The 56141-nt window shown below is 70.5% G+C and carries 57 protein-coding genes, 1 other RNA gene and 1 pseudogene (1 of these 59 running past the window's edge); 28 read left to right on the top strand and 31 right to left on the bottom strand.

What is annotated here, in order from left to right:
- The 3 genes from Q1B24_RS19525 to Q1B24_RS19515 all read left to right on the top strand — a co-directional run.
- On the top strand, positions 1–356 hold the end of the coding sequence (locus tag Q1B24_RS19525; protein WP_299931806.1) for a class I SAM-dependent DNA methyltransferase. 1930 nt of this gene lie to the left of the window's left edge; 356 of the gene's 2286 nt are visible here — the last part of the coding sequence; the start codon falls outside the window, past its left edge; it ends in the stop codon at positions 354–356.
- Positions 353–1561, top strand: a complete 1209-nt coding sequence (locus Q1B24_RS19520; RefSeq protein WP_299931804.1) for a restriction endonuclease subunit S — start codon at positions 353–355, stop codon at positions 1559–1561. Before Q1B24_RS19525 ends, Q1B24_RS19520 begins: the two co-directional genes overlap by 4 nt.
- A gap of 119 nt (positions 1562–1680) precedes the next feature.
- Positions 1681–4533: a DEAD/DEAH box helicase family protein gene (locus Q1B24_RS19515; protein ID WP_299931802.1), complete on the top strand. Its 2853-nt coding sequence runs from the start codon at positions 1681–1683 to the stop codon at positions 4531–4533.
- Between the two features lie 74 nt (positions 4534–4607).
- On the opposite strand, the gene Q1B24_RS19510 is transcribed toward Q1B24_RS19515, so the two are convergent.
- The gene (locus Q1B24_RS19510) at positions 4608–4919 is read right to left on the bottom strand and encodes a hypothetical protein (RefSeq protein WP_299931800.1); all 312 of its coding nucleotides are present in this window, start codon (positions 4917–4919) and stop codon (positions 4608–4610) included.
- A 263-nt stretch (positions 4920–5182) separates the two neighbouring features.
- Here Q1B24_RS19510 and mobF point away from each other — a divergent pair.
- From mobF to Q1B24_RS19490, 4 genes and pseudogenes are all read left to right on the top strand, one after another.
- A pseudogene (mobF, locus tag Q1B24_RS19505) lies at positions 5183–6976 on the top strand (MobF family relaxase); the annotation flags it as partial.
- A gap of 175 nt (positions 6977–7151) precedes the next feature.
- A complete protein-coding gene (locus tag Q1B24_RS19500; RefSeq protein WP_299931862.1) occupies positions 7152–7745 on the top strand; it encodes a hypothetical protein in 594 nt (197 codons plus the stop codon).
- A gap of 98 nt (positions 7746–7843) precedes the next feature.
- Positions 7844–8074 carry a helix-turn-helix domain-containing protein gene (locus Q1B24_RS19495; protein WP_224278505.1) on the top strand — a complete coding sequence of 77 codons (231 nt, stop codon included), beginning with the start codon at positions 7844–7846 and terminating at the stop codon, positions 8072–8074.
- 28 nt (positions 8075–8102) lie between these two features.
- Entirely contained in the window at positions 8103–9236 is a 1134-nt protein-coding gene (locus tag Q1B24_RS19490) for a site-specific integrase (RefSeq protein ID WP_299931796.1), read from the top strand.
- 53 nt (positions 9237–9289) lie between these two features.
- Here the strand turns inward: Q1B24_RS19490 and Q1B24_RS19485 are convergent, their stop codons facing one another.
- The 5 genes from Q1B24_RS19485 to map form a co-directional block, all read right to left on the bottom strand.
- Complete coding sequence (locus tag Q1B24_RS19485; protein WP_299931794.1) at positions 9290–10993, bottom strand: hypothetical protein; 1704 nt, start codon at positions 10991–10993, stop codon at positions 9290–9292.
- On the bottom strand, positions 10966–12486 hold the full coding sequence (locus Q1B24_RS19480) for a DEAD/DEAH box helicase (RefSeq protein ID WP_299931792.1): 1521 nt from the start codon (positions 12484–12486) through the stop codon (positions 10966–10968). Before Q1B24_RS19480 ends, Q1B24_RS19485 begins: the two co-directional genes overlap by 28 nt.
- Positions 12476–13324 carry a Hachiman antiphage defense system protein HamA gene (locus Q1B24_RS19475; protein WP_299931790.1) on the bottom strand — a complete coding sequence of 283 codons (849 nt, stop codon included), beginning with the start codon at positions 13322–13324 and terminating at the stop codon, positions 12476–12478. Before Q1B24_RS19475 ends, Q1B24_RS19480 begins: the two co-directional genes overlap by 11 nt.
- A gap of 810 nt (positions 13325–14134) precedes the next feature.
- Positions 14135–14503, bottom strand: an RNA gene (rnpB, locus tag Q1B24_RS19470) — RNase P RNA component class A.
- Between the two features lie 13 nt (positions 14504–14516).
- Positions 14517–15389, bottom strand: coding sequence for a type I methionyl aminopeptidase (map, locus tag Q1B24_RS19465; RefSeq protein WP_299931788.1), 873 nt, complete (start codon positions 15387–15389; stop codon positions 14517–14519).
- On the opposite strand from map, the gene Q1B24_RS19460 reads away from it, so the two are divergent.
- A complete protein-coding gene (locus Q1B24_RS19460) occupies positions 15388–15612 on the top strand; it encodes a hypothetical protein (protein ID WP_299931786.1) in 225 nt (74 codons plus the stop codon). The genes map and Q1B24_RS19460 overlap by 2 nt on opposite strands.
- On the opposite strand, the gene Q1B24_RS19455 is transcribed toward Q1B24_RS19460, so the two are convergent.
- The 5 genes from Q1B24_RS19455 to Q1B24_RS19435 all read right to left on the bottom strand — a co-directional run bounded on the left by Q1B24_RS19455 (position 15613) and on the right by Q1B24_RS19435 (position 19333).
- Positions 15613–16194 (bottom strand): hypothetical protein, encoded by a 582-nt coding sequence (locus Q1B24_RS19455; protein WP_299931784.1) that lies wholly within the window; start codon positions 16192–16194, stop codon positions 15613–15615. It lies immediately after the preceding gene.
- Between the two features lie 82 nt (positions 16195–16276).
- Complete coding sequence (gene panB, locus Q1B24_RS19450) at positions 16277–17125, bottom strand: 3-methyl-2-oxobutanoate hydroxymethyltransferase (RefSeq protein WP_299931781.1); 849 nt, start codon at positions 17123–17125, stop codon at positions 16277–16279.
- A 99-nt stretch (positions 17126–17224) separates the two neighbouring features.
- Positions 17225–17386: a hypothetical protein gene (locus Q1B24_RS19445; RefSeq protein WP_299931779.1), complete on the bottom strand. Its 162-nt coding sequence runs from the start codon at positions 17384–17386 to the stop codon at positions 17225–17227.
- 10 nt (positions 17387–17396) lie between these two features.
- Positions 17397–18398 (bottom strand): PQQ-dependent sugar dehydrogenase, encoded by a 1002-nt coding sequence (locus tag Q1B24_RS19440; RefSeq protein WP_299931777.1) that lies wholly within the window; start codon positions 18396–18398, stop codon positions 17397–17399.
- 50 nt (positions 18399–18448) lie between these two features.
- Positions 18449–19333, bottom strand: coding sequence for a GNAT family N-acetyltransferase (locus tag Q1B24_RS19435; RefSeq protein WP_299931775.1), 885 nt, complete (start codon positions 19331–19333; stop codon positions 18449–18451).
- Between the two features lie 58 nt (positions 19334–19391).
- Here Q1B24_RS19435 and Q1B24_RS19430 point away from each other — a divergent pair, with 58 nt between their 5' ends.
- The 3 genes from Q1B24_RS19430 (at position 19392) to Q1B24_RS19420 (ending at position 22458) form a co-directional block, all read left to right on the top strand.
- Entirely contained in the window at positions 19392–21434 is a 2043-nt protein-coding gene (locus tag Q1B24_RS19430) for an NAD(+) synthase (RefSeq protein WP_299931773.1), read from the top strand.
- A gap of 203 nt (positions 21435–21637) precedes the next feature.
- Positions 21638–22024, top strand: a complete 387-nt coding sequence (locus Q1B24_RS19425) for a hypothetical protein (RefSeq protein WP_299931771.1) — start codon at positions 21638–21640, stop codon at positions 22022–22024.
- A gap of 56 nt (positions 22025–22080) precedes the next feature.
- The gene (locus tag Q1B24_RS19420) at positions 22081–22458 is read left to right on the top strand and encodes a hypothetical protein (protein WP_299931769.1); all 378 of its coding nucleotides are present in this window, start codon (positions 22081–22083) and stop codon (positions 22456–22458) included.
- A 32-nt stretch (positions 22459–22490) separates the two neighbouring features.
- On the opposite strand, the gene Q1B24_RS19415 is transcribed toward Q1B24_RS19420, so the two are convergent.
- Together Q1B24_RS19415 and Q1B24_RS19410 are read right to left on the bottom strand one after the other, a co-directional pair.
- A complete protein-coding gene (locus Q1B24_RS19415) occupies positions 22491–23789 on the bottom strand; it encodes a HAMP domain-containing sensor histidine kinase (RefSeq protein WP_299931767.1) in 1299 nt (432 codons plus the stop codon).
- Between the two features lies 1 nt (position 23790).
- Positions 23791–24414 carry a response regulator transcription factor gene (locus Q1B24_RS19410; protein ID WP_299931765.1) on the bottom strand — a complete coding sequence of 208 codons (624 nt, stop codon included), beginning with the start codon at positions 24412–24414 and terminating at the stop codon, positions 23791–23793.
- A 191-nt stretch (positions 24415–24605) separates the two neighbouring features.
- Here Q1B24_RS19410 and Q1B24_RS19405 point away from each other — a divergent pair, with 191 nt between their 5' ends.
- From Q1B24_RS19405 to Q1B24_RS19370, 8 genes are all read left to right on the top strand, one after another.
- On the top strand, positions 24606–25040 hold the full coding sequence (locus tag Q1B24_RS19405) for a hypothetical protein (RefSeq protein ID WP_299931763.1): 435 nt from the start codon (positions 24606–24608) through the stop codon (positions 25038–25040).
- A 73-nt stretch (positions 25041–25113) separates the two neighbouring features.
- The gene (locus Q1B24_RS19400) at positions 25114–25746 is read left to right on the top strand and encodes a hypothetical protein (RefSeq protein WP_299931761.1); all 633 of its coding nucleotides are present in this window, start codon (positions 25114–25116) and stop codon (positions 25744–25746) included.
- Positions 25747–25825: 79 nt separating this feature from the next.
- On the top strand, positions 25826–27172 hold the full coding sequence (locus tag Q1B24_RS19395) for a glutamine synthetase family protein (protein ID WP_299931759.1): 1347 nt from the start codon (positions 25826–25828) through the stop codon (positions 27170–27172).
- Positions 27173–27191: 19 nt separating this feature from the next.
- Positions 27192–27920, top strand: a complete 729-nt coding sequence (locus tag Q1B24_RS19390) for a type 1 glutamine amidotransferase (RefSeq protein WP_299931757.1) — start codon at positions 27192–27194, stop codon at positions 27918–27920.
- Positions 27917–30910, top strand: a complete 2994-nt coding sequence (locus tag Q1B24_RS19385; protein WP_299931755.1) for a bifunctional [glutamine synthetase] adenylyltransferase/[glutamine synthetase]-adenylyl-L-tyrosine phosphorylase — start codon at positions 27917–27919, stop codon at positions 30908–30910. Before Q1B24_RS19390 ends, Q1B24_RS19385 begins: the two co-directional genes overlap by 4 nt.
- Before the next feature lie 43 nt (positions 30911–30953).
- Entirely contained in the window at positions 30954–31601 is a 648-nt protein-coding gene (locus tag Q1B24_RS19380; RefSeq protein WP_299931753.1) for a SatD family protein, read from the top strand.
- A 13-nt stretch (positions 31602–31614) separates the two neighbouring features.
- A complete protein-coding gene (locus Q1B24_RS19375; protein ID WP_299931751.1) occupies positions 31615–32349 on the top strand; it encodes a hypothetical protein in 735 nt (244 codons plus the stop codon).
- Between the two features lie 162 nt (positions 32350–32511).
- Positions 32512–32769 carry a hypothetical protein gene (locus Q1B24_RS19370; protein ID WP_299931749.1) on the top strand — a complete coding sequence of 86 codons (258 nt, stop codon included), beginning with the start codon at positions 32512–32514 and terminating at the stop codon, positions 32767–32769.
- 104 nt (positions 32770–32873) lie between these two features.
- On the opposite strand, the gene Q1B24_RS19365 is transcribed toward Q1B24_RS19370, so the two are convergent.
- Genes Q1B24_RS19365 through cobT form a run of 4 tightly spaced genes read right to left on the bottom strand, consistent with a single transcriptional unit; the run spans position 32874 to position 35854 of the window.
- On the bottom strand, positions 32874–33485 hold the full coding sequence (locus Q1B24_RS19365; RefSeq protein WP_299931747.1) for a hypothetical protein: 612 nt from the start codon (positions 33483–33485) through the stop codon (positions 32874–32876).
- Positions 33486–33497: 12 nt separating this feature from the next.
- A complete protein-coding gene (gene cobU / locus Q1B24_RS19360) occupies positions 33498–34025 on the bottom strand; it encodes a bifunctional adenosylcobinamide kinase/adenosylcobinamide-phosphate guanylyltransferase (protein WP_299931745.1) in 528 nt (175 codons plus the stop codon).
- A 27-nt stretch (positions 34026–34052) separates the two neighbouring features.
- Entirely contained in the window at positions 34053–34817 is a 765-nt protein-coding gene (locus Q1B24_RS19355) for an adenosylcobinamide-GDP ribazoletransferase (RefSeq protein ID WP_299931743.1), read from the bottom strand.
- Positions 34814–35854, bottom strand: coding sequence for a nicotinate-nucleotide--dimethylbenzimidazole phosphoribosyltransferase (gene cobT / locus Q1B24_RS19350; protein WP_299931741.1), 1041 nt, complete (start codon positions 35852–35854; stop codon positions 34814–34816). The genes Q1B24_RS19355 and cobT overlap by 4 nt, the downstream gene beginning before the upstream one ends.
- A 54-nt stretch (positions 35855–35908) precedes the next feature.
- Between cobT and Q1B24_RS19345 the strand changes: the two genes are divergently transcribed.
- Genes Q1B24_RS19345 through ctlX form a run of 4 tightly spaced genes read left to right on the top strand, consistent with a single transcriptional unit; the run spans position 35909 to position 38856 of the window.
- Positions 35909–36445, top strand: a complete 537-nt coding sequence (locus Q1B24_RS19345; protein WP_299931739.1) for a 2'-5' RNA ligase family protein — start codon at positions 35909–35911, stop codon at positions 36443–36445.
- A 21-nt stretch (positions 36446–36466) separates the two neighbouring features.
- A complete protein-coding gene (locus Q1B24_RS19340; protein WP_191196112.1) occupies positions 36467–36670 on the top strand; it encodes a hypothetical protein in 204 nt (67 codons plus the stop codon).
- A gap of 25 nt (positions 36671–36695) precedes the next feature.
- On the top strand, positions 36696–37793 hold the full coding sequence (locus Q1B24_RS19335; protein WP_299931734.1) for a low specificity L-threonine aldolase: 1098 nt from the start codon (positions 36696–36698) through the stop codon (positions 37791–37793).
- A gap of 31 nt (positions 37794–37824) precedes the next feature.
- Positions 37825–38856 carry a citrulline utilization hydrolase CtlX gene (gene ctlX / locus Q1B24_RS19330; RefSeq protein ID WP_299931732.1) on the top strand — a complete coding sequence of 344 codons (1032 nt, stop codon included), beginning with the start codon at positions 37825–37827 and terminating at the stop codon, positions 38854–38856.
- A 16-nt stretch (positions 38857–38872) separates the two neighbouring features.
- Here the strand turns inward: ctlX and Q1B24_RS19325 are convergent, their stop codons facing one another.
- The 9 genes from Q1B24_RS19325 to Q1B24_RS19285 all read right to left on the bottom strand — a co-directional run bounded on the left by Q1B24_RS19325 (position 38873) and on the right by Q1B24_RS19285 (position 47212).
- Complete coding sequence (locus Q1B24_RS19325; protein ID WP_299931730.1) at positions 38873–40138, bottom strand: Nramp family divalent metal transporter; 1266 nt, start codon at positions 40136–40138, stop codon at positions 38873–38875.
- 1 nt (position 40139) lies between these two features.
- Entirely contained in the window at positions 40140–40964 is an 825-nt protein-coding gene (gene tatC / locus Q1B24_RS19320) for a twin-arginine translocase subunit TatC (protein ID WP_299931728.1), read from the bottom strand.
- 11 nt (positions 40965–40975) lie between these two features.
- Positions 40976–41272: a Sec-independent protein translocase subunit TatA gene (tatA, locus tag Q1B24_RS19315; RefSeq protein ID WP_299931726.1), complete on the bottom strand. Its 297-nt coding sequence runs from the start codon at positions 41270–41272 to the stop codon at positions 40976–40978.
- The gene (locus Q1B24_RS19310; RefSeq protein ID WP_299931725.1) at positions 41269–41607 is read right to left on the bottom strand and encodes a twin-arginine translocase TatA/TatE family subunit; all 339 of its coding nucleotides are present in this window, start codon (positions 41605–41607) and stop codon (positions 41269–41271) included. The genes tatA and Q1B24_RS19310 overlap by 4 nt, the downstream gene beginning before the upstream one ends.
- Positions 41608–41681: 74 nt before the next feature.
- Positions 41682–41858, bottom strand: a complete 177-nt coding sequence (locus Q1B24_RS19305; protein WP_299931723.1) for a hypothetical protein — start codon at positions 41856–41858, stop codon at positions 41682–41684.
- Positions 41855–42745 (bottom strand): ferritin-like domain-containing protein, encoded by an 891-nt coding sequence (locus tag Q1B24_RS19300; RefSeq protein WP_299931721.1) that lies wholly within the window; start codon positions 42743–42745, stop codon positions 41855–41857. Before Q1B24_RS19300 ends, Q1B24_RS19305 begins: the two co-directional genes overlap by 4 nt.
- A 159-nt stretch (positions 42746–42904) precedes the next feature.
- On the bottom strand, positions 42905–43705 hold the full coding sequence (locus Q1B24_RS19295) for a ceramidase domain-containing protein (RefSeq protein WP_299931719.1): 801 nt from the start codon (positions 43703–43705) through the stop codon (positions 42905–42907).
- An 18-nt stretch (positions 43706–43723) separates the two neighbouring features.
- Positions 43724–45784: a PhoX family phosphatase gene (locus tag Q1B24_RS19290; RefSeq protein WP_299931717.1), complete on the bottom strand. Its 2061-nt coding sequence runs from the start codon at positions 45782–45784 to the stop codon at positions 43724–43726.
- A 129-nt stretch (positions 45785–45913) separates the two neighbouring features.
- Positions 45914–47212: an endonuclease/exonuclease/phosphatase family protein gene (locus tag Q1B24_RS19285; RefSeq protein ID WP_299931715.1), complete on the bottom strand. Its 1299-nt coding sequence runs from the start codon at positions 47210–47212 to the stop codon at positions 45914–45916.
- Positions 47213–47365: 153 nt separating this feature from the next.
- Between Q1B24_RS19285 and Q1B24_RS19280 the strand changes: the two genes are divergently transcribed.
- Positions 47366–47986, top strand: a complete 621-nt coding sequence (locus tag Q1B24_RS19280; RefSeq protein WP_299931713.1) for a hypothetical protein — start codon at positions 47366–47368, stop codon at positions 47984–47986.
- 4 nt (positions 47987–47990) lie between these two features.
- Positions 47991–48653 (top strand): GPP34 family phosphoprotein, encoded by a 663-nt coding sequence (locus tag Q1B24_RS19275; RefSeq protein WP_299931711.1) that lies wholly within the window; start codon positions 47991–47993, stop codon positions 48651–48653.
- 88 nt (positions 48654–48741) lie between these two features.
- Here the strand turns inward: Q1B24_RS19275 and Q1B24_RS19270 are convergent, their stop codons facing one another.
- On the bottom strand, positions 48742–49176 hold the full coding sequence (locus tag Q1B24_RS19270; protein ID WP_299931709.1) for an Hsp20 family protein: 435 nt from the start codon (positions 49174–49176) through the stop codon (positions 48742–48744).
- A gap of 142 nt (positions 49177–49318) precedes the next feature.
- On the opposite strand from Q1B24_RS19270, the gene Q1B24_RS19265 reads away from it, so the two are divergent.
- Complete coding sequence (locus tag Q1B24_RS19265; protein WP_299931707.1) at positions 49319–49606, top strand: MerR family transcriptional regulator; 288 nt, start codon at positions 49319–49321, stop codon at positions 49604–49606.
- Here Q1B24_RS19265 and Q1B24_RS19260 read toward each other — a convergent pair.
- Complete coding sequence (locus Q1B24_RS19260) at positions 49598–50590, bottom strand: 5'-3' exonuclease H3TH domain-containing protein (protein WP_299931705.1); 993 nt, start codon at positions 50588–50590, stop codon at positions 49598–49600. The genes Q1B24_RS19265 and Q1B24_RS19260 overlap by 9 nt on opposite strands.
- 77 nt (positions 50591–50667) lie before the next feature.
- On the opposite strand from Q1B24_RS19260, the gene Q1B24_RS19255 reads away from it, so the two are divergent.
- Positions 50668–50991 (top strand): putative quinol monooxygenase, encoded by a 324-nt coding sequence (locus tag Q1B24_RS19255; RefSeq protein WP_299931703.1) that lies wholly within the window; start codon positions 50668–50670, stop codon positions 50989–50991.
- A gap of 18 nt (positions 50992–51009) precedes the next feature.
- Here the strand turns inward: Q1B24_RS19255 and Q1B24_RS19250 are convergent, their stop codons facing one another.
- Genes Q1B24_RS19250 through Q1B24_RS19240 form a run of 3 tightly spaced genes read right to left on the bottom strand, consistent with a single transcriptional unit; the run spans position 51010 to position 54103 of the window.
- Positions 51010–51708, bottom strand: a complete 699-nt coding sequence (locus tag Q1B24_RS19250) for a glycosyltransferase (protein ID WP_299931701.1) — start codon at positions 51706–51708, stop codon at positions 51010–51012.
- Positions 51705–53030 (bottom strand): bifunctional PIG-L family deacetylase/class I SAM-dependent methyltransferase, encoded by a 1326-nt coding sequence (locus Q1B24_RS19245; RefSeq protein WP_299931699.1) that lies wholly within the window; start codon positions 53028–53030, stop codon positions 51705–51707. Before Q1B24_RS19245 ends, Q1B24_RS19250 begins: the two co-directional genes overlap by 4 nt.
- The gene (locus Q1B24_RS19240) at positions 53027–54103 is read right to left on the bottom strand and encodes an acyl-CoA dehydrogenase (protein WP_299931697.1); all 1077 of its coding nucleotides are present in this window, start codon (positions 54101–54103) and stop codon (positions 53027–53029) included. Before Q1B24_RS19240 ends, Q1B24_RS19245 begins: the two co-directional genes overlap by 4 nt.
- 315 nt (positions 54104–54418) lie before the next feature.
- On the opposite strand from Q1B24_RS19240, the gene Q1B24_RS19235 reads away from it, so the two are divergent.
- Positions 54419–55861 carry an HNH endonuclease signature motif containing protein gene (locus Q1B24_RS19235; protein WP_299931695.1) on the top strand — a complete coding sequence of 481 codons (1443 nt, stop codon included), beginning with the start codon at positions 54419–54421 and terminating at the stop codon, positions 55859–55861.
- The last annotated feature ends 280 nt before the right edge of the window (positions 55862–56141 follow it).

Genomic DNA, 56141 nt, shown 5'->3' with positions numbered 1-56141 from the left:
TAGGGGAGGGCACGTCGCCGAACGCACCGGCTCTCGAGAAGCGGGGCAAGGTGGTCGCTGATCCTAAGCTCCGCGATCAGGAGAACGTGTCACTGCCTGCTGGCTTCCTCGACCTGGGCGACGAAGAGCGCGCGAAGGTGCTGCGGGAGGCCGCGGAAGAGCACCTGGTCAACGAGATCCACCCATACGTCGCCGACGCTTGGATCGACCACACCAAGTCCAAGCTCGGCTTCGAGATCCCTTTCACCCGTCAGTTCTACGTCTACACGCCTCCACGTCCCGTCGAGGAGATCGCCAGCGAGATCAGGGAGCTCGAGGACCAGATCCAAGAGTGGATGCAGGGGCTCGGGCTGTGAGGTTGAAGCACGCCTGCGAGGACGCGGGGCAATATGGACTCAACGTTTCGCCCGACGAGTACACAACGGACGGTATTCGGCTGTTGCGCACCAGCGACATCTCTGCGCTGGGGCTCAAAGGTGCAGATCAAGGCGTGTTTCTTACGGGCCCGATCGACACTCGGCATGTACTGCGGGAGCACGACATTCTGCTGTCACGCGCTGGAACAATCGGTCGTTCCTATTTGGTAGGACCTGACGGAGCCGGATCGACATTCGCCGGATTTCTTGTCCGGTTCCGACCAAACCGCGCCGCGGACCCGCGCTTCCTTCAATACGCGCTGGATTCACGTCCCGTGCAGGAAGCTATTCGGTCCGAAGCGGTCGTTAGCACGATCCAGAACTTCAATGCCGACCGCTACGCGAATTTGATCCTGCCGGACCTTCCCCTCGCGAGGCAGCGACGTATCGCGGACTTCCTCGATGACCGAGCAGGCCGGCTTGATCAAATCATCACCGCTCGTCGCAAGCAGCAGGCGGCAGCGGTCGAACAGTTCGAAGCGGCCCGAGCGGCCGCGGTGTCGGCGCCCGAATGGCCAGAACGTCGCCTCAGCCAAGTCGCACGTATGGGAACTGGTCACACACCGAGCAGATCAAACGACGAGTATTGGCAGGACTGCACGATCCCGTGGCTGACAACAGGCGACGTCCATCGGTTCAGGCAGGACCAGATCGACGTGTTAGAGAACACGAGCGTGAAGATCAGCGACGTTGGTCTGAGGAACAGCGCCGCCGTTCTCCATCCTGCCGGAACCGTGGCGCTCAGCCGCACGGCGTCCGCTGGCTTCTCGATCGTGATGGGAGCGGACATGGCGACGAGCCAGGACTTCGCAACGTGGACCTGCGGCGACGACCTCGTCCCGGAGTTCCTGCTGCATGCGCTGCGCGCCCGCCGCTCGTTCCTCCTCGACTATCTGTCCATGGGCTCAACCCACAAAACCATCTACTTTCCTGACCTCATGGACCTGACAGTGGGCCTACCGACAACGGAGGTTCAGCGTTCGGTCGTGGCAGAAGTTGCTCGCTGCGGTCAAGCGCGTGACCGGATGCTCGCCGACTTGGGGAGGCAGACTGCGCTGCTCGCGGAGTACAAGACGTCCCTCATCACCGCCGCGGTCACGGGCGAGCTCGACGTCACGACCGCGAGAAGCGGGATCCCCGCATGAGCGTCCACAACGAGGCCGCGTTCGAGTCCAACATCGAGGCGCACCTGCTCACCCATGACTGGTTCAAGCTCGATCCAGCGACGTACGACAAGCAGCTCGCTCTCTTCGGCGGTGAGCTCGTGGCGTACGTCCAGGATTCCCAGCCGAAGGAGTGGGAACAGCTGATCACCCGCCACGGCGGTGAACAGATGGCCGCCGCGAAGTTCGTCAAGGTCGTCGCCGATGCGATCGACCACCGCGGCAGTATCAGCGTCCTGCGCGGGACGGTGAAGGACTCCGGCGTGACGGTGCGGATGTGCTGGTCGAAGCCCGCCAACAACCTGACGCCAGAGCTGGCCGAGCGATACGCCGCCAATCGGTGCGGGGTCGTCCGACAGCTGCACCACTCGGAGTCCAACCCTGCCGACTCGCTCGACCTGGCGCTGGTGGTGAACGGCATCCCGGTCGCGACCGCAGAGTTGAAGAACCCGCTGACCCACCAGAACATCGAGCACGCGATGTCGCAGTACCGCACGGACCGCAACCCCAACGACCTGATCTTCGCCAAGCGCACGCTGGTCCACTTCGCCGTCGACCCGCACAGGGTCGCGATGACAACCCGATTGGCCAAGGACCAGACCAGGTTCCTGCCGTTCAACACGGGCTCCAATGGCCCGGGACGGCCCGGCGCCGCAGGAAACCCGACGGGCGACGGCTACCAGACTGCGTACCTCTGGGAGCAGGTGTGGCAGCGCGACGCCTGGCTCGACCTGCTCCACACGTTCGTGCACGCCCACGACGTTGCCCAAGGATCAGGCACCGTGCTGTTCCCGCGTTACCACCAGTGGCACGCGGTGCGGTCGATCCTGTCCGAGACAAGAGCATCCGGCCCCGGCGTCGATCGCCTCGTCCAGCACTCCGCCGGCTCAGGCAAGTCGAACACCATCGCGTGGACGGCGCACTCGCTCTCGCGCCTGCATGGCGACGACGACGCGCCGATCTTCGACAAGGTCGTGGTCATCACCGACCGACGCGTGCTCGATCGGCAGCTCCAGGAGACTGTTTCGGGGCTCGACCACACTCCGGGCACGATCGTGCGCGTCGACCAGCACTCCAGCCAGCTCAAGGAGGCGCTCGAGGGCAACGCGGCCCGCGTCATCATCACGACGCTCCAAAAATTCCCGGTGATCGCGGAGACCGCGAACGCGGTGGTGGGTCGCCGGTTCGCGGTCGTCGTGGACGAGGCGCACTCGTCGACGACGGGCGACGCGGTCAAGAAGCTCAAGAAGGTGCTGGGCGACGGGCTCGCCGAGGCCGAGGCCGCGGAGGAGGAGTCCGAGACCTCGCCCGAGGAGAACGCGCTGCTGGCGAGCGCCCGGGCGCGGGGGAAGCAGCAGAACCTGTCCTTCTTCGCCTTCACCGCGACTCCGAAACCGAAGACGCTCGAGACCTTCGGCCAGCTGGAGCAGGACGGGCACAAGCGGCCCTTCCACACGTACTCGATGCGCCAGGCGATCGAGGAGGGGTTCATCCTCGACGTGCTGGCCAGCTATACGACCTACTCCACCTACTACAAGCTCGCCAATTCCCACCCCAAGAACGATCCCGAGATGGATGCGGGCAAGGCCAAGGCCGCGCTCGCACGGTTCGTCTCGCTGCACCCCTACCAGCTCGAGGCGAAGGCCGAGGTCATCGTCGAGCACTTCCGCCAGAAGACCGCTGCCAAGCTTGATGGCAACGCGAAGGCGATGGTGGTGACGCGCTCGCGACTGCACGCTGTGCGCACCAAGCAGGCGCTCGACGCCTACATCGAGCGCAAGGGCTACGACCAGGGCGATGCTCCGCTCCGGGTCCTGATCGCGTTTTCCGGAACGGTGTCCGACCCCGAGGCGCCGGACCTCGAGTTCACCGAGGCGGGGATGAACGGGTTCGGCGAGGGTCAGCTGCCGAAGAAGTTCCGCGAGGACGGATTCCAGGTCTTGGTGGTCGCCGAGAAGTACCAGACCGGCTTCGACGAGCCCATGCTCCACACGATGTACGTCGACAAGAAGCTCGCCGGGGTGAAGGCGGTGCAGACACTGTCGCGGCTCAACCGCACCCACCCGGGCAAGGAGGACACCTTCGTCCTCGACTTTGCCAACAGTGCCGAGGAGATTCAGGAGGCCTTCGAGCCGTTCTACGAGGAGTCATTCGCGGCGCCGACCGATCCGAATGTGCTTTACACGATGGAGCACGACCTGCTCGCCGCCGGCGTTCTCGCATCGGGAGAGATGGCAGCCGCGGTGGCAGCCCTCCTGTCCGAAGACCCCACGCAGCAGTCGGTGATCTACGCCAACCTGCATCCGGCAGTGGGGCGGTTCGCGCTGTTGGAGGTGGACGCGGCCGAGGAGTTCCGGGCCCAGCTCAACCACTTCTGTCGCGCCTACGCCTTCGTCGCCCAGGTCATGCCGTGGACCGATCCCGACCTGGAGCGCCTGTTCCTCTACGGCAAGGCACTGCTGACCGAGCTCCCGACCGGGGACTCCGACCCAATGCCGCAGCTGAGCAAGTCGGTGCAGCTCACCCACCTGCGCCTCTCGGTCTCGGGCGATCACGTCATCGAGCTGACTGCGGCAGACGAGGCAAGCGTTGCGCTACCCGGCGAGGGCAAGGGCAAGGAAGCCGACCCCGTCCTCGACAGGCTCTCGGCCCTCATATCGGCCATGAATGACAAGTACGGCGCAGACCTGGGCGACGCCGACAAGATCTGGGTCGACCAGCAGTGGGTAGTCGTCAAGGACGACGACGAGATGCGCGACGTCGCACTCCACAATGACCGCAGCCAATACGAGTTGGTGCTGGCCGAGAAGATCAAGGAGTTCTTGGTGCAGCGGCATGACAAGAACGGACAGCTGTTCGACCTGTTCTTCGCCAACCCGGATTTCCAGACGATGATGCTCAGTTATCTGGCCGGGACCTACGACGAATTTCATGCGGAGGCCGAGACCGCTTGAACGGGGAGGCACGTCCGCTCATCCCTCTTAACCTGCCTTCGCCTTGCCTCACCAAGCGCGACCGTCCGTCTGAATCAGGCGGCGGGCGGCTTGGCCTGTCCGTTGAGATAGATGCCGGACAGTAAGCCAAGGCTGTGCTCGAGCCAGCCGAGGACCACGTGAACGAATAGGCCTGATACCAATCCGTACAGCACGGCGAAAAGCGCGAGGTCCGATGACGCCAGCGCCATGAACAACGTACCGAGTGCAATGAGGGCCAGCAGCGCAATGCGAGTCCCCCTGATGGTCCTCACGAACCGCCCAACTTCACCGGCGTAGTTCTGCGCTGGCGTGCGACTCGCTGCTTGGCCGGCCGGCGCGGGCTCATTGTTCCCCCATGTGCTCATGAACCGAGCGTAAGCGCAGGCTAGGGGCGCCGTCCCGCAATCAGTCGCTTCGAAATCGCCCTGTGACCGCGCACGCATTGATCCAGCCAAGCCAGTCGCCTGGGCTCGCTATCAGCAGCCATTGCTACACATCAACGGGCCCTCGATGCCTCCCTGCTAAGCGTCTCTCTTCCCCACCAAATAAGCGGCACGCATGCTACGAATTTCCGTGAGGGATAGCACGGAAAAGGCCGTCTGACCTGCGGATTCGTGGTTGTCGATGGATGTCGATGGGGGCGTCTCGGGTGCACGGTGGGATGAAGATCTATCGCGGCAGTGCCGCAGCCGCGCGCACCTACGTCGAGGCCGACCGGTCCCGAGCAGATGACTACTACCTGGCAGAGGGGACCGGCCTGGCGCAGCGTCTCGTCGCCCGGTCGAGCCTCGTGCAGCGACGCGACGACATGGATGGCCCAACGTACGAGCGGTGGGTGGCGGGATACGACGTCGAGTCCGGTGCAGCGAAGGGCCGGCTCCGCTCTAACGCCCAAGCGGTCCGGTTTGTCGAGGTCACCGTCAACGGACCCAAGACCTGGTCGATCGCCGCGGCGCTGCACCCTGAGGTCGCGGAGGCGTACGACGCTGCGCAGGATCGCGCTGCGGCGGAGATCATCAGCTGGCTGGCCCAGCACGCGACCACTCGCGTAGGACCGCGCGACCGCCAGGTGCAAGTCCCGGTCGAGCAGATCGAGGCTGCCGTTGTACGTCACTTCACTTCACGTGCCGGTGATCCGCACCGGCACCTTCATCTCCAGATCAACGCGCGGGTGAAGGCGGCCGGATCGTGGCGCGGACTGCACACGGTGGGGATCCGCGACAGCCTCGAGGCAATCAACGGGATCGGGCACGCCGCGGTGATGACTGACCCTCAGTTCCGAGCGGCGCTGGCATCGCACGGCTACTCCCTCGACGACGGCGGCGGCGAGATCGTCGAGCTGAAGGCGTACGCCGGAGCGTTCAGCGCGCGGGCACGACAGATTGAGACCAACATCGACCGCTACGAGGCCAGCTGGCGTGCGGACCATCCCGGCGAGGAGCCGGGTCCGACCCTGCGGCAGTCGTGGGACCGGCGCGCCTGGTCCGAGGCCCGCCCGGACAAGGTCATCCCAGTGTCGGGCGACCAGCTGCGCGAGCGGTGGTCGGACGAGCTCGACGACCTGGGATTCGTTGCACCCTCCCGGCCGCGTCATCTCGTCACGGTCCGACCGGGGGAGCTGGACCGAGAAGTCATCGTCGACAGGGCGCTCACGAGGCTCGGCTCGCGACGGTCGGCGTGGAACGGTGCGGACGCTCGCGGTGAGGTGGAGAAGCTGATTGCGTCGGCCGAAGTGGTCGTCGACGGCGCTGTCCGCCGAGAGCTGGCCGAGGACCTCGCAGCGCGGGTGCTCGAAGCCTCCTCGCTGCTGCTCGGTCGCAACGACGTCCCGGCGCACGTCAGAGCCCACACGTCACCTCGCGTCTTGGCGGTTGAGCGTGAACTCGTTGCCCGCATCACTCAACGCGCCGACGAGAGGACGATCACCGTGGTCGAAGGTGCCGCCGGGGCCGGCAAGACGCGTCGGTTGGCTGCGAAGCGAGCAGAGGTCGAGGCACGCCGTGGACGGATGTTGATCGTGACGCCGACCCGCAAGGCTGCTCAGGTCGCGTCGGCCGAGGTCGGCACCGCGGCGTACTCCGTGGCTTGGCTCCTGCACCAGCACGGCTACCGCTGGGACGAGGACAGGCGCTGGGGGCGCGCGGAGCCGGCACCCGACGCGCCGCGCCTCGATCGCCGCACCCTCCTGGTCGTCGACGAGGCCGGGATGCTCGACCAGGACGCGGCCCGCGCACTGCTCGAGCTGGCCGACGCCACGGGTGCTCGGGTGACGCTGGTCGGCGACCGGCATCAGCTACCGGCGGTCGGACGCGGGGGAGTGCTCGACCTGGCGGCCCGGTTCGCGCCGAGTCGGCTGGTCGAGCTCGAGGGCGTCCATCGCTTCGCCGATCCGGAGTACGCCGACCTGTCGCTGCGGATGCGCACTGGCGCCCGACCTGACGAGGTGTTCGACGAGCTGGCGCGTCGTGGGCTCGTGGTGGTGCACGCCAGCGAGGTCGAACGGGTCGCCGCCCCTCGCCGCGCTTGCCTCGAGCGGCGAGCTCGTCGTAGCCGACACCCGCGAGCAGGTCACGCGGATCAACAGTCTGGTCCACCACGTGCACGCCAGCAGAGGGGAGGACCCCGACGTCCTCGTCACCTCCGCGGGCGAGCGAATCGCGGTGGGAGACCGGGTGGCAACTCGTCGCAACGACAGCGAGCTCGGGGTCGCCAACCGGGAGAGGTGGACCGTCGTTGCTGCGCGACCGGACTCGGTCGAAGTCTTCGGCGACGCAGGACGTCGCGTCCTCCCCGCGACCTATGCGCGTCGGCACCTCGAGCTCGCCTTCGCCACCACGGCGTACGGCGCGCAAGGTTCGACCGTCCCGACCTCGCACGTGCTGGTCGGCGAGCACAGCGGCGCCGCGTCGACGTACGTCGGGATGACCCGCGGGCGCGAGCGCAACGTCGCGCACCTGGTCGCTGAGACCGAGGACGACGCGCGCCGTCAGTGGGTTGAGGTGTTCGGCCGCGACCGCGCCGACCTCGGACCGACGCACGCTGCCCGTCGTGCGGCCGAGGACATCGACCGGTACGGCCCCACTGCACCGAGGCGGGCCGCGCTCCGACCGCCGGCGCCGGTAGCGCGTCGCCCGGAGGAACTGCGCTATCCGCAGGCGCAGCCAGCGCAGGGGTCTGGCGTCGGACGGTGAGGCACACAGACCTCACCGACGGTCGCACGCGGACGTCCGAATCCATCGGCGTGGGGTTGCTACTCCAACGGACCATCACCACACCTACGGAGGAACCCGTGACCACCACAACGACCCATGTTCCGTTTCCCGAGCGCGATGCTGAAGAGCTGATGACACTGTCCGAGGTCGCTGACATCCTCAGGGTGCCGATCAACACGATGCGCTGGTGGCGCCAGCGCGGGGTCGGCCCTGAGTTCTTCAAGATCGGCCGTCACCTCGTCACCACGGTCGGCGACGTGCGGCGGTTCATCCGCGAGCAGCGCCGCCAGCAGCAAGGCGCTCTCTGACAACTCACCCACCTCGTTCCGAGGAGCCATGGCCAACATCCAGAAGCGGCCGGACGGCAGGTGGCGTGCGCGCTACCGCGACGAAGCCGGCCAGGAGCACGCAAAGCACTTCACCCGGAAGCTCGACGCGCAGCGGTGGATCGACGAGGTGACGACCTCCATCGTCATCGGCCAGTACGTCGATCCCCGCGCCGGCAAGATCACCTTCAAGGAGTACGCCGAGCAGTGGCGAACCGCTCAGGTGCACCGACCCACCAGTGAGGCGTACGTCGAGTCCGTGCTCAGGCGACACGTCTACCCGATCTTCGGCGCCCGGCCGATCGGCAGCGTCCTGCCGTCGGAGGTGCAGGCGTGGGTCAAGCTCCTCGGCACGGGGGACCGGGCCGCCAAGCGGAAGCCGCTGGCGCCTGCAACCGTCGGCGTGATCCACGGGGTGGTGTCGGGGATCTTCCGCTCAGCGATCCGCGACCGCAGGATCATGGCTAACCCCTGCGAGGGCACTCGGCTTCCGCGCGTCGAACGACGGCGGATCATGCCGCTCACCACCGGCCAGGTCGAGACCCTGCGCGAGCACCTGCCCGATGACCTGAAGGCGCTGGTCATCTTCGCCGCTGGCACCGGGATGCGCCAAGGAGAGATCTTCGGGCTGACCCGCAACAGGCTCCGCCTGCTTGGCACGAACCCGGTCGTGACCGTCGACCGACAACTCCTGACGCGACTAAATCGCGTCACGGAGTTCGGGCCGTTGAAGACGCGGGCGAGCTATCGCACGATCCCGTTGCCGGCAACCGTCGTCGACGCACTCAACGGTCATCTGGCGGCGCGCGACATCGGCGACGACGACCTCATCTTCACGCTCGACGGCCGCCCGATCACCCGCCAAGCGTTCGGCCATGTCTGGCGTCCTGTCGCGAGGGTGGCTGGACTCAACCAAGCCACCGGTCCCGGCATGCACGCCCTGCGCCACTACTACGCCTCGCTGCTCATCCGGTACGGCGAATCAGTCAAGACGGTCCAGGCACGCCTCGGACACGCTTCTGCATCCGAAACCCTCGACACTTACAGCCACCTCTGGCCGGACTCCGACGACCGAACCCGAGAGGCGATCGACTCCGTACTTGGTCGCCGCATGGACGGTGATACTGAGGCTGACGCGCTATAACAGTCGATTGCACGCGCTATTTAGGGCCAGCGATCCGCCATCTCGGATCTGCGCTAGCGGAGGACGATCCCAATACGGTAGGACTGCGCGTCCTTGCTAGAGACACTCTGCACGATGGCATCAACAGCACGCCCAGCATCCATTTCAATTGCGATTGCGTCGCTTTCGGACCGCGGCAGACGCGATATCACCTTGTCATCGACGAGCAGGACTACCCCGTTCCGGTGTGCTCCCTCGTAGTCTCGACGAACTTCAACTGGCATGCCCGCCGTGAGCCCTGCAAGAAGACCCTTCGTCTCAATCCTAGCCCGAGCAAACACGGTCACAGTGAGGGGAAATAGGTCTTGGCCGCCGTAGTAACTACGCATCAAGTCGTTACCACTTGCGCGCAACGCCACCTGACGAACGGTCGGCAGTGCTGCCAACGAAATCTCGAACTGGTCTGCAAGGTCTTCCACGTCCAGGCTGGTCAGCCACCTCCGGAGTGCACCCGGCGATCGGGCACGCCCGGTGCGCTCGAACGCGTCCGCGAGCGTGACCGCAAGCACCCGCGAGTCAACTCCTAAGGCCATCACCCACGACGCAGTCAGGGAAGGGACGCCGTAGCGGATCTGCAGCGGCAGCTGCTCAAGATGGCCAGGAACAGATTCGAGTTGCAGAACATGCGCACAAATTCTCAGGTAAGCGGAAAGGCCCCAAGGAAGTCGATATCCAAAGAAATCCTCAACGAACGTGGTCAGACGGATCGGGTCGACATCGAAAGTCTTGGCGATGTCAAACACGCTCCTCCCCGTCAGCCAATGGTCGAGCACCTGCTCGTGACCCGCGTCGATAGACGTTCGTGGGTTCATTTCTCTGCACGCAACTAGACCGTCCAGCAGAAGCTCGCGGACACTCTTCCAGTCCTGTACGGACTCGAAAGCCGCCGCGAGTTCGTCTTGGTGTGCCGCAATGTGGCGGCTTATCTCGGTACAGCTCACTGCTGACAAACCGGTGCTGGCATAAACCGCTCTGAGATCATCGTCTGTCACCATGGCCGAGATCGCTGACGAGGTATCGGCCATCACCCTCCACAGCGGATCGGACGAGCGGTGCTCCGTGCGCCCCTGAATCTCGAACAGCGTATCTCCAAGGGCTTCTTTAAGCCCCTCCGGGGTAAGCGCAGATTCGCCTTCTTCAACCAATAGCGCGAGCATTTCAGCGTCCAGCTTACGTGCGATCGAAGTTCTGGAGATCCGGTTGGTAACTAGGTCGTTGAGCATCCGGAAAAGCGCACTTGTGACCCTTTCGACATCATTCCTCGAGGCCTCGAAGTAGCGGTAATCTTCTTCGTCGTTTCGGCCAAAACTTAAGAACACAACGGTGCCTTCCGTCTCGGCACCAGCGCGGCCGACGCGGCCGGCGATATTCCAAAAATCGCGCGCCGTTAGGGATATCTGCTCACTTGCCTCATCATCATATCGTCGCGTTGTATGGACGATGAGCGTCCGAATTGGCAGGTTCACGCCCTGGGCAAGCGTTGGAGTCGCGGCCAGAGCTGCAAGCTTGCGGTCCCGGAAGTCCTCTTCGATTGCTGCTTTCACAGGGCCAGGCAAGGCTGCATAGTGGACGCCGATTCCGTTGCGGAGGTACTGAGTGACCTTATGGTCTCCTCCCAGCCACTCTTCGGCGACGAGGGCGCTTCGAGGTATCCCACGCGGGCGGAGCGGCGTTGGAACCTCCCCTTCCGTCAGGTCTGCGTACTCGATGCGCTGCATGAGCGCTCCGGCGACTGATGTTGCATACGCCCTGGTTGTGTGTATACAAGGTCGCCGCTCGAGCCCTTCCAGCGCAGAAGTGCCAGACGCTGTTCCGTGGGCCGCCATTGTGACGACACTGGGTTCTCGGACGCGCGGAGCCACTCGCTGAATTCCCGTAGAGTCTCATCAGGCACCACTGCGCTCAGCGCCACGAACTTCGTGTCGGGACGACGTTGTCGAAGGCGACTGATTACCAACTCGTACTTTGGGCCACGATTGTCTTCGCCCACGACGTGACCCTCGTCCAATACAACGACGTCGATCTCGTCGATAAACTGGCTGTTGGAACGCAAGAGCTGGTCTAGTTTTTCAGGCGTTAGAACCAACAAGTCGTCGTCCAGAGCATCTTCGTCTACTGCCGACAGTTCGTAGTTTCCTGGCAGAGACGAAACCGACAGCCCAAGGTCTACGAAGAGATCGTTGAGTCCAGCAGTGACCTCGTTAGTAAGCGCGTTGAACGGCCCGACGTATAAGGCCTTGGCCCCGGGTCGGACCGCCAAGGCGTGAACGATCGCCATCTCGGCGACACGTGTCTTGCCGGCGCTGGTGGGCATCCTGACCACCCGAGAACTTGGGCTCAAAATCCCTTCGTTGAGGGCCCGCAACTGTGATGGCCACAACTCACTAATTGAGCGCGCATCCAAAACGCCTCCTGATCCCATGCCTCGGCCCAGAGTCATCAGATACCGATTCCACAAACGGCTCTCGGGTAGGCGGGGCCACAGATTGGACCAGATGCTGGTGGTTTCAAGACGAGGCAAGATTGACCGAAGGCCATTTACGAGGAGGCTCTGCGGAGCCGCGCCGATTTCGACCATCGCCCCGTGGACTACTTCTAGGTCATCTTTAGCTTCGAGCAGAGCGCTAGCTTGGCCATTTAGAAAGTATGTGCTGGCCTTAGCGAGCGCTTGTTGCGTCAGAAGGTTGGCGGCCTCGAGGACGGTCCCCGCCTCAACAGTTACGTCTCGAGCGACTGTCAAGGAGTCCGCGCTGCGGCTCAGCCTAAGGAATCTCCTCTGCAGGAACAGGGATACCAACTGCTCGAGATCTGGTGTCTGAGTGAGGGGCAGCCTCGAAACATCGGACGCGAGACGGGCCAACGTGGCTGCGTTGGCCTGGTAGCCAGCAAGTTCGTAATTGACGGCGGCAAGCATCAGCATCGACGACCGGTTTACGGACCGCGCTTCCGCGAGCTGCTCGTAGCTGCGCGCGACGAACCTCGCTGCGTTTCTTACATCACTGTCAGGAACGCCTTCGGTGCTGGCTGCCGCGCGACGAACCGCGCGTGCGAGCGAAACTAGGTTTCGCTGAAGCCTCGAAGTGTTGAAGGTTTCGACGTCCATAGAACGTCCGAGCATGCGACGCTGCAGTGCCGAGATACGCAGGGCCTCGATCTCGGCACGTAGGTATCTGTCCTGTAGCAGAGCGGTAGCTGCCTCGCTAATCGGCATCCGTCGCTCCTGACAGCGGCAACCGCTTGGCTGGGTCGGCGGCTACGCGCTGCGCCACAATCGGCCAAGTCTCTTCAATCAATGCTCGAAGTTCCGCAACGTGGACGATATCTAACTCGAGTGGTTCTTGTAGGTCTGGCGGTTCCGGTATCCGTTCGATTACGGTCGGGTCGTAGATGCTTGGATCCGTGAGCAACAAAATTCGGTAGGACCCATCCATGCCGTCCTCGCGAGATGCGAGAAACTCCTCGAATGCTTCCGCGACGCTTGGGTTTACATCGTCCAGACGTTCGGCGAGAAATTCTAACGTGTCGGTGAAGTGCAACGCGCGGTCGTCAGCGAGTTGCTGATGAGCTGCGCCGACCGCCGCTCGCGCGTTGGACTTTGTGCTGGTAGCTGTTTTGACCTCGCAAAAATGTAGCGACACTAGGTTGTCGTCTTCATCGAACTCGAACCCGACGATGTCTGTGCCATGTAGGCTCTGGTCCTTGTCCATCTGATAGCGAAGCTTTACCACTGGGACGTAGAGACCTTTAAAAACCTCTAGTACGCCAATGGCAACAACTTCGCCGAAATCGCCGAGCTGGTTTTGGACAGTGTTTGGAATGTCGAGCCGAGCGCTTGACGAGATCCAGTTGACTCGTTGTAAAAGCCTCTGCAGGCGATTTCCTGTCGTCTTTGACCGATATAGTATCTCCGCGAGCAGGTCGGCGGCTTCCGCTGGACGATCCTTTTCTGTGTGAAAAGTGGTGCCGTACGGGGTGTTTTGGGTCCTGTTCGCTTCCAGCCAAGCGTCGAACCAAACGGTCGGAAGTTGGCTATGTGCCTTGTGAGGCATTCAAATCACTCTCGGCATGAATCTTGGCATTTGCAATCAATCTTTCTCGGGCTCCGGTCCCACTTGGGGTTGGCGTCGTCATACCGATGGAGGCAGCCATCCTGTCTAACGTAGCGCCGCTCGGGGACATCGCCGCTCAAGCTCGACTGCGCGGTGCCGACGACCAGATCTGGTTCATCTGTGCGTCATACGCGGTGCATGGCGTGGGTGGCCCAATACAGAATGGGCGCATCGTTGGGGTCCACGTATCGCAAACAGAAGGTAACTGCGCCTCCGGCACTCTGTGCGTCAGGTCGGTGCCCCACGCCTTCATCGCGTGTGGTTCACGGGTGACGGGGAGGAACGACCCGCCGAGCCTCGGGTGCTGCTCGCCGGACGCGGGCTTCGCGCTAGGGGCATGGCGGCGTTCGCTACGCGCGGCGGGCTGAGGCGCCCGGGGTGCTGGGGTCGAGGGGTTCGGGGTCTCGTGACGGGCGCATAGCGCTCTCCTCGACCAGCGGTGAGGCAGGGGAGCCGAGGTGGGGGAGCGGTCCATGCAGCGGGCGGTCTCGGCCGCCCGCTCGTAGATCGCCTCGACCCGGGCCGGAAGATCCGTGTCGCACACCCGGCAGACGCCGGTGAACCGGAGCTTCATCCGCTTCTCGTCGGCACCTTCGGACACACCGCGACCCTAGGCCGGGAGGCCTCGGCTCGGTGGCGATTCGAGCCGATCAGCGACGGTAGTTGAAGACTCAAGAGTTTTTCTCTTGCGGACTATCTGCGGACTACAGCGGTGTCGTGATCACGTTTTCGCAGGTCAGAGGCCTGTAGGGAGTGGGTCGGCCTGTAGGCCGGGTTCTGTCCCGCTCACGCGGGGGCGACCATCCATCTGCGACGACCGTTGCCGGCCGCCTGGTGCGATCTACCCGGATGCTCGGGCGGGCCGCCCTCGAACGCATCCTGTCTGATCTTGCTCCGGGTGGGGTTTGCCTAGCTGCGCCGGTCGCCCGGCGCACTGGTGGTCTCTTGCACCACCGTTTCACCCTTACCGCCCGGCACGCCGGGAGGCGGTCTGTTCTCTGTGGCACTGATCCCGCGGGTTTCCCCGGGTGGCTGTTGGCCACCACCCTGCCCTGTGGAGCCCGGACCTTCCTCGACGCCTCACCGAAGGTGTGGTGCCGCGGCCGCCCGGCCGACCCACTCAGAGCCGAGTCTAGGGGTGCGTCAGCACCTCGGCGCCATCCTCGGTGACGAGGAGGGTGTGCTCGAACTGCGCGGAGCGGCGGCGGTCCTTGGTCACGACCGTCCACCCGTCGTCCCACATGTCGTAGTCGGGCGTGCCGAGGTTGAGCATGGGCTCGATCGTGAAGGTCATCCCGACGCGGATCTCGTCGTCGAAGCGCTCGTCGTCGTAGTGCGGGATGATCAGTCCGGAGTGGAACGCGGTGCCGATGCCGTGGCCGGTGAAGTCGCGCACGACGCCGTAACCGAAGCGCTTGGCGTACGCCTCGATGACGCGACCGATGATGTTGACCCGGCGGCCGGGCTTGACCGCCTTGATCGCCCGGTCGAGAGCCTCCTTCGTGCGCTCGACGAGCAGGCGGGACTCCTCGTCGACGTCGCCGGCGAGGAACGTGGCGTTGGTGTCGCCGTGGACGCCGCCGATGTAGGCGGTGATGTCGATGTTGACGATGTCGCCGTCCTCGACGACCCGCGCGTCGGGGATGCCGTGGCAGATCACCTCGTTGACGCTGGAGCACAGCGACTTCGGGAAGCCGCGGTAGCCGAGCGTCGAGGGGTAGGCGCCGTGGTCGCAGAGGAACTCGTGGCCGATGCGGTCGAGCTCGTCGGTGGTGACACCGGGTACGACGTGGGAGCCGACGAGGTCGCGCGCCTGGGCGGCCAGACGGCCCGCGACCCGCATGCGCTCGATGGTCTCGGCGTCCTTGACCTCCTCGCCGGTGAACCGCTGCGGCTTCGGCAGGTCGACGTAGTCCGGGCGGACGATGTGGGCGGGCACGGCACGACGCGCAGATACCTCTGCGGGGGATACGACAGGCACGGCGCGAGTGTAGTTTCGGCGCATGAGCGAGAACGAATACTGGTTCTGCCTGACCCACCACACGGTCGAGGGCAGGGACGGCTGCAAGAACGCCGACCGCCTCGGGCCCTACGCCTCGTCCGCGGAGGCCTCGCGTGCGCTCGAGAAGGTCGAGGAGCGCAACGAGGAGTGGGACAACGACCCGAAGTGGAACGACGACGGCCCGGGCTCCGGCGACGGCCTCACCGACGGCACCCCGGACAACTGATCACTTCTTCTTCTTGCTCTTCTTGCCCGTGACGGGGTTCGCCGCCTGAGCGACGTCGGCGGCGGCACGGACGCTCTTCAGGGCGCGCTTGGTGTTCTTGTCGAGGGTCTTGGTCAGCTCGGCGATCGCCGCCTCGTACTGCTTGCTCACCCGGGCCGCCGTCTCGGCCGCGACCCGCTCGGCGGTGTCCTGCGCGACCTTCTGGACCATCGCGGCGGTGCTGATCGCCTGGCTGCCGGCGTCGGCGGCCCGCCCGGCAGGGGAGCGCCGTGCCGAGGTCGCCACGGGCTTGGTGGACGGCTTCGTGGCGGTCGTCTTCTTGGTCGTGCTCTTCGCGGTCGTGGTCTTCTTGGCTGGGGTCTTCCTGGCGGTCGACTTCGTGGCGGTGGACTTCGCCGCGGTCTTCTTCGTGGCGGGCGCCTTCTTCGCCGTTGTCTTCCTGGTAGTCGTCTTCTTGGCCGCGGTCTTCTTCGCGGGCGTCGTCTTCTTGGCCGTCGTCTTCTTCGCTGGAGTCTTCTTGGCTGGAGTCGTCTTGGCGGTGGACGTGGTGGCTGCCGTCTTCTCGGCCGGGGTCTCGCTCACGGAGGGCTCCTCGCGTCGTCGGGAAGCCCGATCCTGCCGCGCCGGACGCGGGTTGTCACCGACCCGCGTGTCGGCGCGAGCGTCAGAACGTGTGCTCGGCGCCCGGGAAGGTGCCGCCGCGGACGTCGTCGGCGTACGCCCGGGCCGCCTCGAGCAGCACCCCGTGCACGTCGGCGTACTGCTTGACGAAGCGCGCCATCCGGCCGGTGCGCAGGCCGAAGGCGTCCTGCCAGACGAGGACCTGGCCATCGCAGCCGGCGCCCGCGCCGATGCCGATGGTCGGGATGGTCAGCTCCTTGCTGATCCGCTCCGCGACGTCGCCGGGGACCATCTCCATCACGACGGCGAACGCGCCCGCTTCCTGCACGGCACGGGCGTCGGCGATGACCCGGTCGCTCGCGTCGCCGCGACCCTGGACGCGGTAGCCGCCGAGGGTGTGCTCGGACTGCGGGGTGAAGCCGATGTGGGCCATGACGGGGATGCCGCCCTGCGTGCACTTCTCGATGACGGGGGCCATCTCGGCGCCACCCTCGAGCTTGACGCAGTGGGCGCCGGCCTCCTTCATGAAGCGGACCGCGGTGAGGTAGCCCTGCTCGGGCGAGGCCTGGTAGCTGCCGAACGGCAGGTCGCCGACGACCATCGCGCGCTTCACCGACCGCGCCACGGCACGGGTCAGGGGGAGGAGCTCGTCGACCGTGACCGGGAGGGAGGTCTCGTTGCCGAGGACGTTGTTGCTGGCGGAGTCGCCGACGAGCAGCAGGTCGATGCCGGCCTCGTCGAAGGTCGCGGCGGTGTACATGTCGTACGCCGTCAGCATGGTGATCTTCTCGCCCCGCTCCTTCATCTCCCGCAGGTGATGGGTGCGGACCCGCTTGACCGGCGCAGCCGGGGCGGTCGGGCCTGAGCCGTAGGGGGCCGTCTCTTCAGGCATGCTCACTCCTCGTCATCTCGCGGCTCCCTGATGGAGTCCACGGACCGTTCCTCAGGCTAGTCGCGACCGGCGGGTAGGGCGCTGTGGCGACGGTCACGCTCAGCGCGGGGACACCCGTACGACGCGGTCGCGCGCGCCGTTGTCGGTGGTGACGAGCAGGTCGCCGTCGCGCGCCGACGTGATCGACCGCAGCCGGCCGAGCCGCTGCAGCCGGGGCGGGCGCGTCACCGAGGTGAGGGCGCCGGCTGCGTCGAACCGCATGAACAGCACCTCAGAGCCCTTCAGCGCAGCGACGGGCGAGGGTCCCCTCGAGCGCGCCCCACCGCGAACCACGGACCCACGCAGCTCCCGAGGTGGCGATCGTCGGGGTACCGGAGGACCAGGCGGCGTCCTGCTGCTCGCCGGCCAGGGACTGATCGGTCATCGGGACCGTCTCGTCGTAACCCGGGACCGGGTTCCAGCCGTAGTCACCGCCGGCGACGAGCCGGTTGACCTCGTCGTCGCGGTGGCTGCCGTGCTCGACCGACCACACCGAGCCGTCGTCGCGCTGGGCCAGGCCCTGCACGTTGCGGTGGCCGTAGGTCCACACGAACCGCCGCGCGCTGCTCGCACCGACGAAGGGGTTGCCGGACATCGGCGCGCCGGTGCGGCGGTGCACCCGCAGGACCTTGCCGCCGAGCGAGTCGAGGTCGCGCGGGTTGGTGCCGACCGCGGCGTCACCGGTGCCGACGAGAAGGGCGTCGCTGTCGCGGTCGAGCAGCAGCCGGCAGCCGCCGTGGCGGCCCGACGTCGAGGGCAGGCCGGTGAGAAGGGTGCGACGGCTGCTGAGACGGGTCCACCTCCTGTCGACGCACCAGCGGCTCACCTGCACGTGGGTGCCGCCCCTCGCGCTGCCGTGGCACGCCCACAGCGTGCGCGCGGCGGGGTCGACGGCGAGGGACATCAGCCCGGTCTCGCCGGAGACCCACATCAACCGCGACAGGTCGGCCAGGGTGCGTCGCTCGCCCTTGCGTACGACGCTGATGCGGGCGCGGTCGCGCTCGGAAACGACGAGCCGGCCGGCCGTTGCCTGCTGGACGTCCCACGGGTGCTGCAGGCCGCGCGCCACCGTGCGGACCCGGAGCTGCGGGGCGCGCACCTCGCGATCGCTCACGGTGTCGGCGGCCGCGACCGAGGGCGGTGGCCCGGTCGGCAGGCCGCCGGCGAGGCTGCCGGTGACGAGGAGGGCGGCGAGGGACACGGACGCGCGGGTCCTGCGGACGGTGAGGCGCACGACGTCGACGCTAGGGCCGGCGGCGATGCCGGGTAAAGGTCTCTCGCGCGTCAGCGGTCCAGCGGCCGCGCGAGCTGGATCCCGACGCGGGTCGTCTCGTAGCCGAGCCGGGTGTTGAGCGTGCGCATCGCGGCGTTGCCGTCCTGGGTCCAGGTGTAGACCTCGGCGATGCCGTGCTCGGCGGCCCAGGCCAGGGTGACCAGCTTGAGGTGGATCGCGAGGCCGCGGCCGCGCCAGTCACGGCGTACGGCCGTCAGCCCGTTCTCGGCGCGGGTCGGCTCGTCGGCGTCGCGACCGAGCCCGGCGCACCCGACGACCTCGCCGTCGTGGAGGGCGAGGAACATCGGGTCGACCAGCCAGTCACGCGCCCACCGCTCGGGGCTGACGTCGAGCGGGGTGTCGACGGCGAAGTCGGCGAGCGCCTCGAGGCCGAAGCGCTCGTACGCGGCTTCCCACAGGCCCGGCCGCTCCTGGGCGGTGACGACCTCGACGCCGTCGGGGGCCGGGGGCGGTTCGACGGGACCCGACAGGCGACAGGTCTGCTCGACCTCGCGGTTGACCTCCTTGAAGCCGAATCGGTGGGCGAAGGCCAGGGCTGCGTCGTCGTCGGCACCGGCGCGCAGCGTCGGCAGACCGAGGTCGGCGACGTGTGCGACGAGGCGCTCGAGCAGCGCCGTACCGACACCTCGGCGGCGATGGCCCTCCAGCACCCGCGGGATCACCGAGCCGCCGCCGCTCGTGTCGGACGGCTGGGCCAGTCCGTGCCCGACGACCTCTCCGTCGACGCGCGCCAGGAGCATGAGACGTGCGGGCTTGTCGCCCTCCCGCAGCTCGGCGAGCGACTGGGTGCGCTCGTAGGGCACGACGGCGATCCGGACGCGCCGCCACTCCTCGTAGTCGTCGTCGGTGACGCAGGGGCTGATGTCGAGGGCCATGGGGGGAGCCTGTCGCGTCGGGCTCGGGGTGGTCCACCGAGTTCCCTAGAGTGACCGCGTGGACTTCTACTCGGCCTACGCCCAGGGCTTCGCCCGGATCGCCGCCGTCACCCTGCCGGTGCACCTCGCCGATCCCCTCGCCAACGCAGCCGCCGTGCTCGAGCAGGCGCAGGCCTGCCACGACGACTCGGTCGCGGTCGCGGTGTTCCCGGAGCTGTGCCTGACCGGCTACTCGGTGGACGACCTCTTCCTGCAGGACACGCTGCTCGCGACGGTCGAGGAGGCCCTCGCCGAGATCGTGGCGGCGAGCGCCGACCTGATGACGATGCTGGTCATCGGCGCGCCGGTCGTGCACGGCAACCGCGTCTTCAACGCGGCCGTCGTCGTCCACCGTGGCTCGGTCCTCGGCGTCGCGCCGAAGTCCTACCTGCCCAACTACCGCGAGTTCTACGAGCGCCGGTGGTTCGCCCCGGGCGACGACCGCGAGCTGGAGTGGATCTCCGTCGCCGGGCAGGACGTCCGCTTCGGGCCCGACCTGATCTTCCGCTGCCTCGACGTCCCCGGCCTCGACCTGCACGTCGAGGTGTGCGAGGACATGTGGGTGCCGGTGCCGCCGAGCGCTGAGGCCGCGCTCGCGGGCGCCACCGTGCTCGCCAACCTCAGCGGCTCCCCGATCACCATCGCGCGCGCCGAGGACCGGAAGCTGCTCGCGCGCAGCGCCAGCGCGCGGTGCTCGGCGGCGTACGTCTATGCCGCGGCCGGGCAGGGCGAGTCGACGACCGACCTGAGCTGGGACGGCCAGACGATGGTCTACGAGTGCGGGTCCCTGCTGGGCGAGAGCGAGCGCTTCCCCGACGGGCCGCGGCGCACCGTCGTCGACGTCGACCTCGACCTGGTGCGCCAGGAGCGGATGCGTCAGGTCAGCTTCGACGACAACCGGCGTACGCACCACGAGCGGGTCAACCGCTTCCGCACCGTCGAGTGGGAGCTCGAGCCGCCCACCGGGGACATCGGCCTGCTCCGCAAGGTCGACCGCTACCCGTTCGTCCCCGACGACCCCGAGCGGCTCGCGCTCGACTGCTACGAGGCCTACAACATCCAGGTCTCGGGCCTCGAGCAGCGACTCAACGCCATCGGCACGCCCAAGGCCGTGATCGGCGTCAGCGGCGGCCTCGACTCCACGCACGCGCTGATCGTCGCCTGCAAGGCGATGGACCGGCTCGGCCGCCCGCGCAGCGACGTGCTCGCCTTCACGATGCCCGGCTTCGCGACGGGGGAGACCACCAAGTCGTACGCCACCCGGCTCTCGCAGGCGCTCGGGGTGACCTTCGAGGAGCTCGACATCCGGCCCGCGGCCGAGCAGATGCTCAAGGACCTCGGCCATCCCTACGGTCGCGGCGAGAAGGTCTACGACGTCACCTTCGAGAACGTCCAGGCCGGCCTGCGCTACGACTACCTCTTCCGCCTCGCCAACCAGCGCGGCGGCATCGTCGTCGGCACCGGCGACCTCTCCGAGCTCGCGCTCGGGTGGTGCACCTACGGCGTCGGCGACCAGATGTCGCACTACACGGTCAACGCCGGCGTGCCGAAGACGCTCGTGCAGCACCTGATCCGCTGGGTGATCAGCCACGGCGAGTTCGACGAGGCGGTCGGCGAGCTGCTCGGGGAGATCCTCGAGCTCGAGATCACCCCCGAGCTGATCCCCGTCGAGGAGGGCAAGAAGCCGCAGGCCACGCAGGACACCGTGGGGCCCTACAACCTGCAGGACTTCACGCTCGCCCTCGTGGTGCGCCACGGGTTCCGGCCGCGCAAGATCGCCTTCCTGGCCTGGCACGCGTGGAAGGACCTCGAGTCGGGGGAGTGGCCGCCGGGGTTCCCCGAGGACGCGCGGGTGGCGTACTCGCTGGAGGAGGTCCGCACCTGGCTGCAGGTCTTCGTCAAGCGGTTCTTCGCCAACCAGTTCAAGCGCTCCGCGCTGCCCAACGGCCCCAAGGTCAGCCCCAGCGGCACGATGAGCCCGCGCGGCGACTGGCGGATGCCCAGCGACGCCAAGGGCACCGCCTGGCTGGCGGAGATCGACCGGGACGTGCCGGCCTCCTGAGGCGACTTGCGGGGGAAGTCCGACACCTGGAGGGGGTTGTACACCCCACGAAGTGACGGACTCCCCGCATGAGCGGGGACTCTGCGAAAGATCGATGCAGGCCTTTGCCTGTCCTTAACGGCGGGCTGGAGCGCGGTTAGCCGCGCCCGCGCGAACCTCCTTCCACGGCGCCGCACCCGGCGTCGGACGACGGAGGAGGAAGCGTGCAGAAGAAGAAGGCAGTCATCGGAGGCGTCGTGGCAGCGGCGGTCGTGGTCGGGCTCGGGTCCTGGTGGGCCGTCGGCAACGCCGTGGAGGCCCAGACCAGCGAACGCGGCACGTGCGGCGGCGCGACGTGGGAGCTCAGTGCCGAGGCGGAGGACGGCGGCACCGAGGTGAGCGCCGAGCTGCAGTCGGCCGGCCCCGGTGAGGAGTGGGAGGTCGAGCTGACGCGCGACGACACGTCGCTGCTCGCCGGCACCCGCACCACCGACGAGGACGGCGAGATCGACGTCGACGCCTTCAGCGACGGCAACCCCGGCGACGCGACGTACGCCGTCACGTTCACGCCTGCCGACGGCGAGCCGTGCACCGCCACGCTCGGCTCCTGATCCACCCACCCACCGCACCCAGCCACCACATCCAGCCCCACCCGAGGAGACACCCCATGAAGAAGACGCTCATCGCCACCACGCTCGTCGCGACCGCCGCGGCCGGTAGCACGGTCCTCGTCGCCGGCCCGGCCAGCGCCGACGTCGAGCGCCGCGGCACCTGCGCCGGTGCGATGTACGAGCTCAACGTCGATCGCGAGCGCGGCGGCTTCGAGGTCGACGCCGACATCGACAACGCGCGTCCCGGCAGCGAGTGGCGCGTCGCCATCCGTCACGACGGCACGCTCGCCACGTCGCGGGTCCTGCGCGCCGACGGCGAGGGCGAGCTCGACCTCGACACGTTCCGCCGCAACACGGCCGGCAAGGACACCTTCAAGCTGACGGTGACCCCCGCCGGCGGGTCGTCCTGCTCGCTGAAGGTCACCCTGCGCTGAGCCACCGCAGCAGCCCTGCACCGGAGCCCGGGTCAGGCCGTCCGCAACGTGACGGCGACCCGGGCTCCGCCCATGTCCGAGGCGCCCGTGGTGACCACCCCGCCGGAGTCCTCGGCGGTGCGCGCGGCGATCGAGAGGCCCAGGCCGGTCGAGCCCGATCCGCTCTCGCCACGTCCCGTCGCGTCGAGGTCCGCGGGCAGGCCGGGGCCCGCGTCCTCGACGACCAGCTCGACCGCGTCGTCGTCGGCGTCGAGCGTGATCCGGACGGCGGCGTCGTCGGGGGTGTGGGAGAAGACGTTGTCGAGCAGCACGTCGACCATCGCCTCCAGGTCGGTGCGGCTGGCGCGCAGCAGCGGGCCGGACGTGGCCAGCCGCAGGTCGTAGGCGCGGCCCTGGTCCTCCGCCAGCGCCTCCCAGTGGCGCACGCGCTCGGCGATCACCGCGACCGCGTCGGTGCGGGGATCGAGCCCCTCGCGCTCGGACCGTCGGGCCTCGCGGACGATCTCGTCGACGGTGGCCTGCAGCGCGTCGAGGTCCCCGGCCAGGCGGTCGCGCAGGGCGGGGTCGTCGACGGTCTCGACGCGCAGCCGCAGCGCCGTGACCGGCGTGCGCAGGCGGTGGGAGAGGTCGGCGACGCTCTCCCGCTCGCGGGTGAGGAGCAGCTGGATGCGGCCGACGAGGCGGTCGACGGCACCGGCCAGCTCCTGCACCTCCGGCGGCCCCTCGAGGTTCGCGACGGGGGTGACCGCGCCCGGTCGGCCGAGCGTCTGGGTGTGCTCGGCGAGGCGCCGGATCGGCAGCACGAACGACCGCCCGAGGCGGTCGACGACCACGAGGGATCCTGCGAGCAGCGCCAGCGCCAGCAGGGCCAGCAGGCCCCAGGCCACGCCGACGGCCGAGTCGAGGCCCGGCTCGTCGACGACCACCCGGATCACCGGCGTCTGCGACGGGAGGGCGGAGTTGCCGCCGCGGGAGACCGGCACGAGGATCTGCGACCCGCCCGGTACGTCGTCGACGCGGGCGCGGCCGGTGTTGCGGGCGTCGAGGACCAGCTCGTCCTGCCCGCGGTCGGGGCCGATCTCGAGGCCGTCGGGGTAGAGCACCGTGACCCGGGTGTGGCGTTCTGCATCGTTGAGCCGGTCGACGTACTGACCGACGGCGCCGGCGTCCTGCCCGGACACGACCGTCTCCACGGCCTGCACCTCCAGCGCCGCCCGGGCCAACCGGTCCTCCAGCGCATAGCTGCGCACGAGGATCGCCATCGGCACGAGCATCGCCAGCAGCACCATCGAGACGGCCGCGGCCGCGGTCAGCAGGAGGCTGCGGCGCACCTCAGTCGTCCCAGGCCGTGTCGTCGGCCGGGGCCGCGAGGCGTACGCCGACGCCGCGCACCGTGGTCAGGTAGCGCGGGGCGGCGGCGGTCTCGCCGAGCTTGCGGCGCAACCACGACAGGTGCACGTCGACGGACTTGTCGGAGCCGCCCCAGGGCTGGCGCCACACCTCGACGAGCAGGTCGCGCTTGGTCACCACCTCGCCCGGTCGCTCCGCGAGGTGGGCGAGCAGGTCGAACTCACGCGGCGTGAGGTCGACCTCGGTGCCGTCGAGGTGGACGCGCCGACCGGCGAGGTCGACGGCGAGGCCGCCGACCGTGATGGTCGAGGGCCGCTGCCGCCCGGCGTCGACCCGGCGCAGCACGGCGCGGATGCGGGCGTCGAGCTGGGTGCTGGTGAAGGGCTTGACGACGTAGTCGTCGGCGCCCGCGTCGAGGGCCCCGACCAGGGACGGGTCGTCGGCGCGGGCGCTGGCGATGATCACCGGCACCTGGCTGACCGCGCGCAGCATCGACAGCACCTGGGTGCCGTCGACGTCGGGCAGGCCCAGGTCGAGCACGACCAGGTCGGGGGAGGAGTCGACGGCGAGCTGCAGGCCGCCCATCCCGGTGGGCGCGGAGGTCACCGTGTGCCCGCACTCGCGCAGGCCACGCACCAGCAACGGCCGGATCCGGTCGTCTCCTCGATGATCAGCACCTCGGCCACGCCGCGACCGTACCGCCCGCAGGTGCCACGATCCGTGCGGCGGGCGAGCCTTAGCACTGCCTTAACCACCACCTCACCTCGCGCTGACGTGGCGGCGGGCACGATGGGCCCGTGAGACGTCGGATGCTGCTCGTCGGCCTGTGGGCCGCCACCACGGTCGTCGCCGTGCTCGTGGGCGTCTTCGCGGTGTCGACGGTCGGCGCCACCATCCGCGACCGCGGACCGGTCGGCGACGAGGTCGCACGCGACGTCTCGGTGCCGCCCTCGTCGGTCCCCGACCCCGAGGGCCCGGCCGTGTCGGAGGAGATCTCCGGGGAGTGGGGGGCCTTCCTCGTCGAGTGCCGCGACACGTGGGCGTACGGCGTCGGCATACGACCCGACAAGGACGCGGGGTGGCGCATCGTGAGCTGGGAGAAGGGTCCCGACGACGACGTCGACGCGGTCTTCAGCGACGGCCGCAACTCCGTCGACCTCGAGGTGTTCTGCAACCGCGGTCGACCGACGCTCGCCGAGCTGGAGCGCAACACCCTCGGCGAGGACGACTGAGCTCCTGCCGGATGCAACCTCCCCGGCCGCAGGTGCGTCCAGACAGCGACACACCACTTCACGGGGAGACGAGATGACCCACCGCACCACCCGCACCCACCGGCCGTACGGCCTCACCTTCCGCTCCGGGCTCTCCGGCGCCGCGCTGCTCGCGGGAACGCTGGCCGCGACGACACCGTCGGCCCATGCGCAGGTCGAGGACCGCGCGGCCGCCCGCACGACGCTGACCTTCACCGTCGCCGACTGCGAGGGCTGCGAGGTCCAGCTCGTCAACGCGCGCAGCACGCTCGATGCCGACGTCGTCCACGTCTGGGAGTCGCGGACCAGGGAGGTGCGCGACGGGAGGGTCTCCTTCCGGATCCCGACCCGCCGCACCTGGGGCATGTCGGCCACGGTCCGCGCGCCGTGGGAGGGACACACCGGCTACGTCACCACCGTCGCCTGGCGCTACAACGGCGAGGGCGTCGGCGACCCGGTCACCCTCGAGGAGGCCGTGACCAAGAAGAAGGCGTCGGCCTGCTGGGAGGGCGTGCGCAGCCGCGCGGTCACCGTGCCGCTCGTCGTCGAGAAGGTGCGGGTGGACGGCGTGCGCCGGGAGGTCGACGGCAGCATCGCGTTCGTGCCGACGACGCAGAGCTGGCTCGCGCCGATGCGACCGGCCCCGGGCGGCGTGCTGGGCTCGCAGGACGTCGACATCTGCCGCTGAGCAGCGCGCCTCCGAGCTCGGGTGCCCACCCTGCGGCGGGGGTCGTCGCGCACGGCACGGTGACCCCTAGGGTGGTGCCATGGGCAAGCAAGAGGACTTCGTGCTCCGGGCGCTCGAAGAGCGTGACGTCCGGTTCGTGCGGCTGTGGTTCACCGACGTGCTGGGCTTCCTCAAGAGCGTGAGCGTGGCCCCGGCCGAGCTCGAGAACGCCTTCGACGAGGGCATCGGCTTCGACGGCTCGGCGATCGAGGGCTTCGCCCGCGTCTACGAGTCCGACATGCTCGCCCACCCCGACGCGTCGACGTTCCAGATCCTGCCCTGGCGCACCGGCGACGACGAGTGGCCCGCCACCGCCCGGATGTTCTGCGACATCCGGATGCCCGACGGCAGCCCGTCCTACGCCGATCCCCGCCACGTGCTCAAGCGCACGCTGAGCGCGGCCGCTGACAAGGGATTCACCTTCTACACGCACCCCGAGATCGAGTTCTACCTGTTCAAGGACGTGCCCGGGAAGGGCGACGAGCCCCAGCCGGTCGACCGCAGCGGCTTCTTCGACCACACCGCCCAGTCGCGCGGTGCGGACTTCCGCCGCGAGGCCATCACGATGCTCGAGGCGATGGGCATCTCGGTCGAGTTCAGCCACCACGAGGGCGGCCCGGGCCAGCAGGAGATCGACCTGCGCTACGCCGACGCGCTGACGACCGCCGACAACATCATGTCCTTCCGGACCATCGTCCGCGAGGTGGCGCTGGGCCATGGCATCTGGGCCTCCTTCATGCCGAAGCCCTACACGACGCACCCGGGCTCGGGCATGCACACGCACGTGTCGCTCTTCGAGGGCGACCGCAACGCCTTCTTCGAGGCCGGCGCCGAGTACCAGCTGTCCAGGACGGGCCGGCAGTTCATCGCCGGGATCCTGCGCCACGCCAGTGAGATCAGCGTCGTCACCAACCAGTGGGTCAACTCCTACAAGCGCCTGCTCGGCGGCGGCGAGGCCCCCTCCGGCGTCTGCTGGGGCCACAACAACCGCTCCGCGATGGTCCGCGTGCCGATGTACAAGCCCAACAAGGGCCAGTCGACGCGCGTCGAGCTGCGCACCATCGACGCCGCCTGCAACCCCTACCTCGCCTTCGCCGTCGTGCTGGCCGCGGGCATGAAGGGGATCGAGGAGGGCTACGAGCTGCCGCGCGAGGCCGAGGACGACGTCTGGTCGCTCACCGAACGCGAGCGCAAGGCGCTGGGCATCGCGCCGCTCCCGCGCAGCCTCTGGGACGCCATCGGGATCGCCGAGGACTCCGAGCTGCTGGCCGAGACGCTCGGCGAGCACGTCTTCGACTTCTTCCTGCGCAACAAGCGCGCCGAGTGGGAGGAGTACCGCACCCAGGTCTCCGCCTACGAGCGCGACCGGATGCTGCCGGTCCTCTGAGGCGACGGACCTGACGGAGATGGGCAGCCCGCGCGTGCTCGTCGTCGAGCACCAGGAGTCCTGCCCGCCCCGGCTCGTCGGCGACTGGCTCGAGGAGGCCGGCTGCACCCTCGAGGTGTGCCGCCCCTACGCCGGTGACGACCTCCCCGCCCTGACGTCGTACGACGCCGCGGTGGTGCTGGGCGGCGAGATGAGCGCCAACGACGACGACACCGTCCGGTGGCTGGCGCCGCTCAAGTCCGGCATCCGCGACGCGGTCGCCGGCGGCACCCCGCTGCTGGGGATCTGCCTCGGTCACCAGGTCGTCGCTGCGGCGCTCGGCGGGCGGGTCGAGCGCAACCCGCGCGGCCAGATCGTCGGTCTGCAGCCGGTCGGGTGGACCGCGGCAGCCGCCGACGACGTGTGGGCGAGCGCGCGCACCACGACCGAGACCGTCATCCACTGGAACAACGACGTCGTGGTCGAGATGCCCCCCGAGTCGGTCGTCCTGGCGCGGAGCCCCGGCGGAGAGGTGCAGGCGGGGCGCTTCGGCCCGCGGGCGTGGGGCATCCAGGCGCACCCCGAGGCCGACACCGACGTCGTACGCCGCTGGGCGGAGTCGGACCGCGAGGACCACGTCGCGCTCGACCTCGACCAGGACGAGGTGCTCGCCGCGATCGAGTCGGCCCGGCCGGCGCTGGCCGGCCACTGGCGTCCGATGGTCCAGCGCTTCGCCGCGATCGCCGCCGGCGCCGAGGCGCTGCGATGACGTCCGCCGGGACCTACGTGCGCAAGGGCTTCGTCGACGGCGCGGTCGCCGCGCGCGGGATCGAGCGCCTCGGCGACGCGGGCCTGCCGCTGACCGACGAGCTCGCCGCGTCCGCCGATCCCGACGCCGCCCTCGACGGGCTGCTGCGGCTGGTGGACGCGCTCGACGAGCAGGCGGCCGGAGCCGGCCAGCAGATGCTCGCCGAGCTCGCCGACGACGAGGGCACCGCGATGCGGCTGTGCAGCGTGCTCGGTGCGAGCCCCGCGCTGGCCCACCACCTCGTGCGCCACCCCGAGCAGTGGCACGAGCTGACCGACCCGACCCTGGGCAGCACCCGTCCCGCGGCGTACGCCCTGCGCGAGGCGATGCTGACCGCGGTGGGCGCCGACCCGCACGCGGACGAGCCGGTGTCCGGGCTGCCGGACAAGGAGGCCGTCGACGCGCTGCGCGTGGAGTACCGCCGTCACCTGCTGCGGCTGGCGTCGCGCGACCTGGCCCACCACGTCGGGCTCGACGACGCGGCCGCCGAGATCTCCGACCTCGCCGCAGCGACCCTCGACGCCGCGCTCGCCGTGGCGCGGGTCCGGGTCGGCGAGACGGCCCACGCGGCGCGCCTCGCGGTCATCGCGATGGGCAAGTGCGGCGGCCACGAGCTCAACTACATCTCCGACGTCGACGTGGTCTTCGTCTACGAGGCGGCCGAGCCGGAGCCGGGGGAGCAGGCCGACGACGGCGTCGCCCTGCGGGCGGCCACCCAGCTGGCCTCGCAGCTGATGCGGGTCTGCTCCGACCACACCCGCGAGGGCACGATCTGGCCGGTCGACGCGAACCTGCGGCCCGAGGGCAGCCAGGGGCCGCTCGTGCGCACGCTCGCCAGCCACCAGGGCTACTACGAGAAGTGGGCCAAGACCTGGGAGTTCCAGGCGCTGCTCAAGGCGCGGCCGGTGGCCGGTGACGCCGACCTGGGGCGTCGCTACTGGGAGATGGTCGCCCCGATGGTGTGGAGCGCAGCGGGCCGCGACGGCTTCGTGTCCGACGTGCAGGCGATGCGGCGCCGGGTCGTCGACCACATCCCGGCGCACGAGGCGGAGCGCCAGATCAAGCTCGGCGCCGGCGGCCTGCGCGACGTCGAGTTCGCCGTGCAGCTCCTCCAGCTGGTGCACGGGCGGTCCGACCCGACCCTGCGCGAGGGCGCGACGCTGAGCGCGCTGACCCGCCTCACCGAGGGCGGCTACGTCGGGCGCCAGGACGGCGAGAAGCTCCACGAGGCCTACGCCTTCCTCCGCACCCTCGAGCACCGGATCCAGCTCTACCAGCTGCGACGCACGCACGTCCTGCCGGACGACGAGGCGTCCCTGCGTCGGCTCGGTCGCTCGATCGGCATCTTCTCCGAGCCGGCCGCCCAGCTCGAGCGGCAGTGGCGCCACCACCGGCGCGAGGTGCGCCGGCTCCACGAGAAGCTCTTCTACCGACCGTTGCTCGGTGCCGTCGCCAAGCTCCCGGGCCCGGAGGCCCGGCTGTCGTTGGAGGCCGCGGAGGCCCGGCTGTCCGCACTCGGGTACGCCGACCCGCGGGCCGCGCTGCGCCACCTCGAGGCGCTGACGAGCGGGGTCTCGCGCACCTCCGACATCCAGCGGACCCTGCTGCCGGTGCTGCTGGAGTGGTTCGCCGACTCGCCCGACCCCGACGCCGGGCTGTTCGGGTTCCGCCGGATCAGCGAGAGCCTGGGGCGCAGCCCGTGGTACCTCACGATGCTGCGCGACGAGGGCGAGGTCGCCCAGCGCCTGGCCGTCGTCCTCGGCACCTCGCGCTACGCCACCGACCTCCTCGAGCGCGAGCCGCAGGGCGTGAAGATGCTGGGGGAGTCGCTCGTCCCGCTGAGCGCCGAGGCCGCGCTGGCGGAGATGCAGTCGCTGGTCGAGCGTGCCGAGACGCCCGAGGCCGCGGTCGCGGCGGTGCGCGCCGTACGTCGCCGTGAGCTGCTGCGGGTCGCGTGCGGCGACCTCGTCGCCGGCACCGACGTGGCGGTGGTCGGGCAGGGCCTGAGCCGCCTCACCGACGCGACGCTGCAGGCCACGCTCGACATCGCGACCGAGTCGGTGCGCCGGCAACGCGGGCTGGACGCGCCCGCCAGCCGGATCGCGGTCATCGCGATGGGACGCTACGGCGGGTTCGAGCTGTCCTACGGCAGCGACGCCGACGTGATGTTCGTGCACGATCCGGCCGACGGGGTCGAGGCTCAGGCTGCGTCGTCGTACGCCACCGCAGTGGTGACGGAGGTGCGGCGCCTGCTGTCGCTGCCGGCCAGCGACCCGCCGCTCGAGGTCGACGCCGACCTGCGGCCCGAGGGGAAGAACGGGCCCATGGTCCGCACCGTCGATTCCTACGCCGCCTACTACGCCAAGTGGTCGAGCGTGTGGGAGTTCCAGGCGCTGCTGCGCGCCGACGCGGTCGTCGGTGACGAGGCGCTGCGCGCCCGCTTCACCGAGCTCATCGACCCGCTGCGCTTCCCGGTCGAGGGGATCTCCGAGTCGGCCGTGGTGGAGGTACGCCGGATCAAGGCGCGCGTCGACGACGAGCGGCTGCCGCGCGGGGCCGACCGCCACACGCACCTCAAGCTCGGTCGCGGCGGCCTCGCCGACGTCGAGTGGACCGTGCAGCTGCTGCAGATGCGGCACGCGGGCCGGGTCGAGGCCCTGCGCACGCCCCAGACGCTGCCGGCTCTGCAGGCGGCGGCCGACGCCGGCCTGATCTCCGAGGACGACGCCGCGACCCTGGCCGAGGCGTGGCGGCTGGTGAGCCGGGTGCGCAACGCCGTGACCCTGGTCCGCGGTCGGCCCTCGGACCAGCTGCCCCGCGACGCGCGCGAGCGGGCCGCGGTCGCGCAGGTGCTGGGCTACCCCCAGGGGGCGTCGGACCAGATGGTCAACGACTACCTGCGGACCACCCGGCGGGCGCACGCCGTGGTGGAGCGCGTGTTCTGGGAATGAAGATCTAGACTTCATCTGTCGCAGAAGAAGGTATGGTCTTCATATGTCTGACATGAAGGTGGAGTCTTCAGTCACCGTGATCGGCGATCTGGTCGGCTCGCGGCGCAGCGAGGATCGCGCCGCAATGCACGAGCGTTTCGCGCGGGCGGTCGCCGACGTCAACAGGGCGTACGCACCACCGGTCCCGCTGCGCATCGGTGTCGGCGACGAGTTCCAGGGGATCTTCGCCTCGCTCGGCGACGCCATCGCGGCGACGTTGCGACTACGAATGGCCCTCCTGCCCCGCGACGACGTGCGGCAGGGAATCGGGAGCGGGCGTGTGGTCGTGCTGTCCGAGGAGCCGCGGGTCGAGGACGGCCCTGGTTGGTGGGCCGCGCGCTCAGCGATCGAGGAGGTGGAGGGGTACGAGCGCAAGGCAGCGCTGCGTGCGGTCCGGACGGCGTACGTCGCGGCCGAGGCGGACCAGGGACCGGACCCGGCGCTGGTCAATGCCGCCCTGATGACGCGCGACCAGGTGGTCTCCGGCCTGTCGGAGCGGTCGATGTCGGTGCTGCGTGGTCTGCTGAGGGGGAGGCAGCAGCAGGAGATCGCTGCCGACCTCGGCATCAGCCCGTCGGCGGTGTCGCAGCGGATCCGGGCCGGCGGCATCGGCGTGGTGCTCGCGACCGACGAGATGCTGCGCGACCTGTGAGAGGAGTGGACGGATGAGCTGGCTCGGGATCCTGCTGATCGGGTTCGCGGTGACCGACCTGACCCACTCGGTGCGCCGCACGCGCTACCTGCCCGAGTGCGTCGGGGCGCTGGTGGCGCTCTGCGTGGGGCTGCTGGCAGGGCTCACGTCGGGGCGCGACGTCGCGGCGCTGCTCGTCATCGCCGCCGTCGTGCTGGTGTGGGGCCTCACCGTCACGTGGGGCTTCGGCCACCCCGAGCCGAAGGCGGCCTGGCTGCCCCTCGGTGTCTTCCTCACCACGCTCATCGGGGCGATCGCGTGCTCCGGCCTCGCGCCGGAGGCCGGCGGGCCGCTCGCGCGGTGGCTGGAGTCGCTGACCGTCGCCGACCTGGGCGAGGTGTCGGCCGACCGGTTCCTGATGCTGCTCGGCGCCTTCGCCATCCAGCTCTCCACCGGCAACGTGCTCGTCCGCCTGGTGCTGAAGGCCACCGGCACCATCAATCCGCGGGCCGATGGAGCGATGCCGCCCACCCAGCTCAAGGGCGGCCGGCTCCTCGGACCGCTCGAGCGGGTCTTCATCCTCGCCCTCGCGCTCGGTGGCCAGGTCACCGCGGCCAGCGTCGTCGTCGCGGCCAAGGGCCTGCTCCGCTTCCCCGAGCTCTCCTCGCGTCACGAGCAGCAGACCGTCCACGAGATGACGGAGTACTTCCTGCTCGGGTCGTTCGCCTCGTGGCTGGTGGCGCTGGGGTCGTTCGTGCTCGTGGTGTGAGGGCGGGTGGTCCGGGCGGCTCGCCCCGCTCCCGGCATCGCTGGACACGTCGGTCCCTGCCTAGGCTGGGGCAGCCATCCCCGAGCACGAACCGAGGTCCCTGTGCCCGCCAGCCGTTCCGCCCGACAGAGGAAGGCCGGTGCCGAGGCAGGAGCGCTGGCCGTGGTCCGCATCGACGTCAGCCCCGACGACTCGTTCGCCTACAAGATCTCCTGCACGCAGTGCGAGGTCCCGCGCCCCGGCACGGGCACCCGCGCCTGGAGCACACGCCGGGCGGGTGAGGACAACGGCTACATGGCGGCGATGGATCGCTGGATCCTCCACCTCACGTCCAGGCACCCTGACGCCGAGGCCCCGTGCCTGGCCTACCTGCCGGAGGCCCGCGCGCGTCTCCAGGAACGACGCGACGCCCGGGACTGACGAGCGCGCCCCGCCGCTCAGCGCTGGGGAACGACCTGCAGGCCCCTCGGCCCGATCTGCCTGCGTCTGGTTCCCCAAGGGCCCGCCTCAACGCCGGGCGAGCGCTACAGGGCCTCCAGCCACCGATGCCCGGGATGGGCGAGCTCGAGCGCCGAGCGGAGCCAGGAGCGAGACCCGGGGTCGAGGAGCGGCGCGCACACGTCGAAGTCGGCCTGGTCCTTGGGGCGTACGACGCGGGCCTTGTGGAGCAGCTGCACCTCGGGACGGAGGTAGGTGATGCCGTCGTGGGTCCAGAGGATCTCCGCGAGCGGGCGGGTGATTCGGCCGTCGCGCTTGTAGGTCCAGGTCGTCGGGGTGGCGTGCATCAGGATGACGTCGTACTCCCACGGGTCGGCGCCGCTCGGACGCAGCCAGAGGTTCTCGCAGCTGTCGGCCAGCGGGACCGTGTCGTCGACCATCGCCGTCAGCGTGCCGCTGTCGGCCTGCCACACGTCGAGCCGGCCGGCCAGGTGCCGGCGCAGGTGCGCGACGTCGGAGCGCAGGATGCTGGGGTCCACGTCGTCGTGCGCGCGGGGGACGCCGGTGAAGGCCTCGACGGCCCAGCCGCCGGCGATCCACCACGGGCGGTCGTAGCCGTCGAGGAGCGCGGCGGCGTCACGAGGTGTGCGGGAGCGCCAGGGTCCGTAGAGGCGGACGACCTCGTCGTGGTCGGGCACGGCCCCTGCCCGTCAGAGCCGCAGGACGCGGCCGGCGACCACGAGGTGTACCTCGTCGCAAGCGGCGGCGACGCGCTGGTTGACCACACCGAGCAGGTCGCGGAAGAGCCGGCCGGAGCGGTGCTCGGGCACGACGCCGAGACCGACCTCGTTCGTCACCAGCACGACGTCCTGCTCGCACCGCACCAGGGCGGCGACGACCTCGTCGGTGCGGGCGAGGACGAGGTCGTGGACGGCGTCGGAGTCGTGCTCCCAGGCGTCCTCGGCGTCGATGATCGCGGTCAGCCAGGTGCCGAGGCAGTCGACGAGCAGGGGGTCGCGGGCCTCGGCGAGGACGCCGGCGAGGTCCTGCGTCTCGACCGTGTCCCAGGAGGCGGGACGTCGGTCGCGGTGGGCGTCGATCCGGGCGGCCCAGTCGGGGTCCTGCTCGCGGTCGGGCGGCGTGCCCGTGGCCACGTACGTCGCGGGCGCGCCGCCGATCAGGTCCTCGGCGTGGGTGGACTTGCCCGAGCGCACGCCGCCGGTGACCAGGATCCGCATGGCGCGCATCCTGTCAGAGCCGGCGGGTCAGGCGCTCGCGGCGGCCAGCACCAGCACGGCGAAGGAGACCTCCACCGCCGCGCCCAGCACGTCGCCGGTGATCCCGCCGAGTCGTCGTACGCACCGCAGCAGCAGCCCAAGCACGACCCCGACCACCACCACCAGCCCTGCGAGCAGCGTCCACACGGAGCCGAGCCCGTGGCCGGCGAGCCCCACGACCACGCCGCACACCAGCAGCGAGGCGACCGCGGCGGCGACCGGCACCGAGCCGACGTGGGTGACCCCGAGCCCGTCGGCGCGGGCCGCCGGCACGCCGCGCACGCAGGCGAGCGCCAGCGAGAGCCGGGAGGCGCACACCAGCAGTCCCACGACCCACCAGCCGTGGTCGTGGCGCACGACCGCTGCCAGTCCGGCCGCCTGGAGCCCGGCGACGAGGACGACGGCGACGACACCCGCCGGTCCCACCGGCCCGGTGCGCATCACCTCGAGCGAGCGCGCAGGGGAGTAGGACGCGGTCAGGCCGTCCGCGGTGTCGGCGAGGCCGTCCCAGTGGAAGGCGCGGGTGCCGAGCGCGAGCGCCACCAGCACGACGTACGCCGTCGCGAGGGGCGGCAGCCCGATCCAGCCCCCGACCAGGACCACGGCCGCAGCCGCGAGCGCGAGGGGGAGCACGGCCAGCGGGGCGAGGACCATTGCCAGGCCCGCGACCTGACGGTCGACCCGGCTCGGCGGGGGGACGCGGACGGCGGTGAGCGTGCCGGTGGCGAGCAGCCACGCGTCGCGGACGGTCACGAAGGCAGGATCTCCGCGAGCAGGGCCACGTCGCGCATCACGGCGACGGCGGAGCGCAGCACCGGCAGGGCCGCCACGGCACCCGAGCCCTCACCGAGGCGCATGCCGAGGTCGAGCACCGGCTCGAGGCCGAGGGACTTCAACGCGTGCGCCTGCGCCGGCTCGGTCGAGCGGTGGCCGGCGAGCCACCAGGCGGCAGCGCCGGGCGCGTGGGCCTCGGCCACGACCGCGCAGGCGAGCGACATGAGGCCGTCGAGGAGCACGGGTACGCCGCGGGTGGACGCCTCGACCAGGAAGCCGACGGTGGCGGCGAGGTCGGCGCTGCCGAGGGCCGTGAGCACCTCGACCGGGTCGGACGTGCGGTCCTCGGCCCGGGCGAGGGCCTGCGCCACCACGTCGCGCTTGCGGGTCCAGCCGTCGTCGTCGATGCCGGTGCCCCGACCGGTCACCTCGTCGGCCGGCAGGCCCAGCGTCGCGGCGACGAGCGCGGCCGCGACGGTGGTGTTGCCGATGCCGAGGTCCCCGGTCATCAGCAGCTGGGCGCCGTCGTCGGCCAGCTCGCCGACCAGGTCGGCGCCGAGGGCCAGGGAGCGCTCGGCCTCCTCCCGGGTCAGGGCGTCGGTCAGGTGGATGGCGCCGGAGCCACGTCGCACCTTGCAAGCGGTGACCTCGGCCGGCAGGTCGTCGAGGTCGGCGTCGACGGAGACGTCGAGCACGGTCACGGCGACGCCGTGCTCCCGCGCCAGCGCGCTGACCCCCGCCCGGCCGGCGACGAGGGTGCGCACCATCGCCTCGGTGATCGCGGCGGGGTAGGCCGAGACGCCGTGCCCGGCCACGCCGTGGTCGCCGGCCAGCACCACGAGGCGTACGTCGGTCAGCGGACGCGGCGGCACCACGCCCTGCGCCGCCGAGAGCCAGACGCCGAGCTCGCCGATGCGTCCGAGCGCCCCCGGGGGCGTGGCCAGGCCGTCGAGGCGTTCCCGCGCGAGGGCAGTGATCTCGGGGGAGGGCGGGGCGATGCGGGACGCTTCGTTCATGGCGGCAGCAGCCTAGTGACGGCCCGGCCGGGGCGGCCTGCCAGTCTTGCCCGCGTGACCGGCCACACCGTCCTCCAGCTGCCGGTGCCGGCACTGGAGGCGTGGGTGCGCGAGCGCACCGCTCACTACGACGCCGGGTTCGTGTCGGCCGACCCGCGCTTCGGGCACGCGCACATCACGGCGCTCGGGCCGTTCGCCCCGGCGCCGTCGGCGGCCGACCTCGAGACCGTCGCGGCCCTGGCCGCGGACACCCCGCCGATCGAGGTGCGCCTGGCCGACCTCGGCCAGTTCCCCAACGGGATCATCCACCTCGTGCCGGACCCGGACGATGCACTGCGGGACCTCACCGCACGCCTGGTGGCCGCCTTCCCCGCGTGGCCGCCGTACGGCGGTGAGTTCGGCAGCGACGTCCAGCCGCACCTCACCGTCGACGCGGCCGCCGAGGACGTCGACCTCGCCTCGACGGCGGTGCTGCTCGCGGGCGTCGTACCGGTCGACGTGGTGCTCGACCGGCTGCAGCTGGCCTGGTGGGAGACCGACCGCTGCCACGTGGTGGCGGAGTGGGCGCTGGGTCGACGACCGTCGTGTTGACGGGGGTGGCAGGATCGCCGCATGGCTTCATGGGCGCACCTCGAGATCACCGTCGACGACCAGGGCAACGTGGAGGTCGGTGGCTACAACGCCGACCCCGAGGCGCTCGTGGAGGGCACCGAGTCGTGGGAGGACCTCCTCTCCACCCTCGGCGTGAACGGCTGGGAGCTGGTGCAGGTCATCCCCGGCGTGGAGACGACCTACTGGTTCAAGCGTCACGCCTGACCGGCCCCGGCCACTCGGTCCTGACGTGAGCGAGCTCCTCGACCGCTTCCGCGCGGTCTCGGCGTCAGCAGACTGGATCTTCCACCGCCCGCCGTCGACGCCGGCGGCCATGCTCCGCGAGCTCGCCGACTTCGCCGAGGACCACGACCTCGCGTGGGACCGCTACGGCGAGCGCGGCGCGGTCGCGCAGCTCGAGGCCGAGGTCGCCGAGCTGCTCGGCAAGCCGTCCGCCGTCATGTTCCCCAGCGGCGTGATGGCGCAGCAGGCGACCCTGCGTGCGTGGTGCGACCGCGCCGGCTCCCGCCGGGTCGCGCTGCCCGACCTGTCGCACCTCGTGCACCACGAGCAGGACGGTCCGCGGCGGGTGCTGGGCCTCGAGCTCGAGTGGCTCACGACCGGCCGGCGCACCGCCACCGCCGACGACCTCGCCGCCGTGGGCGGTCGGCTCGGCGCGGCGATGATCGAGCTGCCGCTGCGCGACACCGGCTGCCTGCTGCCGTCGTGGGACGACCTGGTCGCGCTGTCCGAGGCCGCCCGCGAGCGTGACGTGCGCCTGCACGCCGACGGGGCGCGGATCTGGGAGTCGGTGTCCTACTGGGACCGCAGCCTGGCCGAGGTCGCCGCACTGTTCGACTCGGTCTACGTCTCGCTCTACAAGGGGCTCGGCGGCTCGAGCGGCGCGCTCGTGGTCTGCCCCGAGGACCTCGCCGGGGAGCTGCGCTCGTGGCGGCAGCGCATGGGCGGCACGCTCTTCTCGCTGACCGCGCCGGCAGTGGGCGGGCTGATCGGCCTGCGGGAGCACCTCGGCCGTTTCGGCGACTACCGCGCGTGGGCCGTCGAGCTCGCGGCGGCCCTGCGCGAGCAGGGGTTCCGGACCTTCCCCGACGAGCCGCACATCGGCACGTTCCTGGCCTACGCCCCCGGCACGGCCGACGAGGTCAACGAGCGCGTCGTCGCCTTCGTCGAGCAGCGGGGCGTCCTTGCGTGCGGACTGTGGCGCGACTCCGACGTGCCGGGCTGGGTCGAGACCGAGCTGACCTGCTACGAACCGGCGATCCGCCACGACCCGGCCGAGGTGGCTGGTGTGATGGCCGCGGCCGTCGGAGTCTCGCGCGGGTTCTGACCACCGCCCGCGGGTGCCCTACATTCCTCCCGTGAGTGCCCAGGCCCCTTCTGCAGTGATCCTCGTCCGCGCGACCAGCTTCGTCCCCAACCCGGCGACGGCGGCCGACAACGCGTTCCAGGCCGATGCGCCGGCCGGTCAGACCGAGCAGGCGACGTCGGCCCGGGCGATGGCCGAGATGGATGCGCTCGCCGAGGCGCTGCGCGCGGTCGGCGTACGGGTCCACGTCTTCGACGACGACGACCACACCCGCCCAGACAGCGTGTTCCCCAACAACTGGGTCTCCACCCACGCCGGCGGCGCGGTCGCGGTCTACCCGATGTACGCCTCGAACCGGCGCCACGAGCGTCGCGCCGACGTGCTGGAGATGCTCAAGTCGGAGTACCGCGTGCAGACGATCGTCGACTACTCCGGCCTCGAGCCCGACGGCGTCTTCCTCGAGGGCACCGGCGCGATGGTGCTCGACCACGTCTCCCGCGTGGCCTACACCGCCCGCAGCCACCGGGCCGACGCAGCGGTGCTGGAGCGCTTCTGCACCGACTTCACCTACGAGCCGATGGCCTTCGACGCCGTGGACTCCGACGGCGTGCCGGTCTACCACACCAACGTCATCGCCTGCATCGGCACCGACGTCGCGATGATCGCGCTGGGGATGATCCCCGACGAGCACCGGCGCGAGCAGGTGCGCGAGCGCCTCGCGGTCACCGGCCGCACCATCGTCGAGCTGACCGAGGAGCAGATCCGTGAGTTCGCCGGCAACGCGGTCGAGCTGTGCGGTCGTACGCCGGACGGCCGCCGCCGCTACGTGATGGCCATGTCCGCCCGGGCGAAGCGCTCACTGCGTCCGGAGCAGGTCGCCGCGATCGAGGAGTCCTGCGAGATCGTCGCCGTCGACATCCCGACGATCGAGCTCGCCGGCGGGTCGGTGCGCTGCATGATCGCCGGCATCCACCTCGACCGCCGTCCGCCGCTGGCCCAGGCCGAGCTCACCGAGGCCGTCGAGGCCATCAACGAGGACAACCCGGTCACCCCCGACGGCCGCTACGTCGACGGCAACGCCTGAGCCGACCGGCCCCGGGTCACGCCGCGAGCTGCACGAGCAGCACCACGTTGAGGACGATGATCGCCCCCGCGGCGGCGACGCCCGCGACCGTCGTGACGCGCCGGTTGACCAGCGAGCCCATCACGTCGCGGCGTGCGGTGAACCACACGAGCGGCACCAGTGCGAACGGGATGCCGAACGACAGCACGACCTGCGAGGCGACCAGCGCGGCCGTGGGGTCCACGCCGAGGGCGAGGACGACGACCGCCGGCAGCAGCGTGACCAGGCGCCGCACCGCCAGCGGGATGCGGCGTCGCACGAACCCCTCCATCACGACCTGGCCCGACAGCGTCCCGACGCTGCTGGAGGCGAACCCCGACGCGAGCAGCCCGAGCGCGAAGAGCAGGGCGGCACCGGTGCCCAGGGTCTCGCCCAGACCGGCGTACGCCCCCTCGATGGTGTCGATGCCGCGCCCCGAGAGCGCCGACGCGGCGACCAGCAGCAGCGAGAGGTTCATCAGCCCGGCGATCGTCATCGCCGTCACGACGTCCACCCGCTGAGCGCGCATGACCGCGCGCCGGGCCGCGTCGGTGCGGGCGTGCAACCGCTCGCTGGTGAGGGCGCTGTGGAGGTAGATCGCGTGGGGCATCACGGTCGCGCCGAGCATGCCGGCGGCGAGCACGACGCTGTCGATCCCGTCGAAGCGCGGGAGGGTGCCGTCGAGCACCGCCATCGCGTCGACGCCGCTGATGGCGATGTCGTACACGAAACCGACGAGGATCACACCGAGCAGGCCGATGATCACGGTCTCGAAGTGCCGGTGCCCGGCGCCCTTGACCGCCAGCAGGGCGAATGCGACGACGGCCGTGATGGTGCCGCCGACCAGGAGCGGCAGGTTGAAGAGCAGCTTGAGCGCCAGCGCGCCGCCCACGACCTCGGCCAGGTCGGTCGCGATCGCGACCAGCTCGGCCTGCCCCCAGAGTCCCTTCACGACCGGGCGGGGGAGGTGCTCGCGGCACAGCGCCGGGAGGCTGAGGCCGGTGGCGACGCCGGCCTTCGCGGAGAGGTACTGGATGAGCATCGCCATGACGTTGCTGACCACGACGACCCACACCAGCAGGTAGCCGTAGCCCGAGCCGGCCGCGATGTTGGTCGCGAAGTTGCCCGGGTCGACGTAGGCCACGGCCGTCACGAACGCCGGGCCCAGCAGCGGCCAGATGCGTCCGGGACGTGCGGACGTCACCTCGGCATCGGCGCTCCGGCGACGCGTCGGGGGAGCGGCGTACCTCGTGGTCTGGAACACGTCAGTCCCCGATCCGCACCTGGGCGAGCGCGCGGGCGGCGCGGCGTCGGTCGACGGCGCGGGTGATGACCTCCGCGACGAGGAAGAGCACCATCATCGGGACGGCCAGCATGAGCATCGAGAACGGGTCGGTCGACGGCGTCGCGATCGCCGCGAAGACCACCGTGGCCATCATGATGATCGACCGGTGCCGCCCGAGCTGCGCGCCGGTCACGACGCCGGCGAGGTTGAGCAGCACCAGGAAGAAGGGCAGCTCGACGGCGAGGCCGAAGACCAGCAGCATCCGGGTGAAGAAGGAGAAGTAGTCGCCGAACTCGACCAGGTTCTCGAGCCCGTCGGGGGTGAAGCCGATCAGCACGCCGAGGCCCTTGGGGAGCACGTAGTAGCCGAGGGCGACGCCCCCGATGAAGAGGGGGCCGGCGACCAGCGCGAAGACGCGCGACCACCGCCGCTCGCGCTCCAGCAGCCCGGGGACGACGAACGCCCAGGCCTGCCACAGCCAGTAGGGACTGGCGGCCATGAGGGCGGCGACGCCGCAGAGCTTGAGGTGGAGCATGAGCGGACCTGTGGCCCCGGCGACGTACGCCGAGGTCGTGGTGTCCGCCCCCACCAGGTCGCGAGCCTGGTTGTAGGGGCCGAGGACGAGCGCGAGGAGCGGGTCGAAGAAGAGCAGCGAGACGCCGAACGCCACCACGAGGACGAGTGCGGACCGGATCAGCCTCGCCCGCAGCTCGCGGAGCTGGCCGGCCAACGACATCGACCCAGGGGTCGAGCCGGGATGGCTGGGTGCGACACGGAGCATGTCGGTGACACTGGCGATCGACATTGCTGGTCCTCTCAGCCGCGCGAGGCGTCCTGGCCGCGGGGCGTCTCGACGACGATCGGGTCCACGGCCACGTCAGCCGGAGCGGCCACGTGCTTCGGCTCGGCCTCGTCCGACGTGTCCTTGGTGTCCTTCCCGTCGTCCATCAGCCCCTTGGTCTCGGACTTGAAGATGCGCAGGGCCTGGCCGGAACCGCGGGCCAGCTCGGGGAGCTTGGAGGCTCCGAAGAGCAGGAGCAGGACGGCCAGGATGATGAGCAGCTCCATGCCGCCCAGCCCTCCGATCAGGAGGGGCGTCGTGGTGGAAGTCATGCGGTCTTCCTTTCATCGGGTGTTGCGGGGGTGAGGACCTCGTCGACGATCTCCTCGACGGTCTCGTCGTCGACCTCCTCCTCGTCGCGCTCGGCGAGCGCTTCCTCGACCTGGCGGCGGATGAGCTCGCGGGGGTTGAGGTCGCGCAGCTCGAGGTCGGCGTAGTCGTCTCCGAGCGAGGAGCGCAGGTCGTCACGGACGGAGTCACCCATCCGCTTGGCGGTCTTGATCCCGTGGGCCAGCTGCTTGGCCAGCCCGGGGAGCTTGTCGGGCCCGAGCAGCACCACGCCGAAGAAGGCGATGACGGCGAGCTCAGGAAGTCCGATGCCGAACATGTGGTGTCCTCTCAACTGCCCCGGGGCGGCCCGGACGCCAGGTGGCGCCCGGACCGTCCGGGAAGGGGAAACGCTCAGGCCCGGTGCTTCTCCGTGCCGCGGCTCAGCACGCGGTCGACCTCGGCGGACCAGTGGGCGGGCCGCATCGCGGCGTGGTGCACGGCTGGGTGCGTGGCGAGCCACGCGGCGCGGAGCACCACGAGGCCGAGCAGGAGCACACCCAGCAGCTCGATCCCCGGCACGACGATCACGCGCTCTTGTTGATCGTGCCGTTGACGCCCTTGGGGAAGAAGCCGCCCTTGGTGACCGACTTCGGGTTGAGGTAGACCACGTTGAGCACCTCACCCGCCGAGCGGCTGAACGCGATGCCGCTGCCGTCGGTCGGCGTGATGTTGGCCGACTTCGCCGTGCCGATCGGCTGGTCGCGGTTGCCCTTGCCGTCGAGGCTGTCGCGAGCGTTGGAGATGGCGCGCGCGGCGTCCTGCAGGTCCTTGGAGTAGAGCGCCGAGCGGACCAGCCCGGCGTGGTAGGCCTCGACCGCGAGGATGCCGGCGGCCGCCTCCAGGTAGGTCTTGTTGGAGATCAGCGGCGCAGCGCCCTTGTAGGCCGTGACGCCGACGTCCTCGAAGAGGTAGGCGGCCAGCAGGAAGTTGTTCTCGTTGGCGAACGGGTCGAAGGTCTGGCCGGGCTGGATCAGGCCGGCCGCCGTCGCCGCGGCGGTGAAGCTGTTCTGCAGGTCGATCTGCGGCCGGGCGACCTTGGCGCCGCCGAGCGCCTTGCGGAGGAACTGCACGTGGTGAAGCTCGTCCCAGGCGATCTCCTTGGCGTAGTTGTAGATCGCCGGCGTCTTGAAGTCGACCTTCTTGCCGCCGATGACGCCGCCCTTCTTGCCCTTGCCGGACGTCAGCTTGTCGCTGATGCCGTGGCCGTAGAAGGCGTAGGAGTAGAACTCGGCCTCGAGGTACTCCAGGTTGAGGGCGAAGTTGAGCACCGCGCCGTCGCTGATGCCCGCGGCCCCCGCCGGTGCGGCGGTGGTCGCGCCGAGCGCACCCGCACCGACCACTCCGAGACCGGCGACGCCGGCCGACTTGAGGAACAGCCGGCGGTCGGTCTCGTTCTCCGCGCTCCGGTTGATCATGTCTGTGACTACTGCCTTGCCGAACATGCGTGCTCCATCCAGGTGTCGCTGTGCGTTCGAGGACGCCGCGCCTCCGACGGCCCGCCGGGACTGAGGCCCGGCTGGTGTGACTCAGCTCATTCGGGGCGGCCGACGGGGTCGGATGGGTGGAACGGCCGATCACACCCCCGCGGGTGAGCGGACCGCACGTCGTTCGGAGGCGTAGAGCCGGTAGAGCCAGTAGGCCGCGACCGCGCACAGCAGGTGCCACGCCGCGTGGCCCTGCAGGAGCGAGTCGGGGTCGCACCAGCCGGCGTTGCTCAGCAGCCAGATGGTGAAGGCGACCAGCATCGAGGCCAGCGCGACGACGCCGTGCCGGAAGACCCGGCTGGTCTCACCGCGCCGCCACAGCGCCGTCTCCAGCACGACGGCGCCGGCCAGTAGCACCGCGAAGGCGAGGTTGCCGGAGTAGTGGACGACGGGGACCGGGTCGGGCCACAGCCCCACGAGCTCGCACGCCGCGACGCAGACGATGTACGCCGTCACGAACCAGGCGGTGCCGCGCCGGGTCCACCGGACCCAGGCCCAGGCCGCGGCGAAGCCGGCGACGAGGTACATGCTCAGCATGTCGAGGTGGCCGCCCCACGCGCTCTGGGTGGCGTGCATCGCGGCGGACCCGGGGCCGAGCAGCACCACGACGCACGCGAAGAAGGTGGCCACCGCCGTCGACATGACGTCCCGGGCGTGCGCGGGGTCCTCCTGGCGTTGCTGGGCGTGCCTGGCGACCAGGAGGCCGGCGACGACGAAGCCGAGGTTGGACAGCGTGTTGGCCGGCTGCGCGACCGCGCCGTCGTACGCCATCTCGCAGAAGTTCGCACCGCGCCCGACGTCCGGGCCGAGCCATCCCTCCGCGACGGCCAGGACCAGCAGCGCCGTCGACCCGGCCGCGACCGCGACGGTGGTGGTGAGGGGCCGCGGCACGGGTCGATCGTAGGTGCGCTAGCTGCGGGTCACCTGGACCACGGTCGGCCGGGGGCCGGCGAGCTGGCCGGCGGGCGCCGTGGCGCCGACGGGCACGTAGTCGGGGAAGCGCGACTGCGGGGCGGCCCAGGAGCCGTCCTCGCCCGGGTGCTGGACGGCGACGAACACCGAGTCCTCGCGGTCGCGGATGACCGGCCCGCAGGTCTCGGCGCCGGACGGCACGGCCAGGAACTGCTGCACGTGGCCCCGCTCGGGACCCTCGACCGGCACCTTGAACAGGCCGTCGTTGACCTTGATCGCGCTCGGCTGCCCGTCGGTCGAGACCCACAGGTTGCCGCGGCTGTCGAAGGCGACGTTGTCGGGGCAGGAGATCGGCGAGACCGGACCGGTCCAGCCGCCGAAGTAGCGCCCGGCGGAGGCCTCGTCGCCGCAGATGAGGAACAGGTTCCAGCCGAACGTGTCGGCCGTGTGGTCGCCCCCGGTCGGGATCATCTCCACGACGTGGCCGTCCTTGTTGGCCGGGCGCGGGTTGGGCTCGGTGGGGCCCTCCTTGCCGACCTTGCCCCGGTCGGTGTTGTTGGTGCAGGCGACGTAGATGCGGCCGTTGTGCAGGTTGGGCTCGACGTCCTCGGGGCGGTCCATCTTGGTCGGCTGCACCGCGTCGGCGGCGAGGCGCGTGTAGACGAGGACCTCCTCGAGCGTGAAGCCGGGCACCATCGACTGGCCGCCGCGGGTGAGCGGGATCCACTCGCCGGAGCCGTCGCTGACGCCGTCCCCGAGGCCGTCGCCGGTGAACCGCGCGACCGACAGGTCGCCCTCGCTCAGGAGCGTCAGGTTGTGGCGCCGGGCCTTCGGGCTGTTGCCGGGGCGCATCGTGTCGCGGGAGACGAAGCGGTAGACGTAGTCGAAGCGCTCGTCGTCGCCCATGTAGGCCACCGCGTGCCCGTCGCGGTTGACGATCACGTTGGCGCCCTCGTGCTTGAAGCGGCCCATCGCGGTGTGCTTGACCGGCGTCGAGGTCGGGTCGCTCGGGTCGAGCTCCACGACCCAGCCGAAGCGGTTGGGCTCGTTGCGGTAGTCGGCGGTGGTGGCGTCCCAGCGCGGGTCGAGCGAGCGCCAGTTGCGCGAGTCCTGGGTCGCGGAGAGGCCGTAGCGGGTCTCCTTCGGGTCGGTGCCGGTGGCGCGGAAGTACTGGTTGAAGTTCTCCTCGCCCGACAGGACCGTGCCCCACGGCGTCGTACCCCCCGCGCAGTTGTTCATCGTGCCGCGGACGGTGCGACCCGTCGGGTCGGCCGCCGTCTTGAGCAGGTCGGACCCGGCAGCGGGCCCGTCCACGGCGAACGGGGTGTCGAGCGTGATGCGGCGGTTGAGGCGCGCACCCGGGACGTACGACCACACGTCGCCGCGCCGGCGCCGCTTCAGCTGCACCACCGACATGCCGTGCGCGGCCCACGCGGTGCGGATGATCGTCGCCGGGTCGGTGCCGGGCGGGAACATGATGCCCTCGTTGGTGTACTCGTGGTTGCACACGAGCAGCGCCTCCGTGCCGGAGCGGTTGGTCTCGATGATGTCGAGGTAGTCGTTGTTGTAGCCGAACTGGCCGGCCTGCGCCTCGGGCGTCTGCGCGTTGGGGTCGAACGCGGGGGCGCCGGGGAGGATCGGGTCGCCCCAGCGCAGGATCGGGTCCCAGCGGTAGCCGACGGGCACGGTGACGTCGTCGACGGTGGTGGCGGCGGGCGCGATCGGCGTGAAGGGCAGGGTGCCGGGCTTGCCGTGACCGCCCTTGCCGGGCTTCGGTCCGGGGGCCGGTGCGGCAGCGGCGCGGGCCATCGGAACGGCGGTGAGCGCGGCGACGGAGAGGCCGGTGCTGACGACCGAGCGGCGGCTCAGCACGGTGGCGGCGACGTCGCGGAAGTAGGACGTCTCGGTGGTGTTGGGCACGGCCTGGAAGCAGGCGTCGCCGCAGCGCAGGTGGCAGGTGACGGCGCTGCGGCTGCCGTGGGTCTGACCGGCCATCGGCAGCAGCGTGCGGGTCGGGCTCGGGGAGGGGCTGGTGCTCGTCGAGGGGCTGTGCGGCATGGGGGGAGTCTCCGGAGATCTGAGGTCGGGCGGACACGCCGACTCTCGTCACCCGGGTGGCCCCCCGAGGGGCCGGCGGATGGACGTCAGGTGAACGTCCGCCGGCCCCTCGGCGAAGCGGCTGCGGGTTCAGCGACCGTGCGGTCGTTCGGTGCCCAGGTCCAGCCACACCAGGCGGTGGTCGGTGACCGGGAAGGGGAACGTCCCGATCAGGCGGGCGAACAGCGGGTCGCTCGACGTGGGCCAGAAGACGCCGGTGTCGCGGACCACCAGTCGCTCGCTGGGCAGCACGTAGTCGACGCGGAGGTTGCCCGGCGCGCCGTCGGCGAAGTCGGCGGTGTCCTGCTCGGCCGGGCCCTCGTGGGTGAGGTTGATGCGCTGATCGCGTTGGGTCGCGTCGACCGCGCCGGCCGAGGTCGGCATCGGGTCCTGGACCCGCGGGTGGTCGAGCAGCTGGAGGATCGCGTCGTCGTACGAGTCACCGTCGAACGGGTCGGCGTTCTGGTCGCCGGCGATCACGAAGTCCTGCCCGCGCCCGAGGCCGCCGGTGCCGCCCTGGTCGTCGTAGATGTAGGACGCGGTGCGCCCGCCGGTGACGTAGTCGGCCCAGAAGCGGATCTCGTCGTGGTTGCGCCGGCCGTTGCGGTCCTCGGTGCCGTCGAAGCTGGGCGGTGTCGGGTGGGAGACGAGGAAGTGGACCGGCTTGCGACCCGGCAGCTTGATCGGCACGTCCCAGTGCGACTTCGAGGACAGGCGGAAGACGTCGAGCTCCTCGGCGGAGTACCAGTCGGCCGGCGCGGGTGTGGCCGGGTCGTCGGGCAGCACGGCGCCCGGCATGTCCTTCCAGAGGAACTCCTGGAAGGTGCGGACGTCGTCGGTCGCGATGGGGTACTTCGAGTAGACGACCATGCCGTACTGGCCCGGGAAGAGGCCGAACCCGAGGGAGTCGTCGCCGCCGGCCTGGGTGCCGGGCTCGCCGACGACGCCGTTGTTGTTGAGGTCGAACCCGCTCGGCACGCCGGTGTTGGACGGGGCGACGTAGTAGTAGGGGTAGTCGACCGGTGCGGCGCCGTTCTGCCCGACGGCGAGGTAGTTGTCGCGGAACAGCTCGGCTGCCTCGCCGTCCTCGGCGTAGTCGAACTCGTTGACCAGGACGACGTCAGCGTCGGCGCGCTGGATCGTCTCCGCGGCACCGGCGGCCTGGGCGTTGCCGGGAGTGGAGAGGTCCGCCACGAGCTGACCCTCCGCCCCGCGGTTGAGGGAGGCGTTGAAGGTGGCGAAGCGGACCTCGCTGGGCTTGCCGGTCTTGCCCGGGTGGGCATGGCCGGCTCCCGCGGCTGCGGGGGAGGTCAGGGCGGGCGCGCCGAGGCCGGCGACGGCGAGGGTCGCGACGGTGGCGAGGGCGAGGCGGGTGGGACGAGAGCGCATGGGTGCTGCCTTCCGACGTGGGGGGATCGCCAACGTACGACGGTGTCCGCCCGGTGTGGAAGGCCGGTCCGGACGGGTTCGGCGGGCGGTCGCCGGGTGTTCACCGGGACGGACGCCGAGGAGGCGGGCAGGGGCGCCTGAGATGCTGTCGCCGTGATCCCCAGCCCCCGGCGTACGGCCATGCTCCTCGTCGGATGCCTCGTCCTGGGCACCGGCGTCGCACTGCTGCTGGCGGCCGACCTCGGCTCGGACGGCTACTCGACGTTCGTCAACGGCCTGACCCTCACGACCGGGGTCGACTTCTGGGTCGTCAACCTCGTCGTCGGCGTCGTGCTGGTGGCCCTGGCGGCGCTGCGGAAGGTCTATCCGGGCATCGGCACGGTGGTGCAGGTCGTCCTCGTCGGCGTGACGGTGTCCGTGGTGCTCGACGTCCTCGACACGCCGGACGCGCTGGGGTGGCAGGTCGCCCTGCTGGTGGCGGCGTTCCCCGTGCTGGCCGTGGGCATCGCGCTCTACCTCGGCAGCCACACCGGCGCCGGGCCGGCCGAGGCGGCGGCGCTCGCGTGGGACCCGCCGGTGCCGTTCCGGTGGAGCTACAGCGTGGTCCAGGGCGGGGGAGCGCTCGGCGGCTGGCTGCTGGGCGCGACCGTGGGCGTCGGCACCCTCGCGGTGATCCTGCTCCTCGGTCCTGCGGTGGACCTCGCCGCGCGCCTGATGTCGCTGGACCTCCACCAGGAGAGGGATCCGCAGGCGGGTCAGCCCGACCTAGCCTGAGGGGATGCTGATCTCCGAAGAGCTGTTCCTGCTGCTCCGCCGCGACGACGGCAAGCCCGAGAGCGCGATGGCCCAGCGGGGCTACGGCCTCGCCGCCGCGGTCATCACCGACCTCGTCGTCGCCGAACGCATCACCCTCAGCGACGACAAGGACCCCCGCATGACCGTGCTCGTGCCGGGTCCGGTCGGACACCCGGCCCTCGACGCTGCGATGGCGCGGCTCGAGCAGCGCGATGGCAAGAAGCTCTCGTCGCTGGTGACCGACGGCAAGGTCAGTCGCGAGAAGGAGGTCGCCGAGGCGCTCGCCGCGGCCGGCGTCATCCGGGTCGAGGAGAAGCGTGCTCTGGGCCTGGTGCCCGAGCGCTACCCCGTCGTCGACCCCGAGCCGGAGCGACGCGTCCGCGAGCGGCTGCGGACGGTCCTGCTCGGCGGTACGCCGACGTCGGCAGACTGCAGCCTGCTCGCCATCCTCCAGGGACTCGAGATCGCACCGAAGGTGCTCGAGGAGGAGAAGGGCACCCTCGGCAAGAAGGAGCTGAAGCAGCGCATCGAGGAGGTCTCGGCGGACGCCGAGACCGGCGACGCGGTGGCGAAGGCGGTCGCCGCGATGAACACGGCCATGATGACCGCGGTGATCGTCCCGATCGTGGTGTCGGGCAGCAACTGACCCCGCAGGTCGGCGCGGCCGCGGCACACTGCGCAAGGGCTGCGGCCGGCGCCGACCGGGCGGGGACCAGGTTGGGATCAGACGGGCATCAGGCAGTCAGCTCGGCGCGCTCGCTGCGGCCCGAACCCGACTGCGAGATCTCGATCTTGCGGGGCTTGGCCTTCTCCGCGACCGGGACGACGAGCCGCAGCACCCCGTCGGCGTACGCCGCCTCGATGCGGTCGAGGTCGAGGTTGTCGCCGAGCACGAGCTGGCGGCTGAAGGCGCCGCGCGGGCGCTCGGAGGCCAGCGGCTCCCAGTCGCCGTTGCGGGCCACCCGCTCGGCGCGCACGGTGAGGACGTTGCGCTCGACGTCGAGGTCGATGCTGTCGGTGTTGACGCCGGGCAGGTCGAACTCGATCACGAAGCGGTCGCCCTCGCGCCACGCGTCCATCGGCATGACCGCGGGACGGTTGGTCGTGCCCATGAGCTGCTGGGCGATCCGGTCGAGGTCACGGAACGGGTCGGTGGTTCGAAGCAACATCGTCTCCTCCTGGATCTGCCGGGTGGACCTCCGAACCGTGAGGTCCACGACCTGTATTGATGGTTACAGGTTTTTTATACTCATCCAGTCAGGCAGGATCAAGTCGTCCCGGCGTGAATTTCGTGAGACCCAGGAGGTGCCCGTGACGGACAGCGACGACGGCGTCTACGCGATCTCCGTGGCGGCCTCGATGGTGTCCATGGAGATCCAGAACCTCCGGGTCTACGAGCGTCGCGGGCTCCTGACGCCCGACCGGACCGCAGGCGGCACCCGGCTCTACAGCAACGACGACGTCGTCCGGCTCGAGCGCATCCGTGACCTGCTGGCCGACGGGCTCAACCTGGTCGGCATCGCCCGCGTCCTCGAGCTCGAGGCCGAGGTCGACGAGCTGCGTGCGCGGCTCGGTGAGGGAGACGGCGCCTCAGCCTGACGCCGGCCTGCTGGTGAGCACCCGCACGGCGAAGTCGGTGGTGAAGTCGTTGTCGAGGAAGCCGACCACCTGGGTGACGCGGTCGAGGTCGAGCGGCAGGAGCCCGCGCGAGCCGGGCACGTCGGGGGTCAGGCCGAGGTCGAGGTCGTCCTTCCCGGACATCATCTGCACGTTGAACTCGTAGCGCTCGCGCGCGCCCGGTGCCGCGAGGCGTCGTACGACGGTGGCGCCGACGCGACGCCCACCGGTCTCGGCCGACCAGTCGTCGAGGGCGGCGAGGAGGTTGCGCCCCTCCTCGTGGTCGATGTCGGCCCACGCGGCCTCCATCGAGCCGGCGACGTCGAGGAGGATCGCCGCGGTCTTCTCGCCGATGCCCTGCACGCCGGGCAGGTTGTCGCTGCTGTCGCCGCGGAGCGCCGCGAAGGCGAGGTAGTTGGCGGGCCGGACGCCGTACATGTTGAACAGACGGGCCGGGTTGAGCATGGGCGATCCGTGGATGCCGCCGTCGATGAGCCGGAGCACCTGCGTGTGGTGGCTGATGTGCGCGAAGGCGTCACGGTCGGAGGTGATGATCACGCAGTTCCAGTCGTGGGCCTCGGCCCACGTCGCCCCCGAGGCGTTGACGTCGTCGGCCTCCAGTCCCGGGGGCGTGAGGGTCGCCAGTCCGAGCGCCTCGAGCAGCGCGCCGGCCCGGTCGAGCTGGTCGACGAGCTCGGGGTCCTTCTCCGCCCGCCCGGCCTTGTAGTCGGGGTAGAGGTCGCGCCGCACCGACCCCGTACGGTCGTCGAGCCCGAAGACGATCGCGTCGGGGGCGAAGGAGTCGATGGACTCGAGGATCTGGCGCAGCATCCCGTGCAGCGCCCAGATCGGGCGCCCCTGCCGGTCGCGGAGCCCGGTGTGCGACCGCGCGTGGTGGTTGCGGTGCAGCAGCGACGGCGCGTCGACGACGAGCAGCAGCCGGCGGGCGCGGGTGGTGGGGGTCATGGCGATCGCCGACAGCCTAGGGGAGGCTCGTAGGGTCGAGCGCAGTGAGCCGAGTCCGCACGAGTCGAGGAGACGTCTTGATCTTCATCACCGCCAAGTTCCACGTCCTGCCCGAGCACGCCGAGGACTGGCCGCAGCTCTCGCGCGCCTTCACCGAGGCCACCCGCGCGGAGGTGGGCTGCCTGTGGTTCGAGTGGTCGCGGAGCCTGGAGGACCCCGAGGTGTACGTCCTCGTCGAGGCGTTCCGCGACGGCGAGGCCGGCGGGGCCCACGTCTCGTCCGACCACTTCCGCGCGGCGCAGGCGGAGCTCCCGCAGTACCTCGCCCGCACCCCCGACATCGTCAGCACCGAGGTCGACCAGGACGGTTGGAACGAGCTCGGGGAGATGAAGGTCGGCTGACCGCTCGGCGTTCCGGCGTCAGGCCCCGAGGCCGTCGAGGTAGTCCGCGAAACCGCCCGGGGCGCGGCCGGCCCGACGCCCCGACGTCACCACGGGGACGGCGCCGGTCGCGAGGGACGGCACCCCGGCCTGCCGCATCGCCGTCACGAGACCCACGTCCTCGTGCGTCGGCAGGCGGGGGAACCCGCCGGCCGACCGGTAGGCGGCCAGGGTGAAGCCGAGGTTGGCGCCGTGCACGTGGTCGTGGCCGTCCGCGGTCGTGTGGCGCTGGTGCCAGGCCGACAGGGCGGCCGGGGACAGGTCGCCGGGTCGGGGCTCGACGGTGCCGACCACGAGGCCCAGACCGTCGGCCGCCCAGTCCAGGTGCGCGGTGAGCCAGTGTGCCGGTACGACGCTGTCGGCGTCGGTGCTCGCCACCCACAGCGACCGGGCGCCGACGTCCGCCGCCCACGCCGCGGCGGCCTCGACGCCCTCGGACCGGGCCACGCCCACGCACCCGGCGAGGGTGGTCAGCGCGACGACGTCGTCACGGTCGTGCACGACCTGCGCCGAGCCGTCGCGACAGGCGTCGAGCACCACCAGGACCTGCGTGCGGACGAGGGGGTGGGTGGCCCGCAGGGCGTCGACGGCGGCCGCGACCGCGTCGAGGCACCCGGGCAGGAGGTCCTCCTCGTCCCGGGCGGGCACGACGACGGCCACGGCGTCGGGGCGCGTCACGACGACCGTCCCAGCACGTGGAGCAGGAAGTCCGGCTCCTGGTGGTCGACCAGGACGTGGCCCCCGGCGGCGAGGAAGGCGTCGACGAAGACGTCGTGGACCGCCGGACCCGCCAGCGGCCACCCGACCGGCTGGTGGCGCCAGTGGCACAGGAGCAGGTGCCCGTCGTCGGCCAGGGAGTCGAGGCAGAGCCGGACGAGCTCGGCGAGGCGCGCCGGGCTGAGGAAGTAGCCGACCTCGGACACCGACACGAGGTCGTAGCGGTCGTGCGGCCACTCGCCCGGCACGCAGGCGAGCCGGAGCTCGAGGCCTGCGGTGTCCGTCGTACGCCGTCGGGCGAGGTCGAGGGCCGCGGGGCTGCTGTCGATCGCGAGCAGGCGGTCGCAGCGGGTCGCGAGGTCGACGGCGAGTGCCCCGACCGAGCAGCCCACCTCGAGCGCGGCCGGGTAGTGCTCGCGCGGGAGGCTGGCCAGCGTGACGGCGCGCTTGCGGCGTTCGTAGAAGGAGTCCACGTCCCAGGGGTCGGGCCGCTCCAGGTGGACCCGGTCGAGGGACTCGTCGTCGGCCTCGGGTCCGCCGGCCAGGACGACCTCGTGGTCGCGGTCGAAGTGCGCGAGCAGGTCGGGACCGAGGAGCACCTCGTCACCGGGCGCGGCCGAGAGGGGCCGGACCTGGCTCGCGTGCGCGCCGACGGCGGCACGCTTGGCCGCCACGGCGTCCGCGCCCAGGCCCAGGCGCGCTGCGTGGTCCTCGGGGAGGTCGCCCGGGCGACCCCAGTGCCACAGCCAGACGGGGTACTCCCAGAGCAGCGCGTCGGTGCGATGTGCGGCGACCGCGGCTGCCCGCCCGACGGCTTCGTGGTCGGGGTGGCCGTCGTGCCGCCACGGCGCGCAGAGCAGGACGTCGCGGCCTGCAGTGCCGATCGTCTCGACGAACGCCGCGACCAGCTCCTCCTCGTGCTCGGCCACGGAGCCGTCCGGCAGGTCGAGGCACCGGACGCGTGCGTCCAGGGCGAGGAGCGAGGTCGCCTGCCGCAGCTCGGCCCGGCGCACCTCCGCGAGCCGGGCGGGGGAGTGGGTGGGCGAGTGCGGGTGCGAGCCCTCGCCCGCCGTCGCCGTCACGACCTCGACCTGTCGTCCCGACCGGGCTGCGGTGTGGAGGAGGCCGCCCGCGCCCAGGGTCTCGTCGTCGGGGTGCGCCCCCACGACGACGAGCCGGCTGCGGGATGCAGGCAGCTCGACGGTCGGCAGGCCGGCCAGCGTCGACGACCACTCAGTGGCCGGCGTACCCGCGCGGTCGTGCCGGAAGTCGGGGGTCGTCACCAGCTCGACGCCGGGTCGTCCAGGAGCAGCCGGCCGAGGGAGGCCTGGTCGCGCTCGGCGTGCCACTGGCGCAGGTAGAGCTCGAGGTCGGCGACCCGGCGTGCGTGCGTCTCCTCGGTGGCCAGGGGGCCGGGGCCCAGCCCGTGCGCGGCCCGCCGCAGGACGTCCTCGCAGGCGGTGGCGACGACCTCGCGCACCCGCAGGGCGGCCCGCCAGCCGTCCGGTCCGGTCAGGTCGCCGGCATCGAGGGCGCCGGCTGCCTGCTCGAGCGCGGCCCGGGCGCCGTGCAACCGGGCGTCGACGGCGCCGAGGTGCATCAGCGCGACCTGGTCGGGCTCACGCGAACCGGGCACCCGCGCCATCCGGCGCGCGACACCCACCGCGCCGCCGAACCACACGGCGGCCACGCCGATCGCGCCCCAGGCGAAGCCGGGCCGGTCGAGGTACCAGCCCGGTGCTCCGACCGGACGGGCGTCGACGGCGACGAGGTCGAGCGGACCGGAGTCGACCGCCGTGAGCCCGCGCGCTACCCAGGTCCCGGCCACGGGCGTGACGCCGGGGTGGTCGAGGTCGACGGCGAAGAGCTGCCGTTCGTCACCCACCCGGGCGCTGATGAGGGCGTGGTCGAGGACGCCGCCCAGCGAGCACCAGTGCTTGCGCCCGTCGAGGACGTACGACTCGCCGCGCGGCGTCGCCCGCAACGGCTCGCCCGGTCCTTCGGCGGCGAACACGCCCCACGTCCCGTCACCGGGCTGCACTCCGGCTTGTTCCTCGGCCTGGGCGAGGATGGCGTGGGCGTCCAGGTGCGGCTCCAGCACCCGCGCCACGGTCAGGTCGACCGCGGCAACGGTGGCCAGGGCGGACCACAGCAGCGCCGTGCCGCCGTCGCCGGGCCGGGGGAGCCGCGCACCGTGGTCACGGGCGAGGGCGAGCGCAGCTCGTACGTCGCCGGCTGCCGCGTGCGCGTGCTGGCCCAGCTCGAGGAGCCCGCGCCGCTGGTCGCTGGAGGTCCGTCCCACCTCGACGGGCCGCACCTCGGCCGCCCGTGGGTCGCTCAGGTGGTCCTTCGTCATGGGTCCCCTCGGTTCGCGGCGCCGGGCGCGGCTGCACCCACCCGGACGTTAGGAGCGACCGTGCCTCGGGCGGGACCTCCCAAGGGCTGGTGATGTGTGGCCCGGCTCGTTGGTCGAGTAGAGACGGAGGGCCGTCGCGAGACTGGGTTCTGCCGGTCGAGCAGCGACGAAGTCGCGTCACGAAACCCGCCCGCTCCGTTGGTCGAGGAGGGACGAAGTCCCGTCACGAGACCAGGAACGGCGTGCCGGCTGCGCGTCCACGGGCCCGGTTCGCGCCGGGTGCCAGTGTCGGACCCCTCATCTACAATCGAACACATGAGCGAAACGCTGGCAGACCGGGTGGCAGGTGAGGTGGACGACCTCACCGCCTCCGACCTGCTGCGCGTGATCCGTGAGCGCCGTACCGCGGAGAACCAGGCAGCCGCGGACCAGATGCTGCTTGCTGCGCAGTGGGCGGACCTGCACCCGCCGGAGTCGATCCACGAGGCGGCCACGTTCTCGGTGCCGTCTGCCGGGTGTGAGCACGAGGAGCCCATCGCCGGTGAGGGGTGCCCGCTGGTGGCGGAGTTCTGTGTCGCGGAGCTCGGCGGCGTGCTGGGTGTCTCGACGGTCGCGGCGAAGAAGCTCATCGGCCAGTCCCTGGAGCTGCGGCACCGGCTGCCGCGGTTGTGGGCCCTGGTCCACGCCGGCCGGGTCCCGGCGTGGAAGGCCCGCGCGGTCGCGGAGACGACCATCCACTGCTCACCCGCGTTGACTCGCGAAGCAGCCGGGTTCGTCGACAGCCAGGTTGCTGCGGTGGCCGGGAAGGTCGGCCCCGCGCAGCTGGACCGGCTCGTCGCGGAGGCGATCAAGCGCTTCGACCTCGCCGAGCCTGACCCGGCCGCCGACCCCGAGGACGGCTACCTGCACGTCGACCCCCGCCACGTCACCATCGACACCCAAGAGGTCCACTTCGCCGGCACCATGCACCTCGAGGCCGAGATCGACATGGCCGACGCCATCGACCTCGACCGCGCCGTGGCCCAAGGCGCCGCCACCCAGGCCGCCCTCGGGTCCACCGAGTCGCTCAACGTACGCCGCGCCAAGGCCCTCGGCGACCTCGCCCGCACCCAGACCGCCCTCGACCTCCACACCACAGGCGCAGGCACCGTCGCGAAGACCGAGGACGGCCTGCCCGTCGCACGCGAGGTCGTCCTCTACGTCCACTTCGATGCCCATTTCGACGTCCCCTTCGACGACTCAACGGTCGGCGAGCAGACCGTGTTCGGTCCCACCGGACGGCTCGAGGAGCGTCAACGCCTCGTCCTGCTCGACCAGGTCAAGGCCTGGTGTGCCGATTCCCGCACCAAGGTGACCATCAAGCCGATCATCGACCTCAACACCCAGCTGAAGACTGACGCCTACGAGATCCCCGACCGGATCCGCGAGCAGGTCGTCCTGAGAGACAAGACCTGCGTGTTCCCGCGGTGCACCCGGCCGGCCCGACGCTGCGACGTCGACCACGTCATTCCCCACGACCCCGACGCCCAGGCAGAGGGACGACCGCAGCCCGGGCCCACCCAGACCGACAACCTCGCGGCGCTGTGCCGGTCCCACCACCGCTTGAAGACCTTCACCGGCTGGCGCTACGAGATGGTCGCACCTGGCATCTACGAGTGGACCTCCCCGCACGGATACCGCTATCGCCGCGACCGCGACGGCACCACCGCGATCGACCCGCCCGATCCACCCGGCATCCCGCGTCCCCGCCGACCATGACCCCGCCCCACACCCCGCCACCCACCCGGTAGCGGGGCCACACGGGTGTCCAAGGGAGTGCCTGATACCTGGACGGGTCGGCTGGTCACCGTGCGGGGCATGCCGAAGTCCTGACCGATGAGCAGCGGGCCCTGCTGAAGCTTGTGCTCCTCGCCTCGCGCACGCTCATCGCGGCAGATCCGGGCGAGCGTAGCCGCCCTCAACGCGGCAGATCCGGGCGAGCGTAGCCGCCCTCAACGCGGCAGATCCGGGCGAGCGTAGCCGCCCTCAACGCGGCAGA

The sequence above is a fragment of the uncultured Nocardioides sp. genome (assembly GCF_947488025.1).
Lineage (GTDB): Bacteria > Actinomycetota > Actinomycetes > Propionibacteriales > Nocardioidaceae > Nocardioides.
The sequence above is the reverse complement of the archived record's forward strand: the minus strand, read 5'-3'. Positions and strand labels throughout refer to the sequence as shown.

Bases quoted from the DNA above. Each gene is read 5' to 3' on its own strand.
- Q1B24_RS19510 (WP_299931800.1), bottom strand. From the start codon at position 4,919: ATGAGCACATGGGGGAACAATGAGCCCGCGCCGGCCGGCCAAGCAGCG.
- Q1B24_RS19490 (WP_299931796.1), top strand. From the start codon at position 8,103: ATGGCCAACATCCAGAAGCGGCCGGACGGCAGGTGGCGTGCGCGCTAC.
- Q1B24_RS19485 (WP_299931794.1), bottom strand. From the start codon at position 10,993: ATGCAGCGCATCGAGTACGCAGACCTGACGGAAGGGGAGGTTCCAACG.
- Q1B24_RS19480 (WP_299931792.1), bottom strand. From the start codon at position 12,486: ATGCCGATTAGCGAGGCAGCTACCGCTCTGCTACAGGACAGATACCTA.
- Q1B24_RS19475 (WP_299931790.1), bottom strand. From the start codon at position 13,324: ATGCCTCACAAGGCACATAGCCAACTTCCGACCGTTTGGTTCGACGCT.
- Q1B24_RS19460 (WP_299931786.1), top strand. From the start codon at position 15,388: ATGAGCGAGAACGAATACTGGTTCTGCCTGACCCACCACACGGTCGAG.
- map (WP_299931788.1), bottom strand. From the start codon at position 15,389: ATGCGCCGAAACTACACTCGCGCCGTGCCTGTCGTATCCCCCGCAGAG.
- panB (WP_299931781.1), bottom strand. From the start codon at position 17,125: ATGCCTGAAGAGACGGCCCCCTACGGCTCAGGCCCGACCGCCCCGGCT.
- Q1B24_RS19445 (WP_299931779.1), bottom strand. From the start codon at position 17,386: ATGCGGTTCGACGCAGCCGGCGCCCTCACCTCGGTGACGCGCCCGCCC.
- Q1B24_RS19435 (WP_299931775.1), bottom strand. From the start codon at position 19,333: ATGGCCCTCGACATCAGCCCCTGCGTCACCGACGACGACTACGAGGAG.
- Q1B24_RS19420 (WP_299931769.1), top strand. From the start codon at position 22,081: ATGAAGAAGACGCTCATCGCCACCACGCTCGTCGCGACCGCCGCGGCC.
- Q1B24_RS19400 (WP_299931761.1), top strand. From the start codon at position 25,114: ATGACCCACCGCACCACCCGCACCCACCGGCCGTACGGCCTCACCTTC.
- Q1B24_RS19395 (WP_299931759.1), top strand. From the start codon at position 25,826: ATGGGCAAGCAAGAGGACTTCGTGCTCCGGGCGCTCGAAGAGCGTGAC.
- Q1B24_RS19390 (WP_299931757.1), top strand. From the start codon at position 27,192: ATGGGCAGCCCGCGCGTGCTCGTCGTCGAGCACCAGGAGTCCTGCCCG.
- Q1B24_RS19385 (WP_299931755.1), top strand. From the start codon at position 27,917: ATGACGTCCGCCGGGACCTACGTGCGCAAGGGCTTCGTCGACGGCGCG.
- Q1B24_RS19380 (WP_299931753.1), top strand. From the start codon at position 30,954: ATGTCTGACATGAAGGTGGAGTCTTCAGTCACCGTGATCGGCGATCTG.
- Q1B24_RS19375 (WP_299931751.1), top strand. From the start codon at position 31,615: ATGAGCTGGCTCGGGATCCTGCTGATCGGGTTCGCGGTGACCGACCTG.
- cobU (WP_299931745.1), bottom strand. From the start codon at position 34,025: ATGCGGATCCTGGTCACCGGCGGCGTGCGCTCGGGCAAGTCCACCCAC.
- cobT (WP_299931741.1), bottom strand. From the start codon at position 35,854: ATGAACGAAGCGTCCCGCATCGCCCCGCCCTCCCCCGAGATCACTGCC.
- Q1B24_RS19340 (WP_191196112.1), top strand. From the start codon at position 36,467: ATGGCTTCATGGGCGCACCTCGAGATCACCGTCGACGACCAGGGCAAC.
- tatC (WP_299931728.1), bottom strand. From the start codon at position 40,964: ATGTCGATCGCCAGTGTCACCGACATGCTCCGTGTCGCACCCAGCCAT.
- tatA (WP_299931726.1), bottom strand. From the start codon at position 41,272: ATGACTTCCACCACGACGCCCCTCCTGATCGGAGGGCTGGGCGGCATG.
- Q1B24_RS19310 (WP_299931725.1), bottom strand. From the start codon at position 41,607: ATGTTCGGCATCGGACTTCCTGAGCTCGCCGTCATCGCCTTCTTCGGC.
- Q1B24_RS19300 (WP_299931721.1), bottom strand. From the start codon at position 42,745: ATGATCAACCGGAGCGCGGAGAACGAGACCGACCGCCGGCTGTTCCTC.
- Q1B24_RS19290 (WP_299931717.1), bottom strand. From the start codon at position 45,784: ATGCCGCACAGCCCCTCGACGAGCACCAGCCCCTCCCCGAGCCCGACC.
- Q1B24_RS19285 (WP_299931715.1), bottom strand. From the start codon at position 47,212: ATGCGCTCTCGTCCCACCCGCCTCGCCCTCGCCACCGTCGCGACCCTC.
- Q1B24_RS19275 (WP_299931711.1), top strand. From the start codon at position 47,991: ATGCTGATCTCCGAAGAGCTGTTCCTGCTGCTCCGCCGCGACGACGGC.
- Q1B24_RS19270 (WP_299931709.1), bottom strand. From the start codon at position 49,176: ATGTTGCTTCGAACCACCGACCCGTTCCGTGACCTCGACCGGATCGCC.
- Q1B24_RS19260 (WP_299931705.1), bottom strand. From the start codon at position 50,590: ATGACCCCCACCACCCGCGCCCGCCGGCTGCTGCTCGTCGTCGACGCG.
- Q1B24_RS19240 (WP_299931697.1), bottom strand. From the start codon at position 54,103: ATGACGAAGGACCACCTGAGCGACCCACGGGCGGCCGAGGTGCGGCCC.
- Q1B24_RS19235 (WP_299931695.1), top strand. From the start codon at position 54,419: ATGAGCGAAACGCTGGCAGACCGGGTGGCAGGTGAGGTGGACGACCTC.